This window comes from Planosporangium spinosum, from assembly GCF_049999945.1.
GTDB classification, from domain to species: domain Bacteria; phylum Actinomycetota; class Actinomycetes; order Mycobacteriales; family Micromonosporaceae; genus Planosporangium; species Planosporangium spinosum.
This window is the reverse complement of the sequence record NZ_JBLYUB010000015.1, coordinates 57,672-111,965: the sequence shown is the minus strand read 5'-3', so window position 1 is coordinate 111,965 and position 54,294 is coordinate 57,672. Positions and strand designations below refer to the sequence as shown.

Below are 54,294 nucleotides of genomic sequence, written 5' to 3'. Positions count from 1 at the left end.
GGTACGGCGAACCGGGTGCCTGGTACGGCGAGCCCGGCGTCGGGTAGCCGCCAGGGTGCTGATAAGGGACGGTCGGCTGTGCCGCGGTCGGTTGCCCCGCGGCCGGCCCACTGACCGGGTGGCCGGACCCGGCGGGACGGGCGGTGGTCGGTGTCTCCGCCGGGCGGTCGCCCGTGTCGCCGATCGGCGTCGATTCCTGGCGCTGGTCGTGCTCCCGCGGCGGCGACTGCCCGGCCACCCGGTCGTCGGACGCCCCCGATGCCCATGTGCTGTCGTGCTCGCTCATGCCTCAACAATGCCGGTAGATGCTTCACTGGAACTGTGACCCCCCTGGGAGCTTTCTGGGAGTGCTCCACTCGTGGCGGGGTCGTCCAGCCTCTCTAGCAGCGGCAAGCGTACCCGGAACGTCGCGCCCTGACCGGGCACGCTGTCCACCTCCACGCTGCCGTCGTGCGCCGCCACCAGCGCGGCGACGATCGCCAGCCCCAGCCCCGCGCCGCTGTGCCGGCCGGCCGTCGCCTGCCCGCCACCGGCCGCCTGCCGGGTACGCGCCTTGTCCACCCGGTAGAAGCGTTGAAATACGCGGTCGGCCTGCTCCGGCGCGATACCCGGGCCGTTGTCGATGATCTCCATGACGGCGCCGTCGTCGTCGAGGGCCAGCCGTAGCGTGACCGCACTCGCCGGCGGGGTGTGGGTCAGCGCGTTGGTCATCAGGTTGCCCAGGACCTGGCGCAGGCGCGGCTCGTCGCCGTACACCAGAACCGGCCGGCCGTCGGTCGGCGCGTCGAGCGTGATCGGCCGGTCCGGGGCGATGGCGTGCGCGGCTGCCACCGCGTCGCTCACGAGCGTACGCAGCTCGACCGGGGCGAGGATGAGCGGGCGCTCCTGATCCAGCCGCGCCAGCAGCAGCAGGTCCTCGACGAGCAGCCCCATCCGGGAGGCCTCACTCTCGATCCGGCGCAGCACGTCGGCGGTCTGCTCCGGGGCGACCGCGCCCTGCCGGTACAGCTCGGCGAAGCCCCGGATCGTGGTCAGCGGCGTACGCAGCTCGTGCGAGGCGTCCGCGACGAACTCGCGCATCCGCTCCTCCGAGCGGCGGGCCCGCGCCTCGGAGAGCTGGGCGGCGGCCGCGGCGTCCCGGGCCGCCGCCTCCGCCTCGCGGGCCGCCCGCTCGGAGGCCGACCGGGCCGCGAACGCCCCCTCGATCTGGGCGAGCATCGTGTTGAGCGCGCGGGCGAGGCGCCCGACCTCGGTGGCCGGGTCGGACTCGGGCACCCGCCGCCCCAACTGGCCCGAAGCGATCGCGGCGGCGGTCCGCTCGATCTCGACCAGCGGGCGCAGGCTGGCCCGGACCAGCGCTACGCCGACGGCCGCGAGCATCACCAGGACCGCGCTGCCGACCACCACGTCGATCGCGATGAGCCGGGCCATCGCCTCGTCGACGTCGGTCATGAGCTGGCCGACGATGAGCACCTGGCCGTTCGGCCGCCCCGAGACCAGGACCCGCCAGCGCTTGCCGGAGGGCGCCTGGACGGTGTACGGCACGCCGGTCCGACTCTGGATCTCGGCGTAGCTCATCGACCGGATCGGAATGTCGGCGCCCTTGAGGCGGGACTCGTCGAACTTCACGGTCCCCGGCTCCAGCCCGGGGACGGCGGCGATGAGGAAGTAGTCGCTCGGCAGGAGCGGCTGCTGCCGGCTGTACAGCAGCTGCGTCACGTCGATGCGCTGCGACGTGTCCGCGAGCTGGCTGTCGATCCGGCTGACCTGGTAGCTACGCAGCGCCAGCGCGCTCGCCGACCCGGTGATCGCGAGCGCCGCCGCGACCAGGACGAGCGCCGCCGCGACGAGCTTGACGCGCAGTGGCGAGCGGGCGAGCAGGCCCCGTCCCCACCTGGCGCCACGGAGTCGGGGCTGGCCGGTGGACGCCATCAGGTGGGCAGGCGCAGCACGTACCCGACGCCGCGCAGGGTGTGGATCAACCTGGGCTCGGTCACGTCGACCTTGCGCCGCAGGTACGAGATGTAGGACTCGACGATGCTGTCGTCACCCCGGAAGTCGTAGTTCCACACGTGGTCGAGGATCTGCGCCTTGCTCAGCACCCGGCCGGCGTTGAGCATCAGGTAGCGCAGCAGCTTGAACTCCGTCGGCGACAGCGAGACCGTGGCGCCGGCCCGGCGCACCTCGTGCGTCTCCTCGTCCAGCTCCAGGTCGGCGAAGGTCATCTTGCTGGAGTCCCGGTCGCCGCCGGTGCGCCGCAGCACCGCGCGGATCCGCGCGGTCAGCTCCTCCAGACTGAACGGCTTGGTGACGTAGTCGTCACCGCCGAGGGTCAGGCCGCGGATCTTGTCCTCGGTCGCGTCCCTGGCGGTCAGGAACACCACCGGGGTACGGCTGCCGCCCGAGCGCAGCTTGCGTACCACGTCGAAGCCGTCGAGGTCGGGCAGCATCACGTCGAGGACGATCAGGTCGGGTCGCTGCTCGCCGGCCGCGGTCACCGCCTCCTCGCCGCTGCTGGCGCTGGCGACGGCGAAACCGGCGAAGCGCAGGCTAGCCGAGAGCAACTCCAGGATATTGGGATCATCCTCGACCACGAGCAGTCTCGCCTCAGCCTGCGCTCCGCCCGACAGCGATGCACCCCCGGATTGTGCAGCGCCGCCGCGTACCCCCATGGCCATATCGTGGTTCCCCTCACTGAGGCAGGGCTGAACTTTGCCTGGGAGTTTCCTGAAAGGGGAACTCCCACCCCACGATTGTGACAGGAACTGCCGCAGCTCAGGCCGCTTGTGACAGCCGCTCCCCCGCCGCCGGGCGGGTGGCGGGCAGGACGGCGGGCTGCACGACCGGGCGGGCGACCGGCAGGACGGCGGACTCCACGACCACGCGGGTCGGTTCGGTGGCGACCCGCACGGCCGACCGGGCGGCCCGGGCCAGGACCCGCCGGGAGCCACCCGGCACCGGGTGCAGCGACGGATGCGGGCTGACCGTGACCCGCAGGTCCCGGGCGGTAACCACCCGGTACAGCGACGCCAGCAGGGTGTCCTCGCCGACGAACGCGGCGACCGAGGTCGGCCGGCCGCCGGCCGACGCGTAGCGCAGTGTGACCGGCGCCACCGGTACGCCGGCGTCGACGGCCGCCTGGAACATCGCCGGGCGGAACCGCCCGGTGGCCCGGCCGCACCGGGTCGTGCCCTCGGGGAACACCGCCACCACGGCACCGGCGCGCAGCGCCGCGGCGACCTCGGCGACCGCGGCGGGCAGTTCGCGCGGGCGGCGCCGGTCGATGAACGTGGTGCCCGCCGCGGCGGCGAGCGCCCCGATCACCGGCCATCCGCGGACCTCCCGCTTGGCGAGCAGCCGGACCGGCGCGTACGCCAGCAGGACGGGTACGTCCAGCCATGACACGTGGTTGGCCACCAGCAGGGCGCGCGTACCGGGCAGCCGACCGGCCACCTCGTGGCGCACCCCGAACGCGCGCAGCAGCGCCCGGGCGAGCAGCCGCAGCAGCCCGACCCGGGCCGCCGGGCGCAGCAGCGCGACCAGCGGCAGGGCGGCCGCCGCCATGGCGACGACCCCGGCCGCCGCCACGAGTCGGGCGGTCGCGCGCACCGGCCCCACCCGGGTGACCGTGCCCGCCGCCGGCAGACAGCGGCTGCCGCAGGGCGACGTCGGCAGCCACAGCGGTTCGGCGGTCATCCCGCCGACTGCCCGCCCGCCGACTGCCCGCCCGCTAGGAAGTGCCGCAGGTACCGGGGGTCGATCCGGTCCAGCGAGAGCAGCACGAGCAGGTCGGCGACGCCGAAGTCGGGGTCGTAGGCGGGCGGGCCGCACACCCAGGCGCCGAGTCGGAGGTACCCCTTGAGCAGCGGCGGCATGGTCACCGTCGGTTCGGGACCGGTGGTGATCGGCCACGGGGTACGCGGCCGGACCCGCAGCGCCGGCGGAGCCAGGTGGCGGGCCTGCACCCGGTGCCAGACCGCGGTGGCGTCGGCGACCGGTACCGAGGCGCACCCGACGAGCCAGCGCCGGCCGGACAGGTGCAGGTACCGGGCGATGCCGGCCCACATCAGGTTGATCACCGCACCGGTGCGGTGATCGGGGTGCACACAGGAGCGCCCGGCCTCGACCAGGACGTCGCGCAGCGGGGCCAGCGCGCCGAGGTGGAACTCGGTGTCGGAGTACAGCCGGTCGGTGCGCCCCGGCGGGAGCATCCGGTAGGTGCCGACCACCTCACCCGAGCCGTTCTCGGTGATGACGAGGTGGTCGCAGTGGACGTCGAACTCGTCCACGTCGGAGCCGGGAACCGGCGAGTGCAGGGTGGCGCCCAACTCCCCGGCGAACACCCGGTGGCGCAGCCGCTGCGCCGCGCGCACCAGCTCGCCCTCGGTCGCCACCTGGACGCTGTAGCGCGCCGTCGTCGTGTTGGTGGCCGTGAGAACCGTCATGGCACCCAGCGAAGCCGGCCTGACCGGCGGTCGCGTGTCATCGACGGGTGCCGCAGTTAGCGCTTTCGTGAAGAGTAGGCGCTCTCCTCGGTGGAGGTACGGCGGTCGGGTCACGCGGCTGCGGGCCGGCGGCTGGCACGGCTGCGGGCCGGCGGCTCGCGCGGCTGTGAGACCGTATTCGCGCGGCGGGACGTTCGGGTACGTCGCTGGTGTACGCACGCGATCCGGAAGGCGGACCGATGATCATCCCGGCCAGGTTCAACGGCCCTCCGGACTCGGCCAACGGCGGTTACACGGCCGGCGTGCTGGCGCATTACGTGGCCTCCCCCACCGGCACGGAGGTGACGCTGCGCCAGCCGCCGCCGCTGGCGACGCCGCTGGACGTGGACGCCGATGGCGCCACCATCGACGTGTACGACGGCGACCGGCTCATCGCGTCGGCGTCGCCGCTGCCGGCCGACGCGGCGCCGCAGCCGGTGCCCGCGGTGTCGTGGGCGGAGGCGATGGCGGTCTCCGAGACGTACCCCGGCCGCACCGGGCACCCGTTCCCGACCTGCTACGTGTGCGGACCGCAGCGCCCGCCCGGCGACGGGCTGCGGCTGTTCCCGGGGCGACTGCCGGACGGGCGCACCGCCGCGCCGTGGGTCGTACCGCCGGACGTCGAGCCGGCGGTGATGTGGGCGGCGCTGGACTGCCCCGGCGGCTGGGCTATTCCACTTGAGCACCGGCCGTACGTCCTCGGGCGGATGGCGGCGCGGGTCGACGCGCTGCCCGCCGCGGGTGACGGGTGCGTGGTGACGGGAGCGCTGGTGGCGCAGGAGGGGCGCAAGGCGCACGTGGTCAGCACCGTGTACGGCCCGGACGGCACGGTTCTGGCGCTGTCCCGGGCGACCTGGATCGCGCTCGCCTGACTCCCCTCGCCCGACCGGTCGGCCCCGCAGCCTTCCGGGGCCGGGACCTCCCGGTGCAGGTGGGTTGCGCGACGGGGTGAGGCCGGCGAATATCCACACACCGGGCACACAGGTCACCTACGGTGTCCTAGTCGTACCTCGTTCACCTGCGCGTTTGACCGGGGCACGCACGATTGCCAATCTGAGCGGCGGCGAACACCGTAGCGGTGCCACCCGCGTCGCCGGCCGCCTCACGGAGGGATATCAATGTCCGATGGGCAGATCGTTGTCTCCGGCCTGACAAAGCAGTACAAGAATGTCAGGGCCGTCGACAACCTGTCGTTCACTGTCGAACCGGGCCGGGTGACCGGCTTCCTCGGTCCGAACGGCGCCGGCAAGACCACGACCTTGCGAATGATCCTCAACCTGGTCACCCCGACCGCGGGCACCGCGACGATCAGTGGTCTGCGGTACGCGGACCTGCCGGACCCGCTGCGTACGGTGGGCGCGATCCTCGAGGCGTCCGCCGCGCACAAGGGCCGCAACGGCCGCAACCACCTGCGCGTCATCGCCGCGGCCGCCGGCCTGCCGGACGGCCGCGTCGACGAGGTCCTCGACCTGGTCGACCTGGCCCCGGCCGGCAAGCGCAAGTTCAAGGGGTACTCGCTGGGCATGCGCCAGCGGCTGGGCATCGCCTCGGCCATGCTGGGCGACCCGCGGGTACTCATCCTCGACGAGCCCGCCAACGGTCTCGACCCCGAGGGCATCCGGTGGATGCGTGACCTGCTGCGCAACCTGGCGGCCCAGGGCCGTACCGTCCTCGTCTCCAGCCACCTGCTGTCCGAGATGGAGCTGCTCGCCGACGACGTCGTGATCATCGCGGCCGGGCGACTGGTCCGCCAGGGCTCGGTCAGCGAAGTACTGGGGTCGATGTCCGGCGCGGCGCGGGTGCGGGTGCGCACCCCGGGCGCGGAGGCGCTGAGCGCCGAGCTCAAGCAGGCGGGTGCGACGGTCGAGGCGGCCACCGACGGTGCGCTGCTGGTGACCGGGGTGGAGGCGCCGGCCGTCGGCGCGGCCGCGCTGCGCGCCAACGTCGAGCTGCACGAGCTGGTCAGCGAGCGACCCGACCTCGAGCACGTGTTCCTCGAACTGACCCAGGGGAAGGCCACCATCCGATGAACCGGCTGATCCGCAGCGAAATACTCAAGATCCGCACCACCAACACGTGGTGGCTCCTCGGCCTCGGCACCCTGGTCATGACAGCGTTCGCTCTGCTGGTCAACTGCATCCAGGCGCACTTCCTGCTGAGGCCGTTCGACGAGTTCGTCAAGTCCACGAGCGGCGGGCGCACGCCCGACCAGATCCCGCCGGGCCAACTGGCCGAGATGAAGGCACAGTGGGCGTCACAGCACGACGTGGTGGCCCAGGCGGCCAACATCTTCACGTCCGGTCAGTTCTTCGGGGTGCTGATCGTGTCGGTGCTGGGCATTCTGCTGATCACCAACGAGTACTACCACCAGACCGCGACCACCACGTTCCTCACGACCCCGCACCGCACCCGGGTGGTCCTGGCCAAGCTCGTCACCGGCGTGCTGGCCTCGGCCATCTTCTGGCTGTTCACCCTGGTGGTCAACGTGGTCGTCGGCACGATCTTCCTCAAGACCGAGGGCTTCGGCAGCCACCTCGGCGACTGGGAGGTCAGCAGGGCGCTCCTGCTCAACCTCGCGGCGTACGCGATCTGGGCGGTGTTCGGGGTCGGCTTCGGCGCGCTGATCCGCAGCCAGATCGGCGCGACGATCACGGCGACCGTGCTCTACCTGATCGGGACCACCGCGGCGCAGCTGCTGTTCATGGTCGTCCACCAGTTCGTGATCAAGAAGGACTGGGTGCTGACCGCGCAGGTCATCGTGCCCTCCATCGCCTCGTCGATCATGATCTCGCCGACCAAGACGTTCCCGCAGAGCCCGCCGCAGTGGGTGGGCGCCCTGGTTCTGATCGGTTATGGGGCGGTTGCTGGCATTATTGGCACTTTGATCCTTCGTAAGCGAGATGTGTCCTGAAGTCTGATTCTTCACGAAGGTCTGTGAGCCGCGACACGGGTCGACGTCGATGCCGTCGACCCGTGTCGCGGAGCGTAGCCTTGAACCCGTCTTCTGACTTCGGTAACGCGCGCACGTGGAAGAGGCGATTACGGACGTGTCAACCCAAGCGACCAACTCGCAGGACAACCCTCTAGCGGGCTTCGGCCCCAACGAGTGGATCGTCGAGGACATGTACCAGCGGTACCTGTCCGACCCGGCGAGCGTCGACTCCGCCTGGCACGACTTCTTCGTCGACTACCGCCCCGGCGGCGACGGGACTGCCACGGAGACGTCCACGACCCCACCGGCCGGCACGAGTACGACCCCCGCGGCGCCGGCGGCCTCGTCGGCACCCGCGCCCGCGAAGCCGGCGCCGGCCCCCGCCCAGCCGGCCGCCACGAAGCCGGCGGCCGCGCCAGCGGCACCCCAGCCGAAGACCCCCGCTCCGGCCGCGCCGGGCGGCACGAAGACCATCCCACTGCGCGGGGTCGCGGCGAAGATCGTCGCGAACATGGACGCCTCACTCGAGGTACCCACCGCGACCAGCGTGCGCGCCGTGCCGGCCAAGCTGATGGCCGACAACCGCATCGTGATCAACAACCACCTCACCCGTGGCCGCGGCGGCAAGGTCAGCTTCACCCACCTCATCGGGTACGCGATGGTCAAGGCCCTCGCCGACTTCCCGGAGATGAACAACTCCTTCGCGAAAGCCGACGGCAAGCCGGCGCTGGTGCAGCCGGAGCACGTCAACCTGGGCATCGCGATCGACCTGCCCAAGCCCGACGGCTCCCGCTCGCTGGTGGTGCCGAGCATCAAGGCCACCGAGGCGATGGACTTCCGGCAGTTCTGGCAGGCGTACGAGGACGTCATCCGGCGCGCCCGCCGCGGCGAGCTGACCATGGACGACTACGCCGGCACCACGATCTCGCTGACCAACCCCGGCGGCATCGGCACGGTCCACTCGATCCCCCGCCTGATGTCCGGCCAGGGCACCATCCTCGGCGTCGGCGCGATGGAATACCCGGCCCCGTACGCCGGCATGTCCGACGAGCGCCTGTCCGAGCTGGGCATCAGCAAGATCATCACGCTGACCTCGACCTACGACCACCGCATCATCCAGGGCGCGCAGTCCGGCGACTTCCTCAAGCGCATCCACGAGTTGCTGCTCGGCGAGCACGGCTTCTACGACGAGATCTTCACCTCGCTGCGCCTGCCCTACGAGCCGGTGCGCTGGGTGCGCGACGTCGCGGTCGACTCCGAGGGCCAGGTCGACAAGACCGCCCGGGTGCTGGAGCTGATCCACGCCTACCGGGTGCGCGGCCACCTGATGGCCGACACCGACCCGCTCGAGTTCCACATCCGCCGCCACCCCGACCTGGACGTGCTCCAGCACGGCCTGACGCTGTGGGACCTCGACCGCAAGTTCAACGTCGGCGGCTTCGCCAGCAAGCAGAAGATGAAGCTGCGCGACGTCCTCGGCGTGCTGCGCGACTCCTACTGCCGGCGCGTCGGCGTCGAGTACATGCACATCCAGGACCCGGAGGAGCGCCTCTGGATCCAGGAGCGGGTCGAGCACCGGCACGAGAAGCCGACCACCGAGCAGCAGAAGCACATCCTCGGCCGGCTCAACGCCGCGGAGGCGTTCGAGACGTTCCTGCAGACCAAGTACGTCGGCCAGAAGCGGTTCTCGCTGGAGGGCGGCGAGAGCCTGATCCCGCTGCTGGACGAGATCCTGCAGGACTCGGCCCGCGCCGAGCTCGACGAGGTCGTGATCGGCATGGCCCACCGCGGCCGCCTCAACGTGCTGGCCAACATCGTCGGCAAGCCGTACGAGAAGATCTTCTCCGAGTTCGAGGGGCACATCGACCCCAAGTCGTCGCACGGCTCCGGTGACGTCAAGTACCACCTTGGCCAGGTCGGCAAGTACTCCACCCCCGACGGCGCGCACGCCACGACCGTGTCGGTCGTGGCGAACCCGTCGCACCTGGAGGCGGTCAACCCGGTCCTCGAGGGCATCGTGCGGGCCAAGCAGGACCGGATCGACCTCAAGCTCGAGGGCTACACGGTGCTGCCGCTGCTCGTGCACGGCGACGCCGCGTTCGCCGGCCAGGGCGTGGTGGCCGAGACGCTCAACCTGTCGCAGCTGCGCGGCTACCGCACCGGCGGCACGATCCACGTGGTCGTCAACAACCAGGTCGGCTTCACCACCGCGCCGGAGTACTCCCGCTCGTCGATGTACTCCACCGACATCGCGCGGATGATCCAGGCGCCGATCTTCCACGTCAACGGCGACGACCCGGAGGCGGTCGTCCGGGTGGCGAAGCTGGCCTTCGAGTACCGGCAGGCGTTCAACAAGGACGTCGTGATCGACATGGTCTGCTACCGCCGGCGCGGTCACAACGAGGGCGACGACCCGTCGATGACCAACCCGCTGATGTACCAGATCATCGACAGCAAGCGTTCGGTGCGCAAGATCTACACCGAGGAGCTGATCGGGCGCGGCGACATCACCCTCGAGGACGCCGAGGAGCTGCTGCGCGACTACCAGCAGCAGCTGGAGACGGTGTTCCGGGCGACCCGCGACTCGTCGTCGGGCCCGTCGACGCGGATCAGCCGGTTGCGCACGCCGGAGCCGGAGCCGCAGGTGGAGACCGCGATCGACGCGGGTGTCCTCAAGCGGATCGGCGAGGCGCACGCCAGTCTGCCGAGCGGTGTCACCCCGCACAAGCGGGTGGCACAGCTGCTCGAGCGGCGGGCCAAGATGGCCGTCGAGGGCGGCATCGACTGGGGCTTCGGCGAGATCATCGCGTTCGGTTCGCTGCTCGCCCAGGGCGTCACGGTCCGGCTGTCCGGCCAGGACTCCAAGCGCGGCACGTTCGTGCAGCGGCACGCGGCGGTCGTCGACGCGGTGACCGGCCGGGACTACTTCCCGATCACCCAGGTCGCCGACGAGTCCGCCCGGCTGTTCGTCTACGACTCGCTGCTCAGCGAGTTCGCGGCGATGGGCTTCGAGTACGGGTACTCGGTGGAGAACCCGGACGCGCTGGTGATGTGGGAGGCGCAGTTCGGCGACTTCGCCAACGGCGCCCAGTCCATCGTGGACGAGTTCGTCTCCTCCGGTGAGGTCAAGTGGGGTCAGCGCAGCGCGGTGACCCTGCTGCTGCCGCACTCGCACGAGGGCCAGGGCCCCGACCACACGTCGGGCCGCCTGGAGCGCTACCTGCAGCTGTGCGCCGAGGACAACATCCGCGTCGCGGTGCCGACCACCCCGGCCAACCACTTCCACCTGCTGCGCCGCCAGGCGCTGTCGCCGAAGAAGAAGCCGCTGGTCGTGTTCACCCCGAAGTCGCTGCTGCGGCACCGGCTCTGCGTCTCCTCGACCAACGAGTTCACCAGCGGCACCTTCCAGCCGGTCATCCCGGACGCCGGGGTCACCGACAAGAACGCGGTGAAGCGGGTACTGTTCTGCTCCGGCAAGGTGTACTACGACCTGGTACAGGCCCGCGCCGACCGAGGCATCACCGACACCGCCCTCGTGCGGATCGAGCAGCTCTACCCGCTGCCGGTCGACGAGGTCCGGGCCGCCCTCGCGCAATACCCGAACGCGGACGACTTCGCCTGGGTCCAGGAGGAGCCGGCCAACCAGGGTGCGTGGACGTTCATCGCACTCAACCTGCTGGAGCACCTCGAGGGGGTGCGCCTGCGGCGGATCTCGCGGCCCGCGGCGGCCGCTCCCTCCGTGGGTTCGACCAAGATGCACGACGCCGAGCAGGCCGCGCTGATCGAGGCGGCACTGCCCCGCGCATAGCGAGCGCGTGATTTCGCGGATCTTGGACACGTGGAACCGGCGACAGGCGGCTCACGTGTCCGAGATCCGCGAATAGGAGGGATCATGTACTTCACCGATCGGGGCATCGAAGAACTCTCCGAGCGGCGCGGCGACGAGACCATCACCATGGACTGGCTCGCCGAGCGACTGCGTGACTTCGTCGACCTCAACCCCGAGTTCGAGACGCCGGTCGAGCGCCTGGCCACCTGGCTGGCCCGGCTCTCCGACGACGAGGACGAGTAGGTTGGCGCGCGCAACCGGAACCGGCCCGGGAGAGATCACGGCCGACGGTTGCGCCGTCGACTTCTACGCGCTCCTACCCGACCGCGGCGAGCCCGCCATCGTGCACGCCGCCGTGCCGGCGAGCGCCGAGATCCTCGAACTGGGCTGCGGTACCGGCCGGATCCTGCGCCCGCTCGCCGACCTGGGCCACCCCGTCTTCGGCGTGGACGAGTCCACGGCGATGCTCGCCCACCTGGGCGATCTGGCATGCGCCCGCTCCTCCATTGAGACGCTGCGGCTCGACCGGACGTTCGACGCCGTACTCCTGGCCAGCACCCTCATCAACACGGAGCCGGAGCAACGGCGCGCCTTCCTCGCCACCTGCGCCCGGCACGTGCGGCCCGACGGCGTGGTCGTCGTCCAGCGGCACCCGCCGGAGTGGCTCGACACCGTCGAGCCGTACGACGTCGACGACGGCGGGATCCGGTGGGTCGGGCACTCGGTACGGCGCACGGGGGCGACGCTGGACGCGGTGCTCGAATACCACGTCGACGGCCGGGTGTGGACGCATGCGTTCACCGCGTACCGCATCGACGACGAGGAGTTGGCCGCCGACCTCGCCGCCACCGGGCTGCGACTGGACCGCTGGCTCACCGACGACCACGCCTGGTTCACCGCCCGGCCGATCTGAGCCGTTCCCGGCCGATCTGAGCCGTTCCTGAGCCGTCCCCGGCCGGCCGGGCCGGAGCACTCTCCCCACCCGGGCTGAGCCGCTCTCCCCCACCTGGGCTGAACCCGCCTCCCCCACCCGGCCGGCCGGAGCCCGCTCCCACCGGGTCTCGCCGGAGCTGGAAACACCTGCCTACAGTCGAGCGGTGCCCCGCCAACTCCCGCGCCGCAATCTGGTCGCGCTGGCACTCGCCACGCTCGCCGCAGGAGCCGTACTCACCCGCGGGTGCGTCACCGCGCCGGACACCCACTGGGCCGCCGTCGCGCCGGGCGACCACGCCACGACCGCACCCGGCGCCGCGGACCGCGCGGCACCGCCGGCCATCGCCGCCCTGCCGCCCCTACCGAGCCGGAAGGCGCCCGCGAAGCCGTTCGGGGTCGGCGTCCGGGAACTCTCCCTGTCCCGCGGCCCCGACCGGCCGCTGCCGACCACCGTCTGGTACCCGGACGCCGGCCCGGCCGGCGGCGACCCACAGTCGGGTACCTCACCGGCGGTCGGCCGGTTCCCGCTGATCCTCCTCAGCCACGGCCTCAACGGCGAGCCGGAGCAGCTGGCCCCGGTGGCCACCCGGTGGGCGTCCGCCGGCTTCGTCGTCGCCGCTCCCGCGTACCCGCACACCCGGCGCGAAGCGTCGCGCTTCGACGTCCTGGACGTGGTGAACCAGCCGGCCGACGCCTCGTACGTGATCAGCCAGGTACTCGCCCTCGACGGCCACGACGGCGACCCGCTCGCCGGTCGCCTCGACACCGCGGCGGTCGCCGCCACGGGTTACTCGGCGGGCGGCATCACGACGACGGGTCTGCTCTCCACCCAGCGCGACATCCGCCTGCGGGCGGCCGTCGTGATCGCCGGTGCGCTGCTGGGCGGTTCGTACGCCGGTCCGGCGACCCCGGTGCTGTTCGTACACGGCGACGCCGACCCCACCGTCGCCTACAGCGGCGGACAGGCCGCCTATCAGGCGATGCGATGGCCGAAGGCGTTCCTCACGCTGGAGGGCGCCGACCACGGCCGGTACCTGACGCCCGCCTCCGCCGGCTTCGACCCGCTGGTCCGGACCACGACCGACTTCCTGCGCTGGACGCTCTACGGTGACACCGACGCGAAGGGCCGGCTCAGCCGCGACGGCACGTTGCCGGGTACGTCGCGCTGGGAGTCGGCCCTGTGAATCGGGTACGGCTCGGCCGAGGGTGAGGGTTGAGCCGGGCGCGAGGGCCCGGCTGAGGATTCAGCCGGGCGCGAGGGCCCGGCCGGAGTTGAGCTGAGCGCGGGGCCCGGCCCGGGGTTCAGCTGAGCGCGAGGTAGGCGATCAGCGCGAGGAGCACGACGGCGACGACTCCGCCGATGACAAGGGGGGTCCGGGAGCGGCCGGACTCATCGGCGGACGCGTCCGCGAACGCCTTGAACTGCCCGGTGGTGCCGCTCGGGTCGACCTGCTCGTTGGACATGGGGGCACCTTAACGAATAGATCGACGCGGCGACACATCCTCGCCGGCGGTCGGCGGCCCGGAGTCGGCCACCCGACTCCAGGCCGCAGCAGACCGGAAGTACCCGATCACCCAGCGTGCGGGACAACCGGTCCGATCGCGACGCCGGGTACGGCAACCGGGTGGCCGCGCACCGGCCTGCCCGGTCAGCGGGTGTGGTCGACGACCACCTTGCCGAACACGTCGCCGGAGGCGAGCCGCTCGAACGCCCCCCGTACGTCGCTGAAGCCGTGGACCGAGTCGATGATCGGGCGGATGCCCTTGTCCGCACAGAGCCGCAGCAGCTGCCCCAGTTCCTCGGGGGTGCCCATCATCGAACCGAGGATCTCCAGCTCACCGGCGAAGACGCGGCGCATGTTGACGGCGGGCAGATGCCCCGAGGTGGCTCCGGAGACCACGATCCGGCCGCCCTGCTTGGCGCACTTGAGCGAGTGGTCGAAGGTCGCCGCGCCGACGGTCTCGATCACGACGTCCACCCGCTCCGGCAGGCGGGCGCCGCTCTCCACCGCGGTGGCACCGAGCGCGGCGATCCGCTCCCGCTTCTCGGCGTCACGGCTGGTCGCGTAGACCCGCGCGCCGAGCGCCACACCGAGCACGACCGCCGCGGTGGCGACCCCGCCGCCGGCGCCCTGGACCAGCACGCTGCCGTTCTCAGGCAGCCGGCCCTTGGTGGTCAGCATCCGGTACGCGGTCAGCCACGCGGTCGGCAGGCAGGCCGCCTCGGCGAACGACAGCTCGGCGGGCTTGGGTACGAGGTTGCGGGCCGGCACCGCCACCCGCTCGGCGAGCGTGCCGGGGAAGTACTCCGACAGGATCGAGCGCTGGCGGCCGTCGCCGGTGGCCTCGTCGATCACCGAGTAGATGACGACCTCGTTGCCGTCCGGGTCGACACCGGCTGCGTCGCAGCCGAGGATCATCGGCAGTTGGTCGGCGCGTAGGCCGACGCCGCGTAGCGACCACAGGTCGTGGTGGTTGAGCGCACTGGCCCGGACGTCGACGGTCACCCACCCGTCCTGCGCGGGCTCAGACTGGTCACCGACGGTCAACGCGGCGAGCGGATCGTCAGGGTTGAAGGCGGAAGCGTAGGCGGCGCGCATACGGGCGACGCTAGCAGAGCCGGCGCCCGCCCCATGATCGGCACAACTTCCGGGAAGTTGTGGTCTCCCGGTACCACCGAGGCCACAACTTCCGGAAAGTTGTGCCGATCATGGATTGAACCTAGGAGCGGATGACGCCGTCGCGGACCGCGGCCTCGGCGACCGCGGCGGCCACGGCGGGCGCCACCCGGGGGTCGAGCGGACTCGGGACGATGGCGTCCCGGCGTAGCTCGTTGGCGACGACCCCGGCGATCGCGTCGGCGGCCGCCACCTTCATGCCGTCGGTGATCCGGGTCGCTCCGGCGTCGAGCGCACCCCGGAACACGCCCGGGAACGCGAGAACGTTGTTGATCTGGTTGGGGAAGTCGCTGCGGCCGGTCGCCACGACCGCGGCGTACCGGGCCGCGATCACCGGGTGCACCTCCGGCGTCGGGTTGGCCAGCGCGAAGATCGCGCCGCCCGGCGCCATGCCGGCCAGCGCCTCCTCGGGAATGCTGCCGCCCGAGACGCCGATGAACACGTCGGCGCCGCGCAGGGCCTCGATGATCCCGCCGCGCACGCCGTCGCCGTTGGTCAGCTCGACCAGTTCCCGCTTGGTCGCGGTGAGGTCCTCCCGTCCGCTGTGCAGCGCCCCCCGGGAGTCGACCACGACGACCGAGCCGGGTTCGACGCCACCGGCGATGAGCATCTTGGTGACCGCGACCCCGGCCGCGCCCGCACCGCTGATGACCACCCGCAGCCGGTCCAGCTTGCGGTCGAGCAGCGCGGCCGCGTTGCGCAGCGCGGCGAGCACGACGATCGCGGTACCGTGCTGGTCGTCGTGGAAGACCGGGATGTCGAGCGCCTCGTCCAGGCGCCGCTCGATCTCGAAGCAGCGCGGCGCGGCGATGTCCTCCAGGTTGATCCCGCCGAACGAGGGCGCGAGCGCCTGCACCGTCGCGATGATCTCTTCGGTGTCCTGGGTGCCCAGACAGATGGGGACGGCGTCGACGTTGGCGAACTGCTTGAACAACGCGCCCTTGCCCTCCATGACGGGCAGCGCCGCGCGCGGCCCGATGTTGCCCAGGCCGAGCACCGCCGAGCCGTCGGTCACGACGGCGACGGTGTGCCGGACCCAGGTGTACTCGTGGACCAGGGACTCGTCGGCGGCGATCGCCTCACAGACCCGGGCCACGCCGGGGGTGTACGCCAGGGAGAGGTCTTCCCGGGTGGCGAGCGGAGCGGTGGAGTTGACCACCAACTTCCCGCCACGGTGCAGGGTGAAGACAGGGTCGTGCTGATCGAAGGACACGGGGCCTCCTTGCCTCGCTCGTGAAGAACGTACGCGGCGCGCCGGGTCGGCTGCGGGTCTGCACGACGGCGGCGCGCACTGCTGCGCGGGGGTCTCCCTGGTCTACGAAGAGCATAATGGCCTGCCCGGACGCGACTGCGTGGACAATGTCACGCGCCGCGTGCCCATGTCACAGCCCGCGCCCACGTCGTGTTCCAGTGATCGCACCCCGACGCGTCGCTGCCCTGCGGCGGCGGATCGAAACTCAGGCGGCTCGCGAGCCGGCCCGATCCGGTATCGCCGGACGGGTCGCGACCCGGCGCCGCCCGGACGGGTCGCGCCTCAGCGGCGGCGGACCAGGGACAGTCGCGGCCACCACCGCAGGACCACTCGCCCGTCGACGTCTGCCACGCCGTACGCCCGCGAGTCGGCGCCCACGAACTCGTTGTCACCGACCAGCCACCAGCCCGTACCTTCGGCCCGGGCCACCCGCTTGACCACGATCAGCTCCGGCTGGGCCCGGAACCGCGCCACCACGACGTCCCCCGGCCGTACCCGCGTGGTCCGGCGTACCAGCAACGCGTCGCCGTCGCGCAGCGTCGGCGACATCGACGCGCCTCTTACCAGAACCGGGTACCACGGCGACCGCACGCGGGGCATCTCCTGTCGCTGTAAGGAGTGGGCGGATGTAGTGTCGCTGGAGAGGATCATCGCAAACCATTCAGGAGGGTTCGATGCGTCTGCCGCGTCTACTCACTCCCCGTACCGTTGTCTCTGCCCACTGCGACCTGCCCTGTGGTGTATACGACCCCGCGCAGGCCCGGATCGAGGCCGAGTCGGTAAAGGCGATCTGTGAGAAGTACCAGGCCAACCAGGACCCGGAGTTCCGCACCCGGGCAATCATGATCAAGGAACAGCGGGCCGACCTGGTCAAGCACCACTTGTGGGTGCTGTGGACCGACTACTTCAAGCCCCAGCACTTCGAGAAGTACCCGCACCTGCACCAGCTCTTCAACGAAGCCACTAAGCTGGCCGGCGCCAGCGGCGCCAAGGGTGCGGTCGATCCGGCCGTCGCCGACAAGCTGCTGGCGAAGATCGAGGAGATTTCCAAGATCTTCTGGGAGACGAAGCAGGCCTGACGCCCGGACGATGATTGGTGGCCCTCGCGCTCGGGTACGGGCAGGCGGGGGCCACCTGATCCGGACGGATCCGGACCGGCTCAGGCACGGCCTGGATCCACCGTTCCGGGTCGGGCGGTGAGGACCGCGGGAGGGTGGATGAGCGTCGAGATCCGGCCGATCAGCCGGACGGACGTGGCTGCGGTGGTGGCGATGGTGCACGAACTGGCCGAGTACGAGCGCGCCGCCGACGAGTGCCACCTGACCGAGGCACAACTGGAGGCCGCCCTCTTCGGTCCGCAGCCGGCCCTGTTCGGCCACGTCGCACTGATCGGTGATGAGCCGGTCGGCATGGCCCTCTGGTTCCTGAACTTCTCCACCTGGCGTGGGGTGCACGGGGTGTACCTGGAGGACCTGTACGTGCGGCCGCAGGCCCGCGGTGCCGGCGTCGGCCGGGCGCTGCTGGCGACGCTCGCGGCCGTCTGCGCCGAGCGCGGCTACGAGCGGCTCGACTGGTGGGTGCTGCACTGGAACCCGGCGCGCGAGTTCTACCACTCCATCGAGGCGGTGGCGATGGACGAGTGGGTGCCGTACCGGCTGACCGGACCGGCCCTGCGCGATCTCGCCGCTCAGGCTCCCGCGGCGAGCGCCGCGGGCCTAGAGTCGTCGGTACGGGGGGATGCAGAATGACCCAGGTCGTTCCAGAGCGGTCCACGCCGGATCAGGCGGCCGACGTGGTGCTCCTCGCCGTGCCCGCCTCCGGCGCCTGGCTCGGCGTCCTGCGCACCGCGACCGCCAGCCTCGCCTCGCGGCTGTCGTTCACCCTCGACGAGATCGAAGACCTGCGGATAGCGGTCGACGAAGCGTGCGCGATCCTGCTCGCCCTGGCCTCTCTCGACGCCGTCCTGTCCTGCCGGTTCACCGTGACCGAGGACGCCCTCACCGTCGACGCGACGGTGCCCGCCGACAATCCGGCGACGGTGCGCCTGCCCTCCGGCGAGTCGTTCGCCTGGCAGGTCCTGAGCGCTCTCGCCGACGACGTGGCGGCCAGCATCGAGAACGACCTGGTCTGCATCCGGCTGACCAAGCGCCGCCCGAGCCCGCCCGCCTGAACCCACCGGCGCCGGTCGCCCGCGTCGAGGTCGGCCGCCGGCGTCGATGTGGGACAGATCACCACACGGCCCCGGCGCCCCGGTCAGCGCAGCCCCAGGGCCTCCCGGGTGGCCGGCGCGATGAGCAGGCCCGCCCCCACCAGTCCGAGCAGGAGCACCGGTACGCCCAGCCAGGCCATCCCGCCGGAGACCATGTACCACCCGATGGGCAGCAGCATGAGTTCCATCACGACGGCCGGCCCGCGGGCCCAGCCCCGGCGCCGGTTCAGCGCGACCCCGAACACGCCCAGCACGACGGCGACCATGGCCGCGAATCCGGTCACGATCGCCGCGTCGCGCACGACGACGTCACGGGCCGTGAAGTCCTTGTAGGCGAGGAAGACCACGATCAGGGCGACCACCGCCGCTTCGGCGAGCAGCAGCCCGACCGCCGCCCGGAGGGTGGCCGGCGCCGGACCGCCCGGCCCGGCCCCCGGCCCGCCGAGGTGGCGCTGCGATTCCGAAGCCTCGTCCGTCACGCCGGTCACTGTACCGCCGATGACCACGCGTGCATTCGCAGCCTGCGGGTACAGTCCCGGCCATGCGTGCGCTTCTCGTGGTCAACCCCAAGGCGACCACCACGAGCGAGCGCAGCCGGGACGTGCTGGTCCGCGCGCTGCGCAGCGAGGTCGACCTGACGGTGGCGTACACCCGGAGGCGCGGCCACGCCGCGACGCTGGCGCGGGAGGCGGCGGCCGAAGGGGTACAGCTCGTCGTCACGCTCGGTGGTGACGGCACGGTCAACGAGGCGGTCAACGGGTTGATGGCCGCCGCCGACAAGGCCGACAACCGGCCGGCCCTGGCCGTCGTCCCCGGCGGGTCGACGAACGTCTTCGCGCGCGCCGTCGGCATGCCGAGAGACTGGGCCGAGGGCGTCAGCGTGATCCTGGAGGCGCTGCGCGAAGAGCGCTCCCGCACCATCGGGCTGGGCCGGGCCGACGACCGGTACTTCACGTTCTGCGCCGGGTTGGGTATCGACGCGGAGGTGGTCCGGCGGGTCGAGCGGGCCCGGCTGCGCGGGCGCACCTCGACGCCGGCGCTGTACCTGCGCTCCACGATGGCCCAGTACTTCCTCGCAACCGACCGCAGGCATCCGCCGGTGACCCTCGAACGCCCCGGCGAGCAGCCCGAGAGCGGGCTGGCGACGGTCATCGTCCAGAACTCCGCCCCGTGGACCTACCTCGGGGACCGGCCGGTGAACCCCTGCCCGGACGCCTCGTTCGAGACCGGCCTGGACGTGATGGCGATGCGTCAGCTCCGGGTACCGAGCACCACACGGACGGTCGGCCAGATCCTGTCCCGCCGGCCGGCCCCGCACGGGAAGCGCGTTCTGAACCTTCACGATCTTGAGTCGTTCACGCTGCGGGCCGACCGGCCGATGGCCTTTCAGGTCGATGGCGACTACCTCGGCGAGCGCGACAAAGTCGAATTCCATTCCGTCCCGGAGGCGTTACGGATCGCGTGTTGACGCGTTGGTCTATTTGTCAGCAGCACATGAATGGCGCGCGCCAACGCTGCGGCACTCACAAAAACGGTGGCAACTGGTCACCTTCAGTACTATTTTTGTAACCGACCGTTGTACGCGTGGAGGCTGACGACTCGAAAAACCGGACATACACAGCGTGACGTCACTCACGCACTCCGAGTTTTTCAGAACGTTCCCCTTGACATCGCCGCAGTTCGTGAAAGTATTCACAAGCGAAGCGAGTTGCCTGCTCACGCACTGCCGTTCGGCCTGGTTCAGCCACGCGACCGGCACGCGAGACGCATATAGGAAACATTAAACGCACTCACTGCCACCGATCCGCAAACCAAGGAGTGTTGCCGCCATGTCGGACTGGCGCCACCGTGCTGCCTGCCGCGATGAGGACCCGGAACTGTTCTTCCCGATCGGGACGTCTGGTCCGGCCCTGCTGCAAGTCGAGCAGGCAAAGGCGGTCTGCCGGCGCTGCTCCGTGACCGACGAGTGCCTGCAGTGGGCGCTCGACTCCGGTCAGGACGCCGGCGTCTGGGGCGGAATGAGCGAAGAGGAGCGGCGCGCCCTCAAGCGGCGCGGCGGCTTGCGGGTTCGCGCTCACTCCGCTTGATCTGGACCGGGTGGTGCCCCGGGGGCCAATGGTCCCCGGGGCACCACTGTCGATCGGCAATCTCATGTCCTGCGACCTCGCGATCACTCGAACAACTCTTGATCAGTCGGACGGTCCTTGATCAGCCGAACAGTGTTTGCGCGATCGGCAGCGTTTGATCAGTCGAACAGCTCTTCCAGGAAGCCACGACGCTTCTTGTGACCGTAGTGACCGTGGCCGTGCTGGCCGTACACCGGGTACTCGTCCGAGTCGTAGTCGCGGTACCGGTGCGGCTGCGCGTACGGCTGCGGTTGCGGCGGCGGCTGGTGGGCCTGACCGCGGTGCCATGAGGTCTCCGCGTCGACCAGCCGCTCCAACTCGCCCCGGTCAAGGAAGATCCCCCGGCACTCGGTGCACTGGTCGATGGTGACGCCGCTGCGCTCGTACTGCCGCATCTGGCCCATGCATTTGGGGCATGTCATCTGCATCCAGTCACGATACTCGTACCTGACCTCTTCATGATCTTGAAATGGTCGGCGTGCGGTCGCCCTACACGAACCTGGACTTCTCCCGTACCGGGTCGCCCAACTGGGGACGCAGCCGCCGCCGCGAACCCACGTCCAGCCGGCCCCGCCCGAACGCGTCGATGCGGCCCCACCTGCCCGGGATGTCGAGCAGCTCGATCCGGCCGATCCCCACCGGCAGCGCCGGGTCTACCACCAGATGGTCACCGAGCGGCTCCAGCCCGAGCATGGTCCGCAGGAACAGCAGCGGCGCGCCGGTGGACCACGCCTGCGGCGAGCACGCGGTCGGGTACTGCACGGGGTACCTGGTCAGCGACCGGTCGTAGCCGGCGAACGCCTCCGGCAGCCGGCCGGAGAAGAAGTCGGCCGCGTCCAGGATGCCCGCCGCGATCCGTGCCGCCTCCTCCTTGTACCCGTAGCGGCGCAGCCCCCAGGCGATGACCGAGTTGTCGAACGGCCAGACCGTGCCCACGTGGTAACCGATCGGGTTGAACCGCGACTCGCCCTCGGCGAGGGTCCGCACCCCCCATCCGGAGAACAGCCGCGGGCCGAGCAGGTGCCCCACGACGGCCGGTGCCTTGTCCTCGTCGACGATCCCGCTCCACAGCAGGTGGCCGATGTTGGACGCCAGCGCGTCGACCCGGCCGCCGTCGGCGTCGAGGGCCAGCGCGTAATACCCGCCGTCGGCGATCCAGTAGTCGCTGTTGAACCGCCGCTTGCAGTCGTCGGCCTCCTTGTCGAGCCGGCCGGCGTACTCCGGATCGCCCCAGAACTCGCGGGCCAGCCGCGCGCCGCGCTTCTTCGCGTCGTACGCGTAGCCCTGCAGCTCGCAGGTGGCCCGGGGAAGGCCGGGCAGGCGGCCGTCACGGTAGGAGATCGCGTCCCAGGAGTCCTTCCAGCACTGGTTGACCAGGCCCGTCTCCGGGTTGCGCGACCGGTAGGCGACGTAGCCGTTGCCGAGCAGGTCGGCGTACTCGTCGATCCAGGCCAGCGCGGCCCGCGCCTCCAGTTCGAGCCGGCGTACCAGGTCGGCGTCGCCGGTCCACCGCTCGTACTCGTCGAGCAGCACCACGTACAGCGGGGTGGCGTCGGCGGTGCCGTAGTACGGCGACTGCGGCCGCTCCTCGAAGGCCGTCATCTCCCCGAACCGCAGTTCATGCAGGATCCGGCCGGGGTCCTCGTCGCGGAAGTCGTCGCTGCACCGGCCCTGCCAGTCGCCGAGCACCCGCAGGGTGGTCGCCGCGAGCTCCGGTACGAACGGCAGCGCCTGGAGACTGGTGACGATACTGTCGCGGCCGAACATGGTCATGAACCAGGGCAGACCCGCCGCGGGCAGGCTGTGCCCCCCGGCGATGATCGGCGAGAACCGCAGCGCGGCCAGGTCGACCAGGCTGCGCCGGTACGTCGTACGCAGCGGCTCCCAGTCGCACTCCAGCCGCGGTGCCCGCGCCACCCACTTCTCCAGGTCGTCCGCCAACGGCCGGGTCCGGCTACGCGGCTGGCGCCGCAGCGACCGCCCGGCCGCGCCGGGCAGCGCGGGGGTGACCCGGAGTTCGGTCGTCCACTCCCCGTGCGGCCTGATGCTCAGATCGAAGGTCAGGCCGCGCTCGTCGATCCGGGCCGGGGCGGTCGTCGAGATCACGGTCTCGCGGCGGAAGGTCTCCCGCTCGTACCCGAGCAGCAGGCGGCCGTGCTCGACCCTGTGGTAGTACGCGCCCTTCTTCGGCAGGTCGTCCTTGATCTCGAACAGGTCGGCGAAGTCCGCGGCGGCCTCCAACCGGACCGCGAGATCGACCGTCTCCTCCTCATGGTTGATCACCCGGAGCTGCTCCCACAGGCCGTTGCAGACCGAGCGGTGGCGGATGACCGACTGCTTGGCGTTGACGTACACCGTCCCGGTGTCGGGGACGAGGAAGAACCGCGTCTCGAAGTACTCGAGGTCGTCGGTGGAGAGCGTGATGAGCCGCTTGCCGTTGACGGTGAGCGCCCACCGCGACAGAAAGCGGGTGTCGTACGAGAACAGTCCCGTCGGATCGGTCGGCGTGGCGTCGATGTCCCCGCACGAGTCGCTGACCACGAAGGTGTTGCCGTCCAGGGTCTGGACGGTCTCGTCGCGACCGTCACCCATGACCCGCTCCCCCACGCGCTCCCTGGGCCGCCAACGGTGCCCGGCGCTGCGCACAGGGCCCCGGGAGCAGCCGCTGCACCAGGATCCAGGTCTCCCGGTCGCCGTCGACCCACAGCGCGCCGCGCAGCATGGCCGCTATCGCGTTCACCCGGCCGGTGACGATGCCGTCGAACAGCGACCGGTCGGCGCAGATACCGCAGCAGCCCCGGCCGCTGCCGCTGCCGCGGGTGACCCGGATGTCGCCCTCCTCGATCGCGACGAGCCAGTGACCGGCGCGCACGCCGTCCGTGATGGTGAAACGCACGGTTGCGGTGACCCTCTCGAGCAGCGGCTCGTGCCCCCTTCGACCCAGCTCGTCGAAGAACTCCTCGGTCGGACTCGCCATGCTCCAGGGTTCCCCTCACGCTCGCGACAACAGTCCGCGGTACGCCGGAGCCAGCCGACCATGCGATCTGGACGTGCCTACCGGACTGCAACAGCCTCGCCGGGGACGCCGGGCGACGGCATCACCCGTTACTGGTGAAAGGTCTCCCGGGATCCGGGTGAGGCGCGCGCCACGGCCCGCCGGAGGTGCGGCTCAGGCAACCGCGGGCACCGCAGACGCGGCTCAGGCCGCGAGCGGCGCGCTGCGGGCCGCGGTAACCCGGTCGAGTACCAGAGTGACCAGTTCGGGCGCCGCGCCGAGCGGCTGGGCCGCGGCGACCGCGCCGGCCGTTCGCGCGGACTCGACCGCGGCGTCGTAGAGGCGCCCGGGCGCCAGGAAGTATGCCGCCACGGCGACCGCCCGGGCGCCGCCCTGCCGGAGGGCGTACACCGCCTCGCCCGCGGTAGGCGCGCTGGCCGAGGCGTAGGCCGGCAGGCACGGCACCCCCAGGCGTCCACCCAGGGCGCGCGCGGTCAGCTCGACCGTGGCCAGCGCGGCGCGGTCGCGGGTACCCGCCGCGGCGAGGACCACGGCGTCGAAGGCCGCCCCGGTGTCGGCCAGCCGCCGGCGCAGGCCGGCGAGCAACGGCCGGGGCACCTGCCCGGCCACCGGGCCGACAACGTCGGTCAGCGTGACGGTCAGGTCCACACCGTCGGCGCGGGCCTTGGCCAGGACGGCCGGGATGTCCACCCGGCCGTGGTAGGCCGAGGTCAGCAGCAGCGGTACGACGGTGGCCGAGGCGAAGCCGGCGTCACGCAGGCGCGCCAGCTCCTCGTCCGGACGGGGCCCCGCGTGGTCGAGGAACGACACGTGGACTCCGGCCCGCGGGTAGCGCGAGCCGTGGGCGACCAGGAGGACAGGGTCGCCGACGCTCACACGTGCAGCCCGCACTCGTTCTTGTCGAACATCGGCCAGCGACCGGCACGGGGGTCGGCGCCGGGCGGGGTGCGCCTGGTGCACGGCCAGCAGCCGACCGAGGCGTACCCCTGGCGCAGCAGCGTGTTCACCGGCACGTTGTGGCGGGAGATGTACGCGTCCACGTCGGCCTGGGTCCACGCCGCCAGCGGCGACACCTTGACCTTGCCCCGGTTGGTGTCGAAGCCGACGACCGGGGTGTTGGCGCGGGTCGGTGACTCGTCGCGACGCAAACCCGCCGCCCAGGCGTCGTAGTTGGCCAGCCCCCGCTCCAGCGGCTCGACCTTGCGCAGGTCGCAGCACTCGTCGGGGCGGCGCGCGTACAGCCGGGGGCCGAACTTCTCGTCCTGCTCCCCGACCGTGAGCTGGGGCCGGATCGACCGGACCGTGACCGGCAGGGTCCGCTGCACGATGTCGCGAACCCGCAGCGTCTCCGCGAAGTGCAGCCCGGTGTCGAGGAAGATCACGTCGACCCCGGGGGCCACCCGCGACACCACGTGGGCGAGGACCGCGTCGGCGAACGAACTCGTCACACAGAACCGCTCGCCGAACTCCTCGACCGCCCAGGCCACGATCTCCTCGGCCGGCTTGCCTTCCAGCTCCCGACCGGCCTGGATCGCCAGTTCGCGAAGCTCTTCCTTGGTCCGGGGGCTCGTCACCGAGTCTCCGTCTCCGTCGTTCGCGACTGCGGTGCTCCGCTTCGCTTCGCTCCTCGCGCTCACCGGGTTACCTCCAGCGCTTGTCCGACCAAACCGACGAATTTCACCGAGAACACGCGGGCGCAGGAGTGGCACTCCCAGGCGCCGTGGCCGCCCTGCTCGGAGGGCCGCAGGTCCTCTTCCCCGCAGTACGGGCAGTACAACGGGGCCTGCCGCTCGCTCATGTGAGGTCTCCTTCGTCCGCGCGCATGACCCACTGCGCGAACGTCTCGCCGTCGGTGCGCCCCGCGAGATACCGGCGGGCCAGCCGCTCCACGTAGTCGGGCAGCTCCTCCGCCGTGGTCTTGAGACCACGTACCTTGCGGCCGAAACCGGCGGTCTGCCCGGCGGCCATACCCAGGCCCCCGCCGAGGTGCACCTGAAAGCCCTCAACCTGCCGGCCGTCCGGTCCCGTCACGATCATGCCCTTGAGCCCGATGTCGGCGACCTGCGTGCGGGCGCAGGCGTTGGGGCAGCCGTTGAGGTGGATGGAGATGTCGGCGTCGAAGGAGGCCAGCCGCTTCTCCAGCTCCGCGACCAGGCTCGCCGCGCGGGCCTTGGTCTCGACGATGGCCAGCTTGCAGAACTCGATACCGGTGCAGGCCATCGTGCCGCGCCGCCACGCCGACGGCGTCGCCTCCAGGCCGATCTCCCGCAGCTCCGCCACGAGCGAGTTGACCCGGTCGTGATCGAGGTCGAGGACCAGGAGCTTCTGGTACGGGGTGAGCCGCACCCGGTCGCTGCCGTGCGCCTCGGCGATGTCGGCGACCTTGGCGAGGATCTCGCCGGACACCCGGCCCGCCACCGGCGCCACGCCGACGTAGTACCTGCCGTCCCACTGCTTGTGGATGCCCACGTGGTCGATCGGGCGCTCGGGCAGCTCCGGAGCCGGACCGTCGACGAGCTTGCGACCCAGGTACTCGGTCTCCAGGATCTCCCGGAACTTCTCCGGCCCCCAGTCGGCCATCAGGAACTTCAACCGGGCCCGGTTGCGCAGCCGGCGGTACCCGTAGTCACGGAAGATCTTGACCACGCCGTGCCAGACCTCGGCGATCTCGTGCATCGGCACCCACACCCCGAGACGCTTGGCGAGCATCGGGTTGGTCGACAGCCCGCCGCCGACCCACAGGTCGAAGCCGGGGCCGTGGTCAGGGTGGATCACACCGAGGAACGCGATGTCGTTGGCCTCGTACGGGGTGTCCGGCAGCCACGAGATCGTGGTCTTGAACTTGCGCGGCAGGTTGGACAGCTCGGGGTTGCCGATGAACGTGGCGTGGATCTCCCGGATCGCCTCGGTGGCGTCGAGGACCTCGGCCTCGGCCACCCCGGCGACCGGGCTGCCCAGGATCACCCGGGGGGTGTCACCGCAGGCCTCGGTCGTGTCCAGGCCGACGCCCTCGATCTCCTTCCAGATGGCCGGCACGTCCTCGATCCGGACCCAGTGCAGCTGGATGTTCTGCCGGTCGGTGATGTCGGCGGTGCCGCGCGCGTACCGGGTGGAGACGTTCGCGATGGCGCGCAGCTGGGCCAGGTCGAGCTGGCCGCCGTCGATGCGTACCCGCAGCATGAAGTACTCGTCCTCGAGCTCGTGCGGCTCCAGGACGGCCGTCCGCCCGCCGTCGATGCCGGGACGGCGCTGGGTGTACAGGCCCCACCAGCGCATCCGGCCCCGGAGGTCCTGCGGGTCGATGCTCGAGAACCCGCCCTTGGCGTAGATCCCCTCGATCCGGGCCCGTACGTTGAGCCCGTCGTCGTCGGCCTTGAAGCGCTCGTTGGGGTTGAGCGGTTCGCGGTGCCCCAGTGCCCACTGACCCTCGCCACGGCGGGCCTTCGTGGGCGGGGTGGAACGGGAACTGGCCGGCACGGCGGTAGCCGTCATGCGAGCGTCCTCCTGATGCTGGTGGGGGCGCGCGCACCGGTGACCGCGAAAATCTGCGGTTGACCTCGATGTCAAGAAAACCGGCGCGGTCGCGCGCCCGAAATGGAATGCGGGCGGCGTCAGGCAGCCGGACAGATGGCGCTGCGCACGCGACCGAAGTCGACGTGTCGGCGGCTGGTCAGCCGCAGGGAGGCAGCGGTCATACCCACGATCGTGCCACGAACCAGTACCCCGGCGCCATGTCCGGGTGAGCGCGATCTCATCTCGTCGCACCCCGCTGACCAGCAAATACTCCCGCTACCCCACCAGTATGGTAGGGAATTGATCACGCGGTGACCCCGCACCCCACGCCACCGCCACCTGCCCGGTCCCATCACATGGGAACCAGGACGACGTTCCGGCGGTCGGTCCCGGGCGCCCGGGACCGACCGTCCGGCGATCAGCGCCTCGCGCCCCGGGACGGACCGCCGGCGGTCAGCGCTTGGACAGGGGCACGACCAGCACCGCCTCGGTGCCGCCCTCCGGACGCGGCCGCAGCTCGATCGAGCCGCGCAGCTCACCGGTGGCCAGGGTCCGCACGATCTGCAGCCCGAGCCGTTCACTCGCGTCCAGGTCGAAACCGTCCGGCAGGCCCCGACCGGAGTCGGAGACGGTCACGTGCAACTGCCGGCGGAACCGGTGCGCGCTGATCACCACCTCGCCCTCGACGCCCGGCCCGTACGCGTGCTCCACGGCGTTCTGGAGCAACTCGTTGAGCACCATCACCAGCGGGGTCGCCACCTCAGCCGGCAGGACGCCGAAGGTGCCGGTACGCCGGACGATCACCCGCGACTCGGGTGCCGCGACCTCCTTGGCGGCCGACGCGACCCGGTCGACGATGCCGTCGAACTCCACCGCCTCGTCCGACGACATCGACAGCGTCTCGTGCACCAGCGCGATCGACGCCACCCGGCGTACGGACTCCTCCAGCGCCGCCCGTGCCTGCGGCATCCCGACCCGCCGGGCCTGCAACCGCAGCAGCGCCGCCACGGTCTGGAGGTTGTTCTTCACCCGGTGGTGGATCTCCCGGATCGTGGCGTCCTTCGTGATCAGCTGCCGGTCCCGGCGCCGCACCTCGGTCACGTCGCGCACCAGCACGAGCGCGCCGATCGGGGTACCGGCCGGCATCAGCGGCAGGGCACGGGCCAGCACCGTCGCCCCGCGCGCCTCGATCTCCCGGCGCGGGGGCGCCTCCCCGCGCAGCGCGGCCAGCAGCATCTCCGACGTCTCGCCGCCTTCGAGCGGGTCGTCGGAGAGCCGCCCGCTCACACTGGCCAGGTCCTCCCCTATCAGATGCGTCGACAGGCCGAGCCGCCGGTACGCCGACTGCGCGTTCGGGCTGGCGTAGGTGACCTTGCCGCCTCCGTCGAGCCGGATCAGCCCGTCGCCGACCCGCGGCGCGCTGGTCGTCTCGCCGGGGTGCCGGGGCGGCGGGAAGCTGCCCTCGGCGATCATCTGGGCCAGGTCGTCGGCCGTGGTGAGGTAGTTGAGCTCCAGGTGGCTGGGGGTACGGGCGGTCGACAGGTTGGTGTCCCGACCGATGACCGCGATGACCGGGCCGCCGCCGGCGCGCCGGACCGGGATCGCCTCGTGCCGGGCCGGCGTGTCGCCGTACCAGACCGGGTCGCCCTCCCGCCAGATCCGGCCCTGGTCGTAGGCGACCGCCAGGTGCGCCACCTCCGGACCGCTGAAGAACCGCCCGACCTGGTCGTCCTGGTAGGCGGTCGGCGCGGTGGTCGGGCGCACCTGGGCGACGCACAGGAACTGCCCGTCGTTCAACCGGACCCACATGAGCAGGTCGGCGAACGAGAGGTCGGACACCAGTTGCCAGTCGCCGGCGAGGCGGTGCAGGTGCTCGATGTCGGCGGGGTCGAGGTGGGTGTGCTCCTCGACGAGGTCACGCAGTGTGGACACGCCTCACAGCGTGCCACGCACCGGACGGTAACCTCTCCAGGCGTGCGGCGCTTCGTTTCCTCAGCCCTTGCCCTCGTCACGACCTGCACCGTTCTCACCGGATGCGGCTGGTGGCGCGCCGGTGGCGAGAGTCACACCAAGCCGAGCGGGTTCGTGCTGCGCGGGTACGTGACGGTCGCGGGCGCGCCGGCCGGACCGGTGGGCGGCCCGTGCCAGGTGCCGGCACCCGGGATCGCGCAGAACACTCCGGTACGGGTCAGCGACCCACCGGGTACCACGCTCGGCACCGGCGCCCTCGGTGCCGGGGTACTGGCGGCCGACGGCGAGGCGTACCGGTGCAACTTCCCGTTCGAGATCGACGGCGTACCCGGCGGCCACACCACGTACCAGGTCTCGGTCGACGACCGGTCACCGGTCACCTTCCCGGCCGACGAGTTGCGCCAGGACAAGCCGGCGGTGATCCCGGTCAACCCGTCCTGAGATCACCTTGATCAACACAACTTCCGGGAAGTTGTGGCCTCCGCCCCGGACTGAGGCCACAACTTCCCGGAAGTTGTGACGATCTAGAGGGTCGTGGTCACCTTCTTCAGCCCGCGCGGGGCGTCCGGGTCCTCGCCCCGGTGGCGCGCCAACTCCAGCGCCAGCCGCTGTAGCGGCAGGATGTCCAGCAGCGGCGCGTAGCGCTCGTCGACGTCCGGGGTCGGGATCCGCAACGCGGCACCGTCCACGTCGGACGGCCCGATCGCCACCACGTCGGCGCGGCGCTCGTCGAGCCGGGCCAGCACCTCCCGCATCGCCGCGCCGCCCGGGCCCGAACCGACGACGGCGAGGACGGGTACGTCCGGGTCGGCCATGGCCAGCGGCCCGTGCAGCAGGTCCGCGCCGGAGAAGGCCAGCGCCGGCAGGTACGACGTCTCCATCAGCTTGAGTGCGGTCTCCCGGGCGGTCGGGTACGCGTACCCCCGGCCGGTGGTCACCATCCGCGCGGCGAACCGGTAGCGGGAGGCGAGCTGCACCGGCGTCGGATCGTCGATCAGAGCCTGCGCCGCCGCCGGCAGCCCGGCGAGAGCGGCCCGCTCGCCGGCGGGAAGCACCCCGTCACCGGCGCGGATGCCCTCCACAAGCATCAGCAGGGCGAGCAGCTCCGCCGAGTACGTCTTGGTCGCCGCGACCGCCCGTTCGTGACCGGCGGCGACGTCCACCGACAGCTCCGCCGCCCGCGCCAGCGGCGACTCCGGGTTGTTGGTCACGGCGAGGGTGTGCGCACCCTGCTCCCGCGCCACCCGGACCACCTCGCACAGGTCGGGCGAGCCGCCGCTCTGGGAGACCCCGACGACGAGCGCGTCCCGCAGGTCGGGGCGGGCGCCGTAGACCGTGATGGCCGACGGCGAGGCCAGTCCGGCCGGCACACCGAGCCGGATCTCGGTGAGGTACGCCGCGTACAGCGCCGCGTGGTCGGAGGTGCCGCGCGCGGTGAACACGACGTGGCGCGGGCGCCAGCCGGCGATCCGCGCGGCGACCTCGGCGATCGCGGGCGCCTGCTGGTCGAGCAGCCGGGCGTACACCTCCGGCTGTTCGGCGATATCGGCGGCCATCCCGGTTCCCGGTTGGCTCGCTGGCTGGCTCGTCACGACCGTCCCCTCCCCGTTGGAGTATGCGCGTTTCAGCAAGGATGGTCGCACAAACGAGCAGGATCACACAATGAGTGAGCAGCTTCGCGCAGCACCCACCGTCATCGTGGCGGATACTGCGCGAGGCTGCTCACTCGGTGCTCGCTTGCTGCTCTTCCCGCGATCCGGGCGGGTTCGCGGTGCTGCTACCGCGCGGATCCTTCAGGATCATGAAGAGGCGCACTGGAGGGCGCACTGGAATACGCGCGGACATGTGTGCCGGAGGGCGCGCCGGCCAGCGGCGGGCCGGGGAGGGCGTGCTTCAGGGCGAGCAGGCGCACGCCCGGTATCGGCGTCCAGTCCCGCTCCGGGATCCGCTGGAAACCCATCGAGAGGTACATCCGCTGTGCCGAGATCACGAAGTCGCGGCAGCAGATCACGACGGCGCGCCGGCCCGCGTCGGTGGCGCGGCGCAGGCACTCGTCGACCAGTAGCCGGCCCACGCCGCGGCCCTGCGCGGCCGGGTCCACCGCGAGCATCCGGAACTCGGCCTCGTCCGGACCCGCCAGCTCCGCGTACCTGCTGCCCGGCAGCACGAAGGTGACCGACCCCAGTACGCGTTCGGTCAGCCCGTCGACCGCCACCAGAACGGTGCCCTCGGCGGCGCGGGACGCCACGTCGGCGAGCACCCGCTCGTACCCGGTCTCGTTCAGTTGCCCGGACTCGGCATAGGCGGCGACGGTCAGCCGGCCGATCTCGGCATAGTCGCCGGGGCCGGCCACGCGTACCGCGACGGTCATTCGATCACTGCGATGAGGTCACCTTCCTGGACGACCTCACCCTCCTTGACCGCCAGCTCCTTGAGGACGCCGTCGGACTCGGCAACGACCGGGATCTCCATCTTCATCGACTCGAGGATGACGAGGGTCTCGCCCTCCTCGACCGTCTCGCCGGCGGTCTTGACCACCTTCCAGACGTTCGCCACCATCTCGGCCCGGATCTCGTCGGCCATCTGTCCGTCCTCTCGTGTCGTCGCTCAGTATCCAATCACGGCAGCCGGCGAAGCGGCGGCCGACCGGGGGGCGTCGGACCCGGTCGTGGCATCGGCACGTCGTCGCACCCCGGTGGTCGTCGTACCCCGGTATCGGAAGTCACCTGTGCCGGAGACTACGACCCGGAGAGCACGGCCGCTGGGGACAACGCCCGCTGGAGATCACCGGTACCGGCCACGGCAGGAGGCCGGACCGGGGCGGGGACGGCACGCCACAGCGACGGTGGGAGGCCGGACCGGGCGGGGACGGCACGCCGCGGCCATGGCGACGGCCACTGCCCCACCGTGACCGCCGGCTGCCGCGACCGCGGTGCCGACCACCGCTACGGCTGCGACCGGTATCCGGGAGTTGGGCGGGTCACTCCGCCTGGAACTGCTGGAACTCCAGCTCGTTGCCCTCGAAGACGACCAGGTCGGCGAGCTTGGCGCGCAGCCGTTCCTTGAGCTCCACCGGGGCGGACTCGGCGCCGCAGCAGCGGGCGACGAGGGCCTTCACCTCCTGCTCGATGCCGTACTCCCGCAGGCACGGCGAGCATTCGTCGAGGTGCCGGCGGATCAGCGACCGCCGGTCCTCGGAGCATTCCAGGTCGAGGTACAGGTAGACCTCGGCCAGTACCTCACGGCAATCGGTCTCGTGGGGTTCGCCGCAGCTCATGCCTGTCACGCCTCCTGCCCGGCGGGCTGGTTCGTCGGTACCCGGGTGAACCCGCGGTCGGCAGCGTAGCGCTCCAGCATGCCGCGAAGATTGCGCCGTCCACGGTGCAGCCGGGACATCACCGTGCCGATCGGCGTACCCATGATGTCGGCGATCTCCTTGTAGGAGAAGCCCTCGACGTCGGCGAGGTAGACCGCCAGCCGGAAATCCTCCGGCAGCGACTGCAGCGCCTCCTTGATGTCCGAGTCGGGAAGCCGGTCCAGCGCCTCGGTCTCGGCGGACCGCAGCCCGCTGGACGTGTGTGACTCCGCCTCGGCCAGTTGCCAGTCGTGGATCTCGTCGGTGGGCGCCTGTACCGGTTGGCGTTGCCGCTTGCGGTACGAGTTGATGTACGTGTTCGTGAGGATCCGGTACAGCCAGGCCTTGAGGTTGGTGCCCTCTTCGAACTGGTGGAAGGCGGAGTACGCCTTCAGGAAGGTCTCCTGCAGCAGGTCCTCGGCGTCGGCCGGGTTGCGCGTCATCCGCAGCGCCGCCGCGTACAACTGGTCGAGGAACGGCATCGCGTCCCGCACGAAGCGATCACGCCGCTGGTCGGGCTTCTCGTCTACTGACACGCGCCCCTCTTCCTTCCACCGTCCGGCCGAGAATACGCCGGTGCCACTACCCTCCGTACGGGACGGGTGGGTCCGGCGCCGGTCGACGGACACGGTGGGCCAGGACGGATCGGGCGTCGTCGCCGACACGGCATCGTCCGCCGGCCATTCGGGACCGGCCAGGACGCTCCGCCAGCGTGCACCCTCGTTCATGTCGGACTCCCGGGTGGCGGTACGCACCTGGAATCCTCCCTTCGCCAGTGGCCGGTACACCGAGGCGCCAGCCTTCCGCCGGTGTAACCGAGCGGGCGATCGGATCATTCCGACGTGTGGCGCACACGTCACACGGGCCCCGCTCACTCGGCTCCGGGGGACGCCCCGCTCACTCGGCTCCGGGGGACGCCGCGGCCCAGCCGTGCCGCGCGAGCCAGTCCACGGCGACCGCGGCGGCGGCTGCCGGGTCCCGGCGCAGGTCGTGCGTCTCGCCCGGCAGGACGCGTACCTCGGCCGCCCCGGACGCCGGCGGGACGCCGAAGGGATCCCGGTCGCCGTTCACGACGAGCGTCGGCAGCTCGGTCGGCAGTTCCCCGGCCCGGCTGCGGTCCGGCTTGCCGGGCGGGTGCAGCGGGAACGCCAGCGCGAGCACCCCGGCCGCACCCAGTTCGGCGGCGGTCCGGCAGGCCACCCGGGCACCGCTGGAGCGCCCGCCGACGACGAGCGGCACGGCGTCCGGTACGAGATCGCGCAGCGCCGTGACGACCGCGACGTACACGCGGTCGAGCTGGGCGGCAGGCGCGGGCGCCCGCCGGCCGGCCACCCGGTACGGCTGGGTCACCCGGGCGACCGTGACGCCGGCGGCGACCGCCGCGTCGCGCACCGCGACCAGGTCGACGGCACCGATCCCACCGCCCGCGCCGTGGCCGAGCACGAGCAGGCTCAGGGGTGCGCAGCCGGGCCGGTCGACGTCGAGCCCGGCCGGACCGTACGGGGTCGCGACCTCGATCATGCGGGGAATGATCCCAGCCGCGCGGCTACCGGCCGGCGGCACCCACCTGTTCGAGTACCCGAAGGACGTTCATCCCGGCGAGCCGCTGCTCGTCGTATCCGCGGGCGGGCACGTCGGAGCGCCAGGCGACGAGCATGGCCCGGCGCTCGCGGGGCGTCGTCGCGCCCCATACGCCGTGGCAGTCGCCGACGTCGAGCGCCCAGGCCAGGCAGGAGCCCTGCACGTCACACGAGCGGCACAGCGCCACCGCGGCGTCCGCCGGTTCACTCGGCGCCGGGAAGAACGTCTCTGGATCCACACTCTGGCACAGGCCCCTGGTCCGCCACGCCGGATCGAGGTCGCGTTCGCTGATCGCGCGAATGAGTCGCGGATCGCGCCTTGCTGCGGCAACCTCGTGCGGGCGTGGCATACGCGCCCGGGTCATGCACCCACCTCCCCCGTGGGTTACGACATTTCGGCGGGCGCACGTTTACGACAGAGCAGCACGCCTACCGGCGCTGTGTTCTACCGCACAGACGCGCACTTCGACAAGTGCGTTGCACGAGATTACGTAAAAGTCGCCTCCCAATCCCCGTCGTATCAGTCAAAAAGCGTCAGATCCTGTGGCCGCTCGGCGGGAGCGTGCAGCGGCGCCGCGGGTACCCGCTCGATCAACTGCGGGCCCTTGTTGCGGACGTTGCCGACCGCGGCGCCCACCGGCCGGATCTCGACCGCGTCGAGGTACCCGGCGGGCGGCGGTCCGAGCAGCGCCGACGCGGTGGCCGCGTCCGCGTCCAGCCAGTCCCGCCAGCGCTCCGGCGGGAGCATCAGCGGCATCCGGTCGTGCACCGTCGCCAACTCCCCGACCGCCGCCGTGGTCACGATCGTGCAGGTCAGCAACTTGTCCTCGCCCCACACCGTCCACAGGCCGGCGAAGGCGAGCCCGGCACCGTCGGACCGGGTCATGTAGTAGGGCTGGCGCTCCCGGGGCGAGCGGCGGACCCACTCGTACCACCCGTCGGCCGGCACCAGGCAGCGCCGGGAGGCGAACGACGGCGCGTACGACCGGGTGGCCGCGACCGTCTCCCCGCGCGCGTTGATCATGCGGGCGCCGACGCTCGGATCCTTTGCCCACGGCGGCACGAAACCCCAGCGGGCGGTCGACAGCACCCGCGTACCCGCGCTGCCCGACCCGCGCACGATCGGCACCGCTCTGGTCGGCGCCACGTTGTAGTCGGCCGCGAGCCCATCGCCCGTCTCATCGCTCGCCTCGAACAGGGCGCTCAGGTCAGTGGCGCTTCGGGTGGTGGCGTACCGGCCGCACATATGCACCACGCTACCGGCGACTCGGCCGCCGCGCCGTCCCGTCGCCGCCGTGATCACCGCCGGCCGGCGTCGATCACGGGGCGGGCCGGCGTCGGTCAAAGGCCGGGTCAAGGGGTGGGCCGTCCCACCCAACAGGAGCACGGCCGGACGGCCGTCCCGGCGCTCGGACGACGTTGGCAGACTGTACGGGTGGCTGACAGCAACCCCGCCGCTACACCGGCCCGACAGCCGCGGCCGTGGACGGCGCCCACCGCGAGCGAACCCGTCACCGCGACCGTGCGGCTGCCCGGATCCAAGTCGATGACCGCGCGGGCGCTCGTCCTCGCGGCCGTGTCGCACGGGTCGAGTACCCTGCGCGCTCCGCTACGCGCCCGTGACACCATGCTCATGGCCGCCGGACTTCAGGCGCTCGGCGCCACCGTGAGTACCGGCGACGACGACCTGTGGTTGGTACGACCGCGCCCGATGCATGGCCCGGCGAAGATCGACGTGGGCCTGGCCGGCACCGTGATGCGGTTCCTGCCACCGGTCGCCGCGCTCGCCGAGGGCCCGGTGACGTTCGACGGCGACCCGCGCGCCCGGCAGCGACCGATGGCACCGATGATCGACGCCCTGGGCCGGCTCGGCGTCGGCATCGACGCGAGCCCCGGTGGGCACCTGCCGATGACGGTGCACGGGACCGGGCGGGTCGTCGGCGGCGAGGTCACGATCGACGCGTCCAGCTCCAGCCAGCTCGTCAGCGGCCTGCTGCTCGCCGCCGCCGCGTTCGACCGCGGCGTGGTCGTACGGCACGTCGGCCCGCCGGTGCCCAGCGCACCGCACCTGGAGATGACCGTGCAGATGCTGCGGGCGGTCGGGGCCGGGGTCGACGACAGCACCCCGGACGTGTGGACCGTCGAACCTGGCCGGCTGGCCGGCCGTGGCTGGGACATCGAACCCGACCTGTCCGGCGCCGCGCCGTTCCTGGCCGCCGCCCTGGTCACCGGCGGCGCGGTCACCGTGCCGGGCTGGCCGGGCAGCACCACCCAGGCCGGCGACCGACTGCGCGAGCTGCTGTCCGAGATGGGTGGCGAGCCGAGCCTGTCCACGGAGGGGCTCACCATGCGGGGCACCGGTGTGGTGCACGGACTCGACGCCGACCTGTCCGACGTCAGCGAGCTCACGCCGGTGCTGGCGGCCCTCGCCGCCGTCGCCGACTCGCCGTCGCGGCTGCGCGGCATCGGCCACATCCGCGGCCACGAGACCGACCGGATCGCGGCGCTGGCCCGTGAGCTGAGCCGGCTCGGCGCCGACGTGACCGAACAGCCGGACGCGCTCGAGATCCACCCCCGGCCGCTCACCGGCGGTACGTTCGATACCTACGACGACCACCGGATGGCCCACGCCGCCGCGGTCATCGGCCTCGCCGTGCCCGGCATCGAGCTCACCGACGTCGCCTGTACCGCGAAGACGATGCCCGAGTTCCCGACGCTATGGTCGGCGATGGTGGGTCAGTCGCGGGACTAGGTAGCAGGGGGTAGTGCGCTGAGGCGACCGCGCGAGTACGACGAGGACGACGTACGGGTACGCCCGGGGCGGTCGACGCGCCCGCGTACCCGGATCCGGCCACGCCACTCCGACGCCATCGAGGGCTTCGTGGTGGCGGTCGATCGTGGCCGCTACACCTGCCGGGTCGGCGAGGACCGGACCGTGGTGGCGATGCGCGCCCGGGAACTGGGCCGCCGCGGTGTGGTCGTGGGTGACCGGGTACAGCTCGTCGGGGACGTGTCGGGGCGCACCGACACGCTCGCCCGCATCGTCCGGATCGACGAACGCACGTCGACGCTGATGCGCACCGCCGACGACGCCGAGAACACCGTCGAGGGACGCCAGGAGCGGGTCGTGGTGGCCAACGCCGAGCAGCTCGTGATCGTCAGCGCGCTGTCGGACCCGCCCCCGCGTACCGGGTTCATCGACCGGTGCCTCGTCGCCGCGTACGACGCCGAGATCGAGCCGCTGCTGTGCCTGACCAAGGCCGACCTGGCCGGGCCGGAGGATGTTCTGGACTACTACGCGGAGCTGGACCTGCCGTACGTGCTGTGCCGCCCGGACGCCGAGCCGGCGGAGCTGCTGGCGGCGCTGAACGACCGGATCTCGGTCTTCGTCGGCCACTCCGGCGTGGGCAAGTCCACGCTGGTCAACCGCCTGGTACCGGACGCCGACCGGGCGGTCGGCGCGGTCAGCGCGGTGGGCAAGGGCCGGCACACCTCCACCAGCGCCGTGGCCCTCGCGCTGCCCGGCGGCGGCTGGATCGTCGACACACCGGGCATCCGCTCGTTCGGCCTGGCCCACGTCTCGCCGGACAGCCTCCTGCACGGCTTCCCCGACCTGGTCGAGGCGTCCACCCGGTGCCCACCCAACTGCGACCACACCGGCGCCGGCGGCGAGTGCGGGCTGGACAAGCTGATCGCCGAGGGCGGGGCGGACCCGCGCCGGCTGCTGTCGTACCGCCGGCTGCTCGCCTCGCGCAGCGGCGAGGAGATCGACTTCCGCGGCGGCGAGGACGGCGACCCGACCGGCTGAGGCCGTCACCCGGGCGGCTGAACCTGTCGCCCGGCCGGTCAGACGTCGACGTACCCGCCGGTCCGCCAGTAGATCGCGTTGTCCCGGGCCAGCAGTTCCTCGTCGATGAGGTACCGCCGCAGCGAGGCGTAGTCGGGATGCCAGGCGCGCAGGATCGCGTCGACCGCCTTCTCCGGGTACTTCACCCCCGGTTCGAAGCACGACGCCAGGTGCTCCAGGACCACCCGCCGCTTGCCGCGGGCCGCCGGGATCTGGGCCAGCCGGCCGTCGACGATGAACGTGCGCAGGATCATGTCCTTCTGCCGGTCCGGGTCGAGCGGCTCGACCTCGACCGGCGGCGGTGCGTACTCACGGACCGCGTCCTTGAACACCTCCGTACGGGCGGTGAACCTGCCGTCCACGACGTCGACGAGGCCGCCCTGCTGGAGGCGGCGGAGGGCGGCGACCACCGACCGCGGCGGCAGCCCGGTACGGTCGGCGACGGCACTGGGAAGATCGGCTCCGAGGACGACCGCCGAGTACACCCGCAGGCGGTCGGTCTCGGCCAGCAGTCCACACAACGCTTCCGGTCTCACGGCTATCCAACCTATCGGCCCCCGCCAGCCGGTTTTTCGCCCGGTCACCCGCGCCGACGGGCAGCTCACGGCCGTCGGCTAGGTTCTGAAGACCATGGCCCGGTACACCGACGACCTCGCCCTGGCGCACCTGCTCGCCGACACCGCCGACGCCATCTCGGTGGCCCGGTTCCGCGCGCTCGACCTGCACGTCAGCGCCAAACCCGATCTCACGCCGGTCTCCGACGCCGACACCGCCGTGGAGCAGGCGCTGCGCGCCACCCTCGGCCGCGCGCGGCCGCGCGACGGCGTCCTGGGCGAGGAGTACGGCACGACCCCGGCCGCCGGGCCGAGCCGCCGCCGGTGGGTGATCGACCCGATCGACGGCACCAAGAACTACGTGCGCGGGGTGCCGGTGTGGGCCACGCTGATCGCACTCATGGAGGACGACGAGCCGGTCGTCGGCCTGGTCTCCGCCCCGGCGCTGGGGCGGCGCTGGTGGGCGGCGACGGGGCTGGGCGCGTACGCCGGCCGGCACTCCTCCGCCGCGACCCGCATCCAGGTCTCCGGGGTCAGCCGGCTCGCCGATGCCTCGTTCTGCTACTCGTCGCTGACCGGCTGGGAAGAGGTCGGGCGGCTGGACGCGATGCTCGACATCATGCGGACCACCTGGCGCAGCCGCGCGTACGGCGACTTCTACGGGTACATGCTGCTCGCCGAGGGCGCCGTCGACGTGATGGTGGAGCCCGAGCTGTCGCTGTGGGACCTGGCGGCGCTGGTACCGATCGTGACCGAGGCCGGCGGCAGGTTCACCGACCGGGCCGGCCACCCCGGCCCGAACGGCGGCAGCGCGATCGCCACCAACGGGAAACTGCACGACGAGATCTGTACCCGTCTGGGGGAAGACGGGGACAAGCCGACGTCCCGACCCGGAAGGGCTCACGAGGGGTCTATCCTTCCCCGGTGATGTCTGCTGGCTGGTTGTTCCTCGCGGCGATGATCGTCGCGTACGGTGTGGCCAACTTGCTGCAGTCGATCGCCGCCGCCCGTACCGACCTGCAGCCGGGCTTCGACCCGCGGCTGCTGCTGCACCTGGGCCGGCGCAAGACGTACCTGGTGGGGCTCTCGTGCCAGTTCGCCGGGTTCCTGCTGGCGTTCCTGGCCCGGCGGGACCTGCCGCTGTTCCTGGTACAGGCGGCCGTGGCGGCCGGTCTCGGGGTCACCACCCTGCTCGGTGTGCTGGTGCTGAAGTGGCGCCTGCCCACGACGGAGGTGGTGCTGCTCGGCGCGCTGTCCGCCGGGCTGGCCGGCCTGGTGATCTCCGCCCGGCCGAACCCGTCCCGGCAGCTCGGCGTGGCCGGTAGCGTCGGGTTGACGGTCGCCCTCGTCCTGATCGCGGTGGCCGGTTTCTTCGCGGCCCGCCTGCACGGCTCGCACGGCTCCGTCGCGCTCGGGTCGCTGGCCGGGGTGGCGTTCTCGGCGGCCGCCGTGGCGTCCCGGCCGCTCGCCGGTGTGCACTCGGTCCACCAGTTCGTCACCGACCCGCTGCTGTACCTCCTGATCGCCCACTCGGTGGTGGGTCAGTTGCTGCTCGGTATGGCCATGCAGCGCGGCTCCACCACGTCCGCGGTCGCCGCGATGGACGCCGCCGCGGCCGTACCGGCGGCCGCCGTCGGCCTGCTGCTGCTCGGCGACGAGATCCACCCGGGGCGGGAGTGGCTCGCCGCCGCCGGCTTCCTGGTGACGCTCCTGTCGGTGATCGGGCTCAGCTTCTACGCCGAGCCGCAGCAGCACCACCAGCAGGCCCCCTCCCGGATCCCGGTGGCCGCCGGCAGCCCCGGCGACGGGCACCACCCGGGCTGAAACACCGGGACCGGTCGGGTCAGCCCCGGCGGGACGACGCGGAGCATGCCCGGACCGTCTTCTCCGCCTCGACGCGCTCCAGGCCGCTGGCGCGCAGCAGGTCGGTCGCGACGAACCGGATCTGCCCGACGGTCATCTGGCCGGAGAAGCCCAGCGCCTGGTGCGCCTGGGACGCGTGGCGGACCGCGCAGCGCACCAGTTCCCGGGTCCCGACCGGCTCCTCGCCGCGCTCCAGCGCCCACCCCAGCTTGCGGGTCGCGGTACCGAGCGCCTCGATGGCGGACAGCAGTTCGGTGGGTACCGGTTCGTCGTCGCGCAGCAACGTCACCGCCCGGCGGGCCAGTACCCGCGCGTTACGGGTGACCCGGTCGAGGTCGGCGGCGCTCTCGCCGTACCGGGCCAGCCGGCCCCGGTACCGCCGCCACAGCGGGGACAGCCGCACCGCCTCCCGGCTCGCCGTCACCGCGTCCGCGTACGCGGTCAGCTCGATGTTGGTGCCTCGCAGCCGCTCCAGCGCCTCCTCGGCGGCGGACAGGTCCCGGGCGTCCAGCGCCGCCGCCACCGCATCGAAACCGTCCGCGATGGCCCCCAGCAGCGGATCGGCCGCGCGGTGCAGCACGGTCACCGGATTGGGTGGCAGCAGCAGCGCGGTGACCAGCAGCCCGACCGCGCCGCCGACCAGCGCGTCGACGAACCGGGGGTAGGCCAGGCCGGTCGTCGGCGGCTGCACCGTGGCCACCAGTACCGCCGACGACGCCGACTGGATGACCAGGACCGCGCTGCCCCGCACGAAGAGGGCCAGCGCCACCGCCAGCGCCACGACGGCGCCGAGCTGCAACGGCCCGGTACCGATCAGGTAGATCAGCACGTCGCCGACGAGCACGCCGACCGCGACGCCGAGGACCAGCTCCACGACCCGGCGGATGCGGTTGCCGAGCGCCGCGCCCAGCGGGATCACCGCCGCGACCGGCGCGAAGAACGGATAGGGGTGGCCGACCAGGTCGTGCGCCACGAACCAGGCGGTGCCCGCCGCGACGCCGGCCTGGACGATCAGGATCAGGTTGTCACGTACCCGCGCCAGCCGGTCACGGATCGATGAGGTCGTCGCCGCCGCGGCAGGTAGCACCATGGGGTAAAAGTACGGGTCGGGTGATCGGTGGTCATAACGGGCGTGCACCGGGCACGATGGCCGGGATGGACGACGACCTGATCGCGTGGCTGTCCGCACAGCTCGACGACGACGAGCGGGCGGCGCGCGCCGCCAGCCCGGGACCGTGGGGGTACGACCCGTCCCACGAGTTCCGGATGCCCGGCAGCGGTCCGCTGGAGTTCGTCGGCGCCGGGGTCGCGCCGGACTTCCACGGCATCGCGGCGACCGGACCGGCCGACGACCCGCAGAGCATGGCCGACGCCGGTCACATCGCCCGGCACGACCCGGTCCACGTGTGCCGGGACGTCGAGGCCAAGCGGAAGATCATTGAACGGTACGGCGGCAGCGAGGTCGTGCGGCTGCTCGCCAGCGGGTACCGTGACCGGCCCGGCTACCGGGCGGAGTGGGCGCCGTAGGCCGGCGCCGCTGACGGACGTCGCCGACGGCGCCGGCTCCGCCGCCGCTAGCGGCGACCGGGGTAGCGTCCCCGCGGATCGTGGCCGCGCGGGTCGCGGGCGCGGACCCGTACCGGCTGCGGTTTCATCTGGTTGCGCCTGGCTGACATGGCCATGATCTCGGCGAGCACGATAGCGGCGGCGACGATTCCGGCAAGCACGTACACCATTATCGTCACGCTTCCCGCCGCAGCGGTGTCGGCCAGCAGTACGAACAGCCAGAGCGCCATGGCCGGCCTGGTCGCGCGACCGCGGTGCCCCACCATCGTCATCACCTCCACCCCGGCAGTTACCCGCGCTACGACCTGCCCATGCATGCGCGCGGGGCCGGATGGCCGTCCGTGCGGTATCCACCGGCCCGGATACCCACGGGAGAGTGACGTGCGCCCGGACGAGCGGTTCCTCCGCCCGGAGGAGCGGGGGAACGCCACCACCTCACTCGACGCGCGCCGGACCGACGGGTCAGGTCCGGCCCGCTCCGGTTCCGGGTGGCTCAGGTCTGGTGGGCCATGGCCTGCCGGGCCGCCGCCTTCAGGGCGTCCGCCAGCGCGGGCACCTCGGCCGCGCCGTAGACCAGCAGAAGCTGCCGCTCGTTACCGGTCTCGCGCTCGGCCGCCGTGGCCCGTTCCACGACCACCTGCGTGGTGACCACACCGTCGTCGGTCGTCACCGCCATGTCCGCGATGCCGACGTCCACCTGACGTACGAAGAGTTCCTGTAACTCGTCGGCCATCCTGGAACGCTATGCCGCCGCGCACGGTGTCGCCCTCGCCCGATCCGGGTGAGCCCGGCCGGGTTCGCGCGAGGTGGACGTGACCGCCGCGGTCAGCGGGTGCGGGTGGGCGGCCGGAAGTGGAAGCCCGGCTCGGCCGCCGGGACCCGGTCGACGTCGCCGCCGTACTCCTCCCCCGTCCAGACAAAGGCGAAATCCCAGTACACACGGTCTGACTGCCCCCGCTCCCGGTAACCAAACCGACGCTCTCTCGATCGACCCATCGCGATGTACGGTGTGCGGGTGAGCGCGGTGGACGCGGATCGCGGCCCGTACGGCGGGGGGCACTCCACCCCCGACCAGCCCGGCACGGCCGGGGCCTACCTGCTGTCCTGCGCGGCGCTGATCCTGGCGTACCCGCTACTGTCCGACGTCCAGCAGATGATCGCCTTCCTGGTGGTGTCGCTGTCGTCGCTGGCGGGCGTCCTGGTCGGGCTGGGCCGCACGGCCGGCAGCGACCGGGTGCCGTGGTGGCTGCTGTTCTTCGCCCTGGCCAACCTGAACGCCGACAACGTGATCTGGTACTGGTTCGTCTTCGGTGAGCACCGCAGCACCGGCGACAGCATGATCACCAATGCGTTCGCCGCCGTCGGCCAGGTCCTGATGTTCTCCGCGGCGATCAACGTCGTCTCGCGGCGCGGCCGCAACGACAGCGGCGGGATGATCGACGCCACCATCGTGTCGATCGCGGTCGGTGGGGTGCTGTGGGGATACCTGCTGTCGCCGCACATGCGGGCCGTCGGCCGGGACGCGGTCACCCAGGTCTCGACGTGCGTCGCGGTGTTCATGCTGATGGGCATCCTCGGCGCGCTGACCCGCCTGCTGCTGACCGCGAAGCGGTTCGTGCCGGCGCTGTGGTTGCTGGTGATCGCACAGGCCTCCTCGCTGAGCGGCATCATCGCCGTCTCGATGCTGATCGACCCGGTGACGGGCATCCGGCCGGGATGGACCAACATGCTGTACATGTGCGGGTACGCCGCGCTGGGATTGTTCGGCCTGGAGCGCTCGGCGGCGGACCTGTTCCGGCCCGAGCCGGCGCCCCGGGACCATCTCAGCTACGCCCGGCTCACGTTCCTGGGGCTGGCGGTGGCCGCCATGCCGATCACGGGCGCCGTCAGCCAGGCCCTCGGCCGCGACGTGGAAGGCCCGTTCCTGGCGGCGGTCGCCGGCCTGGTCACGCCGCTGGTCATGATGCGGATCTGGCGGGTGTCGGCCGAGCGTTCCTGGGCCGAGTGGACCCTGCGCTACCAGGCCGGCCGCGATGATCTCACCGGCCTGCCCAACCGTCGGGAGTTCGCCAGCCGGCTGGCCACGGCGCTGCGCGAGGGCCGAGCGCTCGCGGTGATCTTCTGCGACCTGGACGGTTTCAAGGGCGTCAACGACCGCCTGGGTCACGCCGCAGGCGACCACCTGCTGGTCGAGGTCGCCAGCCGGTTGCGCCGCTGCGTACGCCCGGGTGACGTGGTCAGCCGCTTCGGCGGGGACGAGTTCGTGCTGCTCTGCCTCGACGCCCACCGCGAGGCGGCCGCGCAGGTGTGCCGGCGGATCGAGCAGGCGCTCGGTCAGCCGGTCACGCTCGACGGCGAGCCGGTCGTCGTGGGTGCGAGCATCGGCGCGGTCACCGGAGACGGCGCGGCGAACGCCGAGGAGATCATCCACCGCGCCGACGCGGCCATGTACGTGGCCAAGCAGAGCCGGTCGGCGGAGCCCGGGGTCCGTACGGTCACCGCCTGAGCCAGCCGCCATGGCGCTCGTCGCCCGATCAGTGTTCCTGGGCTCCCGAGCCGGCGAAGATCTCCGACGGGGTGGTGTCCGGCCACAGCTCCGAATACCCGGGGAAGGAGCGGTCGAACAGCCACAGCACGGCGATGTCAGGCGGTACCAGGCGCCGCCACCAGCACGCTATCTCGGCGGCCCGCTCGTACGACCGCACGTCGATCCCGATCGTCCGGCCGTTGGGATGCAACTCGACGAGGATGTCGTCCCACGGCTCGGAGCCGCGGATCCAGGCCGAAGCGGCGAGGTGGGCGCCCTCGCCCCAGCCGCGTACGCCCGCGTCCGGCCACCTGGCGACGACGGCCTCGGCGAACGCCTCCACGCCCAGCGACCACTCCGCCGGCTCGGGCGGTACGACCAGGAACTCAGCCATCCGTGGTCCTCACTTCGACGACGCCGATACAGCCCACCTCGTTGTGGGCCCAGGACAGGACCGGGATCGCATCCGGCGAGTTGGTGATGATCCGCACGGCCCGGAGCGGGTTGTTCTCGTCCTCGAGCACCTCGCGGTACCGCGCGAACGTCGCGAGCAGATCGACGACCGCCGCCTGCCGCACCGGCCCCGGCGCCGACGAGCCCTGCACCAGCGGCGAGGTGGCCGGGTTGGCGACCCACTCGACGTGGACGATGCTCGCCGTGCGCTCGTCGATGCCGGCCACCCAGACCGGCGGCATGCCGTCACCGGCCACGTTGTACCGGGGCCCGGGCCACACCGCGTCGGCGTACCGGCCGGTGCCGTTGAGCATGAGGGTCATGGTGACCCGCCCTCCTCCACCCACTGGACGTCCGGCGGCCGGCGTTCGAGGACGACCACCGCGGAGAGCAGCCTCTCGACCCGGTCGATGTCGAGCGGGCCCCCGTCATCACCGACCGCGCGCAGCGGGCGTCCGAAACCGCCGCCCGGCTCTCCCGGCCACCAGACTACGTCGATCCGCCGGCCGGCGCGGCGCAAGCCGAGCACGTCGGCCGGCCCGTCCGGCCGCGGTGAACCGACCGGATCCCAGCGCAGCCAGCCGTCCCAGAAGCCGTTCCCGGCCGGCGCGACCAGCCCGTACCGGTCGACGATGGCGGAGCCGGTCGGGGACGCGTCACCCGACCACCAGACCCGCAGGCCCTCGACCGCGTCGGTACCGGTCATGACCGGTACGCCGGGCGAGCCGTCGTCCCGCGCGATCCACCATGCGGCGACCCGGAAGTCGACCGCCGACCGGTCGCGCATCCACGCGGCGGCGCGCGCCCATCCGTCCTGCCGGCGAAAGGATGCCTCGTCCTCGATCGCCGTGCGCCAGGCGCGCGACTCCTCGATCGCGAGGTGGTCGCCGGTCCTGTCGCTGCGCCGCACCATGTCGGCGCGGCCGCTCGCGGGCCAGCCCCAGGCGTAGCGCGTCGCGGCTATCCCGCCGGCCGGCGACGGAGCGATCCGGAAGACCGCACCTCCACCGGTGAAGAACCGCCCCCACGCGGCGACCGGGTCCTCGTCCGGGGCGTCCGGGGCGTCCAGGGCCCGGATCCACCGCTCGGCGGGGAGCGCGGGTCGCATCCCGTCGAGTGCGCGCAGCCAACCGGCGCGGAACTCGTCCGCGAGCCGCTCCCCGGTCAGGTCGGTGACCTCGGGCAGGGCGGTCGGCACGGCGCCGTCGGCCGCGTTGGACGGGGACACGCGCCAGGTGGAACCGTCGAAGAGCACCATGACACCGGCGCGGTACTCGGGCGGCTCGACGTACTCCTTCGACGGTTTCCGTTTCCTCGACCAGAGCGCCACGGCACCTTCCCACCGGGTCAGGGGACGACGACAACGACGCCGTTGCGGATGCCCGCCTCGTTCATGATGTCAGCCCAGTACTCCACCGAGTACGACGCGTTCGTCTTCACGATCATGGTTTGCAGCGGGTTGTTGGGGCTGGCGAGCCGGTCGGCGTAGTCCTGCATCTGGCTGACCTTGCCGTCCCGGACGCTCTCCCACCGTTCGGCGCCGCTGTTGTACCGCATCGGGCTGTCGTTGTTGGAGTAGCCGTACTCGCTCTTCGAGTACTTGGCGTCGACGATCGCGGCGTGGTCGGCGTCGACACCGTCGGCCCACTGCGTCTGGTACTTCCTCAGATCGATCTCGTCACCCGGGTGCTGGAGGTTGTACTCGGTCGGGCCGGCCACGTCGTTTCGTCGCTGGTACTGGAGAGCCTCGCTGCGGTTGCCGGCCTCCTTGGTGGGGAGGCTGTCCCGGTACGCGAGCACCCGCTCCCGGGTGGCGTCGTCGACCTCGCGCAGCCGGTTGTTGACGAACGCCTGCTCGGCCTTTTTCGCGCCGCGCTCCGACAGGTTGACCAGGGCCTGCCCCGCCCTGGTCTTGTTCAACTGGCCGACCAGGGCGTCGTTGGCCCGGTTGAGCAGGCGGCCCGGTGCGGTGACGAACCGCCCGACGCGGGTGGCGCCGAACGCCATCGCGCCCCGGTACGCCCCGCTGCTGCGGATCAGGTAGCTCGCGCGCGACATGAGCTGCGGCGCGCCGGCGCGCAGCCCCGCGCCGGCCAGTTTGCCGATGCCGGGCAGCAGGGTCAGACCGATGTCGATCAGGATCATCGTGAGGTCGCCCTCGCCGGTGGCGGCGTAGATCGACAGGTCGATCGCGCCCGCCAGCAGGGCCGACCCGATCGCGATCGGGCCCATGATCGGCGCCAGTACCGGGATGAACGACAGCAGGCCGGCGACCAGCGACACGATCTTCAACGCGCCGGAGAGCTTCTTGAGCAGCTCCTTGTTGTCCCGCACGAAGTTGGTGAACTGGCCGCCGATGTCGTACCACTTCGGGTTCTCCTTGAACCGCATCCCCTTGGCCTCGACGATCACCCGGGTGCAGGTGTGCACCGCCGTCGTCAACCGGGTCCGCAGCCCGTTGGCCTGGTCCACGCAGTTCTGCCAGTCCCGCTGCGCCTGCGACAGGGCCGTGGACGCCGCGGACGTGTCGGAGTGGTACGGGTCGGGCTCGGTCGACTCGGCGGGCCGGTCGGCGACCTCCTGGCCGTGCTTCTTGTCGGCCTGCTCGGCCCGGTCGACCCGGCCCTGCGCGCTCTGGACGGCGGCCCACAGCCCGGGTGCGCGGTGCGCGAGCGGGCGCATCTGGTCCTGCAGGGACTCCAGCGTGGACGCGAACGTGGTCAACGCCCCGGAGACCTTGCCGAACGCCTCGCCGGTGACCTGCAGGTGGCGTGGCATGTCCCGGTTGAGGCCTTCCCGGAACTGGTCGCCCTCCGGCCCCACGAACTCGCCGGTGTCCAGCCGGGTGATCGCACCCCCCGCCTCGGCGGCGGCCGTGCCGAAGCTCGACCACCTGCCCGCCGACGAGCGAATCGCCGAGGGATCGCCCTCCATGCGAAACAGGTGCGCCGGGAAATCCGCCATGTCGTCCGCCTCCCCCGTCGCTGCCGGTTGGCCGTGTCGCCGTCGGGCCCGGGCGGGTCAGGTGTCCGATCGCCCGGGACGACGGCGGGTCGACGTTCTTCCTGCGAGGAGTTCCGTAGGGCGCCTACTTCTGCAGGGCGCCGCGCACCTGGCCGCGCATCTCCTGTACGGAGGAGGTGGTCTGGCCGAGCGCCTGGGTGACCGAGTCGAGGATCTGCTTGACGGTGCCAGCGGCGTTGTTCCACTGCTGCTGGATGCCGTTGTAGATCTCCATCTCGTCACCCTCCCAACTCGCCTTGACCCGGTTGACGAAGTTGGTGAGGTCGTCGAGGCTGGCCTGGAGGCCGGACGCCACCGCGCTGATGTCGCCGTGCGCCGAGCCCGCGGTCGACTCGTCGTAACTGAATACACCGCCGCCGCTCATCGCTGTCAGTCCTCCCCGTCAGCCGCGGAACTTCGCTCCGTCCCAGTTGGCCTGATTGGTCGTTGCTTGCAGTTGGCTGGTCTGCTCGGCGTGGTAGGTGTCGTAGAGCTGACCGGACGTGCCCACCCGCGACTTGATGTCGGTCAGGGCCTTGTTGAGGTCGGCCATCGCCTCGTTCCACTTCGCGGTGAGCTGCGCCCAGCTCTGGAAGGCCGATCCCTTCCAGACCGCGGGCAGGGGCTCGATCGCGGCCAGGAACGCCTTGGCCTGGCTGTTGAGCGCGTCCACCGAGGTGTTGAGGTTGGACGCGTGCTGGTTGACGGCGTTGTCGGTGATCGAGAACTTGGTGCCCACTGATCCTCCCTAGGTGCCGGCGCCAGGAGGTCCGCTGGTGCCGACGTCGCCCGTCATTCCATTGACGTTCGCCACCTCATGCCATTGAAGCAGAAACCGGCAACGTATTCAGACCCGTCAGTTCATCTCCAGCCCGCTGACGACCGCGGCGGCCAGCGCCGACACCGCGCGGCGGGTACGCGGCGCCAGCAGGTCCCAGCGCAGCGGCTGCGGCCGGTGCAGCACCGGATCGTCGGGCAACCGGAACGCCGGTACGTCGAAATCACCGGCCCCGATCCGGCGGTCGTCCGGTCCGGATGTCGGCGTCGGCACCAGCGCCACGACCACGGACCGGTCGACGGGTCGGCGCAGGACCGAACCGATCCACGGCAGGCAGGACCTCACCCAGGCACGACCGGCGTCGTCGTCGGCGCCGACCAGGACCACCCGGTCGGCCGTCGCGATGACCGTCGATGCCATCGACTCGTCGTCCAGCCGCGGCGCGTCGGTGACCACGGCGGACACGTAACGGCCGAGAGCCGGCACCGCGGCGACGTACTCCTCGCCCCGGATCGCCGGCTCCCCGGTCGCCGGGTCGGCGGCGAGCAGCAGGAAGCCGTCGGCCAGCGCGAGCTGGCGCCGCAGCCACCGCGGTCCGACCGCACCCCGGGGCGGGCCGCCCGGCTCCGCGGCCCGGATACCGAGTCCGGTCAGCACCGACTCGGCGGAACCACCGGGCCGCGTGGCGAGCCGGCGGTACAGCCCGCCCTCGTCACCGACGTCGACGGCCAGGACGTTCGGCCCCTGGAACCGCGCCAGCGCGAGGGTGACCAGGGCGGCCACCGTGTACCGGCCACCCGGCGGCGAACCCGCCACCACGATCGAACCGCCGGCCCGCAGCCGCCGCGACAGCAGGTCGCGCTGCTGGCGCTCGGCGCGCAGCCGGGCGGTGAGGCGCGGATCCAGCGCCCGTACCGCCATCCGTCCCAGCGCCCGCAGCGACCACCGGTCGGCCCCGGCCGGTGCGGATGGCCCGATCGACGGGCCGGCGTCCCGGGTGGATCCGCTCACGACCATCAGCGCATCGACTCCCCTCGACGTGATCCACCGCCGCAGGCGCACGTATCGAGTGACTCCGGTTGATACCCTGGTGGGCACACCGGGCGGGGAGGTGGACGTGACCTACGTACAGTTTCCGTACGAGACGCTCGTGAGCCTAGGGCAGAACCTGCAGACCCTCAGCGACAAACTGCAGGGCGACCACCGAGGCGCCGCTGACGTCGCCGGGCTCACCGACGACCACGCCGAGATCAGCAACGCCATATCCGACTTCCGCGACGAGTGGAAGAGCAGCCTGCTCGAGCTGATGACCAACATCGGCACGTGGGGTGGCCTGTCCGAGGCGATCGGCAAGCTGGTCGCCGACTTCGACGCGCAGACCGCGGCGGCGCTGCGTCCGGACGGCGGCTGACCGTGACCGAGCCGTCCACGCTCGACCCGTTGCCGGCGAGCGACCTGAAGCTCAACCCCAACGTGGCGCACCCTCCGTTCCCCTGGTTCATCGGGATCCCGCGGGACTGGGCGCTGCTCGATACCAACCCGGCGTCCTGGCAGCGCAGCGCCGAACGGATGGTGGACGATCGCTTCCACGGCCGGAAGCTCAAGGCCGCGGAGCGGCGCGCGGTCCTGGACTTCGTCGAGCAGCTCGTCGCCGACTGCCAGCGCAGCGGTGCGGCGCTGAGCATGCTGCAACTGGGCCGGATGTCGACCGGTACCGTGGGCAGCGCCGGACTGCACCTGGGATGGTTCGACTCCGCGCCCGACCTGGCCGGCCTGGCCCTCGTCCGGGACGTGCTGCCGCGTACCGGCACGGTCGAGGAGGTCGACACGCCGACCGGCACAGGCCTACTGCACCGCAGTACGGTCTCGTCCGTCCCACCGGGCGGCACCACCCGGGTGCGCTCGACCGTGCTCCAACTCTTCCTGCCGATCGAGGGCACGACATGGACCGCGGTGCTCAGCGCCGCGACGCCCCATCCGGAGCTGGAGCGGGCCCTGGGCGAGCTGATCGTCGCCGTGGCGCGCAGCATCCTGCCGACCGACCCCGAGGCGCTCGCCGAAGCCGCCACGGCGGACCCGCCGGAAGACCCGGATGGCTGACCGGAGGGACCGGGTGGTCGTCGAGGCGCACGGCCTGCGGAAGGCGACCGCCCTCGCGGCGCTGCTGCACGGGTCCCGGCACGGCCCCCGTGACCTCAAGCGACCGTACGCCGCACTGGTCGTCGGAGTGCTGCTGGGCGTCGTGCTGCTGGTCGCGCTGTGGGCGGCGCACCGCGTCACCGGCCTGCTGCATCAGCAGAAGGCCGGGCGCGCGTCGGTGGTGTCCACGACGGACCCGGCCGGGGTCGGCGCGCTCAGCCGGTGACCCGGTCGAAGCCGCCGACCACGGCGACGGCCAGCGGCACGAGCGCCACCAGCGCCACCGTCTCGACCAGGTCGAAGATGTGCCGCCAGCGCGCCGCGCCCACCTCGCCCAGCACCGGCCGGCCGGCGACCACCGTCACGACGATGAGGACGAGCGGGCCGGCGAACGCCACCCAGGTGGCGGCGGCCGTGGAGGCGCCCAGCCGGCCGGGGACGGTGATCACGGCGACCGCCGCCGCGACGACCGCCGGCAGCAGCATCGGCCAGACCTGACCGGCCCGGGTGAACGCCCGGGACCGCAGCGCGAACGCCACCCCGAGGACCACGCCCAGAGCCGTACCGAACCAACTTCCCCGCGCCACCAGGACCGCGCACGCGACCGCGGCGACGACCGCGATGCCGCCGACCGCACCCGTCAAGGTGGTCTGGCCGCGCCGGACCGCCGCGGCCACCTCCTGCCGGCCGGCCTGCTCACCCTTCTCCTCGGCCCGGAGCATCGGTACCAGCCGGGACCGGGCCAGCGCCGCCTGCGGGGCGAGCCCGGCGGCGAAGCTGACCAATACCGCGGCCACGGCGGCCACCGCCGGCCCGTCCAGACCGACGGCGACCAGCGCCACGCCGAGCAACCCGGCAACCAGCGCCACCGCGCCGCCGGCGGCGAGGCCGTACCATCGCGGGCCGACCAGCGCGAGCGCGGCGCAGCCCAGCCCCGCACCGGCCAGCCCTGCCGCCACCAGGGCGGGCGCACCGCCCTCGGCCAGGCGCGCCGCCTCCACCCCGGCCAGGGCCCACGCCGGCAGCGCCGCCACCGCCAGGAAGTCACCGCCCCGGCCGCGCAGCAGCCAACCGGCGATCACGGCGGAACCGGCGAGGTCGGCCAGCAGCGCGACGACGCCCACCGGGCGCAGGGCCAGGAACGGCACCGCGCCGGTCAGCGCGAGCACGACGACCGCGGCGAGCGCGCAACAGCCGTACGTGCGGGCGTCGCCCGTCCACTCGCTGCCGTCGCTGTCCAGGATCGACTGGACCTCGTCGATCACGTCGTCCACCGCCGGCGGCGCGGGCGCCTCCTGCGGCGGCGTCAGGTACAGCAGGTCGGCGTCGAGGACACCAGCCTCGCTGAGGGTGCGCCCCTGGTCGAGCGCGCCGGCGGAGACCGACGACAGCACCCAGGCCCCGTCCGTGCGGGGCGGCAGCGACATCAGGTCGCGCAGCTGCGGCAGCAGTTCCATGATCGGACGGTCGGCCGGCAGGCTCAGGTCGATCGAGCGCTCGTCGGCCGACACCGTCACCCGCGTGAATCGGGTCGCCATCGTCGTCGGTCCCCCTTTTCGTGACCGTTACCGTACCGAGCGCGTACTACCCTAGAACTCCCATCGAGCGGTTTGCATCTCACCGCCCGGACGAGCCGTGCGAGTGGCAAGGGGAGAGCCATGACGCAGCGGGTGGTACACCGTCCGGCCCGGGTGCCCCCACCCGACCCGGACTTCGCGCCACTGGACGTGGTGTCGCCACCGACGCTGCCCGACCGGGGCGGCGGCGCCGGCGTCATGCAACTGCTCATGCCCGTCATGGGCGGCGGCGGGATGCTCATGATGATGATCGCCAACCGCAACCCGCTGATGATCCTCGCCGGGTTGGCCATGGTCGGCGCGACCGTCGTCGGCGGCGTCGGGATGTTCGTCATGCAGCGCACCGGGGCCGCCCGGCGCTTCGCCGAGCAGCGCCGGCGCTACCTCGAGTACGTCGACGAACTGCGCGACCAGGTCCGCGGCGACGCTTCCGCGCAGCGGGCGGCCGCCAACCACCGCCACCCCGAGCCGGCCGCGCTGCCGGACGTGGTCCGCGAACCTCGCCGCCGGTGGGAGCGCCGGCTGTCCGACGAGGATTTCCTGGTCCTGCGGGTGGGCACCGGGCAGGACCGGCTCCGGCGGCGGATCAACCTGCCGGGGCAGGGCAGCAATCCCCTGGTGGAGCTGGACCCCGTGACGCTCGCCGCCGCCCAGTCGCTCGTCGACCGGGACCGGCTGCTCGACCACATGCCCATGGCGGTCCCCCTGCACGGCGTGGTGTCGGTGGTCGGCGCGCCGGCCGAGACCCGCAACGCGCTCCGGGCGATGCTCGCGCAGCTGGTGGCCCTGCACGCGCCGGACGACGTCCGGCTGGCGTTCTGCCTGGGTCGCAGCGCGGCACCCGAGTTCGACTGGGTCAAGTGGCTGCCGCACTGCCTGCACCCGACGGAGTTCGACGGACCCGCGCCGAAACGCCTGGTCGCCTCCGACCAGGCGACCCTGGCGGCCCTGCTCAAGTCCGACCTCGACGAGCGCCTGGTGCAGGTCAGGCACGCGCGCCGGCTCGGGGTGGGCGAGCACCGGTTCCGGGGCGACCGCCTCGTGATCGTGGTCGACCAGACGTCCGCCGGCGCGGTCGACCCGCTCGGTCACCTCGACAGCGACGTCAACCCGGCGGAGCTGGGGATCACCACCGTCGTACTGGTGCCGGAGCGGCAGGACGAGCCCTCCCGGGTCGACGTACGGGTGACCGTCGAGGCCGGCACGGTCACCGTCGAGGACCTGCGCCCCCTGCCCGACAGCCGGGCCGACGAGATGCTGGCCAGGCGCCGGCGGGTGCTCGGGGCCGGTTCCGGTCACGCCGACACGGTCGGCCCGGCCGAGATCACCGCCCTGGCCCGGCAGGTGTCGGCAATCCGACTGGTCCCCGACGCGACCAACGAGGCACCGCTGGAGACCACCATCGACCTGCGCGGCATGCTCCGCATCACCGACGAGGCCGACTACGACGTGAAGGCGCTGTGGGCGCCGCGACCGCTGCCGGACTTCCTGAAGGTACCGTTCGGCATCGGGCCGGCGGGCAAACCGGTACACCTCGACCTCAAGGAGTCCGCCCAGGGCGGGATGGGCCCGCACGGGCTGTGCGTCGGCGCGACCGGTTCCGGCAAGTCGGAGGTGCTGCGCACGCTGGTGCTCACCCTCGCCATGACACACCCGCCGGAGCGGGTGAGCCTCGTCCTCGTCGACTACAAGGGCGGGGCCACGTTCGCCGGCCTGGAGGACCTGCCGCACACGTCCGCGATGATCTCAAACCTGTCCGACGACACCGGACTGGTCGACCGGCTGCACGACGCCGTCCAGGGCGAGATGAAGCGCCGCCAGCAGATCCTCCTCGACGCCGGCCAACTGCCCAACATCACCGAGTACAACCGGCGCCGGGACGCGGGCCGGCCACTGCCGCCCCTGCCGAACCTGCTCGTGGTCATCGACGAGTTCAGCGAACTGCTCACCGCCAAGCCGGACTTCATCGAACTGTTCCTCGCGATCGGCCGGATCGGCCGCTCCATCGGCGTACACCAGCTACTGGCCTCGCAGCGACTGGAGGAGGGCAAGCTGCACGGGCTGGAGTCGTTCCTGTCCTACCGGGTCGGCCTGCGCACCTTCAACGAG

At 71.9% G+C, this 54,294-nt stretch carries 60 protein-coding genes and 1 pseudogene (2 of these 61 running past the window's edge); 23 read left to right on the top strand and 38 right to left on the bottom strand.

Annotated features, from left to right (window positions below):
• From ACNTMW_RS20475 to ACNTMW_RS20455, 5 genes are all read right to left on the bottom strand, one after another.
• On the bottom strand, nt 1-286 hold the start of the coding sequence (locus tag ACNTMW_RS20475) for a S1C family serine protease (RefSeq protein ID WP_426635299.1). Its footprint begins 1,205 nt before the window's first position; only the first 286 of its 1,491 coding nucleotides appear in the window; its start codon is at nt 284-286; the stop codon falls past the left edge of the window.
• Nucleotides 283-1,932, bottom strand: coding sequence for a sensor histidine kinase (locus ACNTMW_RS20470; RefSeq protein WP_426635298.1), 1,650 nt, complete (start codon nt 1,930-1,932; stop codon nt 283-285). Before ACNTMW_RS20470 ends, ACNTMW_RS20475 begins: the two co-directional genes overlap by 4 nt.
• Nucleotides 1,932-2,672: a response regulator transcription factor gene (locus tag ACNTMW_RS20465; protein ID WP_426635297.1), complete on the bottom strand. Its 741-nt coding sequence runs from the start codon at nt 2,670-2,672 to the stop codon at nt 1,932-1,934. The genes ACNTMW_RS20470 and ACNTMW_RS20465 overlap by 1 nt, the downstream gene beginning before the upstream one ends.
• 103 nt (nt 2,673-2,775) lie before the next feature.
• Nucleotides 2,776-3,696 (bottom strand): lysophospholipid acyltransferase family protein, encoded by a 921-nt coding sequence (locus tag ACNTMW_RS20460; protein ID WP_426635296.1) that lies wholly within the window; start codon nt 3,694-3,696, stop codon nt 2,776-2,778.
• Nucleotides 3,693-4,445, bottom strand: coding sequence for a GNAT family N-acetyltransferase (locus ACNTMW_RS20455; RefSeq protein WP_426635295.1), 753 nt, complete (start codon nt 4,443-4,445; stop codon nt 3,693-3,695). The genes ACNTMW_RS20460 and ACNTMW_RS20455 overlap by 4 nt, the downstream gene beginning before the upstream one ends.
• 239 nt (nt 4,446-4,684) lie before the next feature.
• Here ACNTMW_RS20455 and ACNTMW_RS20450 point away from each other — a divergent pair, with 239 nt between their 5' ends.
• The 7 genes from ACNTMW_RS20450 to ACNTMW_RS20420 all read left to right on the top strand — a co-directional run bounded on the left by ACNTMW_RS20450 (nt 4,685) and on the right by ACNTMW_RS20420 (nt 13,362).
• Entirely contained in the window at nt 4,685-5,356 is a 672-nt protein-coding gene (locus tag ACNTMW_RS20450) for a hypothetical protein (protein WP_426635294.1), read from the top strand.
• Between the two features lie 246 nt (nt 5,357-5,602).
• Complete coding sequence (locus tag ACNTMW_RS20445; RefSeq protein ID WP_426635293.1) at nt 5,603-6,514, top strand: ABC transporter ATP-binding protein; 912 nt, start codon at nt 5,603-5,605, stop codon at nt 6,512-6,514.
• The gene (locus ACNTMW_RS20440; RefSeq protein WP_426635292.1) at nt 6,511-7,395 is read left to right on the top strand and encodes an ABC transporter permease; all 885 of its coding nucleotides are present in this window, start codon (nt 6,511-6,513) and stop codon (nt 7,393-7,395) included. Before ACNTMW_RS20445 ends, ACNTMW_RS20440 begins: the two co-directional genes overlap by 4 nt.
• 136 nt (nt 7,396-7,531) lie before the next feature.
• Entirely contained in the window at nt 7,532-11,224 is a 3,693-nt protein-coding gene (locus tag ACNTMW_RS20435; protein WP_426635291.1) for a multifunctional oxoglutarate decarboxylase/oxoglutarate dehydrogenase thiamine pyrophosphate-binding subunit/dihydrolipoyllysine-residue succinyltransferase subunit, read from the top strand.
• 84 nt (nt 11,225-11,308) lie between these two features.
• Nucleotides 11,309-11,488 carry a DUF6104 family protein gene (locus ACNTMW_RS20430; protein ID WP_426635290.1) on the top strand — a complete coding sequence of 60 codons (180 nt, stop codon included), beginning with the start codon at nt 11,309-11,311 and terminating at the stop codon, nt 11,486-11,488.
• 1 nt (nt 11,489) lies between these two features.
• Complete coding sequence (locus tag ACNTMW_RS20425) at nt 11,490-12,158, top strand: class I SAM-dependent methyltransferase (protein ID WP_426635289.1); 669 nt, start codon at nt 11,490-11,492, stop codon at nt 12,156-12,158.
• Between the two features lie 184 nt (nt 12,159-12,342).
• Nucleotides 12,343-13,362 carry an alpha/beta hydrolase family protein gene (locus ACNTMW_RS20420; protein ID WP_426635288.1) on the top strand — a complete coding sequence of 340 codons (1,020 nt, stop codon included), beginning with the start codon at nt 12,343-12,345 and terminating at the stop codon, nt 13,360-13,362.
• Between the two features lie 118 nt (nt 13,363-13,480).
• Here ACNTMW_RS20420 and ACNTMW_RS20415 read toward each other — a convergent pair whose 3' ends face one another.
• The 4 genes from ACNTMW_RS20415 to ACNTMW_RS20400 form a co-directional block, all read right to left on the bottom strand.
• Nucleotides 13,481-13,642 carry a hypothetical protein gene (locus tag ACNTMW_RS20415; RefSeq protein WP_426635286.1) on the bottom strand — a complete coding sequence of 54 codons (162 nt, stop codon included), beginning with the start codon at nt 13,640-13,642 and terminating at the stop codon, nt 13,481-13,483.
• A 185-nt stretch (nt 13,643-13,827) separates the two neighbouring features.
• On the bottom strand, nt 13,828-14,778 hold the full coding sequence (locus tag ACNTMW_RS20410; protein WP_426635285.1) for a zinc-binding dehydrogenase: 951 nt from the start codon (nt 14,776-14,778) through the stop codon (nt 13,828-13,830).
• A 121-nt stretch (nt 14,779-14,899) separates the two neighbouring features.
• Complete coding sequence (locus tag ACNTMW_RS20405; RefSeq protein WP_426635284.1) at nt 14,900-16,069, bottom strand: NAD(P)-dependent malic enzyme; 1,170 nt, start codon at nt 16,067-16,069, stop codon at nt 14,900-14,902.
• Between the two features lie 321 nt (nt 16,070-16,390).
• On the bottom strand, nt 16,391-16,708 hold the full coding sequence (locus ACNTMW_RS20400) for a S26 family signal peptidase (RefSeq protein WP_426635283.1): 318 nt from the start codon (nt 16,706-16,708) through the stop codon (nt 16,391-16,393).
• Between the two features lie 74 nt (nt 16,709-16,782).
• On the opposite strand from ACNTMW_RS20400, the gene sodN reads away from it, so the two are divergent.
• From sodN to ACNTMW_RS20385, 3 genes are all read left to right on the top strand, one after another.
• Nucleotides 16,783-17,187 carry a superoxide dismutase, Ni gene (sodN, locus tag ACNTMW_RS20395; RefSeq protein ID WP_426635282.1) on the top strand — a complete coding sequence of 135 codons (405 nt, stop codon included), beginning with the start codon at nt 16,783-16,785 and terminating at the stop codon, nt 17,185-17,187.
• Between the two features lie 138 nt (nt 17,188-17,325).
• A complete protein-coding gene (locus tag ACNTMW_RS20390; RefSeq protein ID WP_426635281.1) occupies nt 17,326-17,856 on the top strand; it encodes a GNAT family N-acetyltransferase in 531 nt (176 codons plus the stop codon).
• Nucleotides 17,853-18,278 (top strand): ATP-binding protein, encoded by a 426-nt coding sequence (locus ACNTMW_RS20385; RefSeq protein WP_426635280.1) that lies wholly within the window; start codon nt 17,853-17,855, stop codon nt 18,276-18,278. Before ACNTMW_RS20390 ends, ACNTMW_RS20385 begins: the two co-directional genes overlap by 4 nt.
• Before the next feature lie 83 nt (nt 18,279-18,361).
• Here the strand turns inward: ACNTMW_RS20385 and ACNTMW_RS20380 are convergent, their stop codons facing one another.
• Nucleotides 18,362-18,796, bottom strand: coding sequence for a hypothetical protein (locus ACNTMW_RS20380; protein WP_426635279.1), 435 nt, complete (start codon nt 18,794-18,796; stop codon nt 18,362-18,364).
• A 62-nt stretch (nt 18,797-18,858) separates the two neighbouring features.
• On the opposite strand from ACNTMW_RS20380, the gene ACNTMW_RS20375 reads away from it, so the two are divergent.
• Entirely contained in the window at nt 18,859-19,785 is a 927-nt protein-coding gene (locus ACNTMW_RS20375) for a diacylglycerol/lipid kinase family protein (RefSeq protein WP_426635278.1), read from the top strand.
• 361 nt (nt 19,786-20,146) lie between these two features.
• A complete protein-coding gene (locus ACNTMW_RS20370) occupies nt 20,147-20,404 on the top strand; it encodes a WhiB family transcriptional regulator (RefSeq protein WP_426635277.1) in 258 nt (85 codons plus the stop codon).
• 158 nt (nt 20,405-20,562) lie between these two features.
• On the opposite strand, the gene ACNTMW_RS20365 is transcribed toward ACNTMW_RS20370, so the two are convergent.
• From ACNTMW_RS20365 to ACNTMW_RS20330, 8 genes are all read right to left on the bottom strand, one after another.
• Nucleotides 20,563-20,871 (bottom strand): TFIIB-type zinc ribbon-containing protein, encoded by a 309-nt coding sequence (locus ACNTMW_RS20365; protein ID WP_426635276.1) that lies wholly within the window; start codon nt 20,869-20,871, stop codon nt 20,563-20,565.
• A gap of 61 nt (nt 20,872-20,932) precedes the next feature.
• Complete coding sequence (locus ACNTMW_RS20360) at nt 20,933-23,035, bottom strand: amylo-alpha-1,6-glucosidase (RefSeq protein WP_426635275.1); 2,103 nt, start codon at nt 23,033-23,035, stop codon at nt 20,933-20,935.
• A complete protein-coding gene (locus ACNTMW_RS20355; protein WP_426635274.1) occupies nt 23,028-23,420 on the bottom strand; it encodes an SCP2 sterol-binding domain-containing protein in 393 nt (130 codons plus the stop codon). Before ACNTMW_RS20355 ends, ACNTMW_RS20360 begins: the two co-directional genes overlap by 8 nt.
• A 222-nt stretch (nt 23,421-23,642) precedes the next feature.
• Nucleotides 23,643-24,350 carry a sirohydrochlorin chelatase gene (locus tag ACNTMW_RS20350; protein ID WP_426635273.1) on the bottom strand — a complete coding sequence of 236 codons (708 nt, stop codon included), beginning with the start codon at nt 24,348-24,350 and terminating at the stop codon, nt 23,643-23,645.
• On the bottom strand, nt 24,332-25,033 hold the full coding sequence (locus tag ACNTMW_RS20345) for a phosphoadenylyl-sulfate reductase (protein WP_426635272.1): 702 nt from the start codon (nt 25,031-25,033) through the stop codon (nt 24,332-24,334). Before ACNTMW_RS20345 ends, ACNTMW_RS20350 begins: the two co-directional genes overlap by 19 nt.
• Nucleotides 25,034-25,092: 59 nt before the next feature.
• Nucleotides 25,093-25,257 (bottom strand): hypothetical protein, encoded by a 165-nt coding sequence (locus tag ACNTMW_RS20340; RefSeq protein ID WP_426635271.1) that lies wholly within the window; start codon nt 25,255-25,257, stop codon nt 25,093-25,095.
• Nucleotides 25,254-26,951, bottom strand: coding sequence for a nitrite/sulfite reductase (locus ACNTMW_RS20335; RefSeq protein ID WP_426635270.1), 1,698 nt, complete (start codon nt 26,949-26,951; stop codon nt 25,254-25,256). Before ACNTMW_RS20335 ends, ACNTMW_RS20340 begins: the two co-directional genes overlap by 4 nt.
• A gap of 474 nt (nt 26,952-27,425) precedes the next feature.
• Nucleotides 27,426-28,904 (bottom strand): sensor histidine kinase, encoded by a 1,479-nt coding sequence (locus tag ACNTMW_RS20330; protein WP_426635269.1) that lies wholly within the window; start codon nt 28,902-28,904, stop codon nt 27,426-27,428.
• Nucleotides 28,905-28,946: 42 nt separating this feature from the next.
• Here ACNTMW_RS20330 and ACNTMW_RS20325 point away from each other — a divergent pair, with 42 nt between their 5' ends.
• Entirely contained in the window at nt 28,947-29,384 is a 438-nt protein-coding gene (locus tag ACNTMW_RS20325) for a hypothetical protein (RefSeq protein ID WP_426635268.1), read from the top strand.
• Between the two features lie 83 nt (nt 29,385-29,467).
• On the opposite strand, the gene ACNTMW_RS20320 is transcribed toward ACNTMW_RS20325, so the two are convergent.
• The 8 genes and pseudogenes from ACNTMW_RS20320 to ACNTMW_RS20285 all read right to left on the bottom strand — a co-directional run bounded on the left by ACNTMW_RS20320 (nt 29,468) and on the right by ACNTMW_RS20285 (nt 35,124).
• The gene (locus ACNTMW_RS20320) at nt 29,468-30,499 is read right to left on the bottom strand and encodes an SIS domain-containing protein (RefSeq protein WP_426635267.1); all 1,032 of its coding nucleotides are present in this window, start codon (nt 30,497-30,499) and stop codon (nt 29,468-29,470) included.
• 323 nt (nt 30,500-30,822) lie between these two features.
• Nucleotides 30,823-31,314: pseudogene (locus tag ACNTMW_RS20315) on the bottom strand (GNAT family N-acetyltransferase); the annotation flags it as partial.
• Nucleotides 31,311-31,526: a biotin/lipoyl-binding carrier protein gene (locus tag ACNTMW_RS20310; RefSeq protein WP_426635266.1), complete on the bottom strand. Its 216-nt coding sequence runs from the start codon at nt 31,524-31,526 to the stop codon at nt 31,311-31,313. The gene ACNTMW_RS20310 and the pseudogene ACNTMW_RS20315, both read right to left, overlap by 4 nt.
• Nucleotides 31,527-31,923: 397 nt before the next feature.
• Entirely contained in the window at nt 31,924-32,220 is a 297-nt protein-coding gene (rsrA, locus tag ACNTMW_RS20305; protein ID WP_426635265.1) for a mycothiol system anti-sigma-R factor, read from the bottom strand.
• Nucleotides 32,221-32,225: 5 nt separating this feature from the next.
• Complete coding sequence (locus ACNTMW_RS20300) at nt 32,226-33,026, bottom strand: sigma-70 family RNA polymerase sigma factor (RefSeq protein WP_426635368.1); 801 nt, start codon at nt 33,024-33,026, stop codon at nt 32,226-32,228.
• Nucleotides 33,027-33,195: 169 nt separating this feature from the next.
• On the bottom strand, nt 33,196-33,819 hold the full coding sequence (locus tag ACNTMW_RS20295) for an alpha/beta hydrolase family protein (protein WP_426635263.1): 624 nt from the start codon (nt 33,817-33,819) through the stop codon (nt 33,196-33,198).
• A gap of 25 nt (nt 33,820-33,844) precedes the next feature.
• Nucleotides 33,845-34,243, bottom strand: a complete 399-nt coding sequence (locus ACNTMW_RS20290; protein WP_426635262.1) for a WhiB family transcriptional regulator — start codon at nt 34,241-34,243, stop codon at nt 33,845-33,847.
• Nucleotides 34,244-34,398: 155 nt separating this feature from the next.
• A complete protein-coding gene (locus tag ACNTMW_RS20285) occupies nt 34,399-35,124 on the bottom strand; it encodes an SOS response-associated peptidase (RefSeq protein ID WP_426635261.1) in 726 nt (241 codons plus the stop codon).
• 189 nt (nt 35,125-35,313) lie between these two features.
• On the opposite strand from ACNTMW_RS20285, the gene aroA reads away from it, so the two are divergent.
• Together aroA and rsgA are read left to right on the top strand one after the other, a co-directional pair.
• Nucleotides 35,314-36,630, top strand: coding sequence for a 3-phosphoshikimate 1-carboxyvinyltransferase (gene aroA, locus ACNTMW_RS20280; protein WP_426635260.1), 1,317 nt, complete (start codon nt 35,314-35,316; stop codon nt 36,628-36,630).
• A 93-nt stretch (nt 36,631-36,723) separates the two neighbouring features.
• Nucleotides 36,724-37,686 (top strand): ribosome small subunit-dependent GTPase A, encoded by a 963-nt coding sequence (rsgA, locus tag ACNTMW_RS20275; RefSeq protein WP_426635367.1) that lies wholly within the window; start codon nt 36,724-36,726, stop codon nt 37,684-37,686.
• Nucleotides 37,687-37,724: 38 nt separating this feature from the next.
• Here rsgA and ACNTMW_RS20270 read toward each other — a convergent pair whose 3' ends face one another.
• Nucleotides 37,725-38,261 (bottom strand): DUF2087 domain-containing protein, encoded by a 537-nt coding sequence (locus ACNTMW_RS20270; protein WP_426635259.1) that lies wholly within the window; start codon nt 38,259-38,261, stop codon nt 37,725-37,727.
• Between the two features lie 94 nt (nt 38,262-38,355).
• Here ACNTMW_RS20270 and hisN point away from each other — a divergent pair, with 94 nt between their 5' ends.
• Nucleotides 38,356-39,207, top strand: a complete 852-nt coding sequence (gene hisN, locus ACNTMW_RS20265; protein WP_426635258.1) for a histidinol-phosphatase — start codon at nt 38,356-38,358, stop codon at nt 39,205-39,207.
• Nucleotides 39,208-39,236: 29 nt separating this feature from the next.
• Entirely contained in the window at nt 39,237-40,103 is an 867-nt protein-coding gene (locus ACNTMW_RS20260; RefSeq protein ID WP_426635366.1) for a hypothetical protein, read from the top strand.
• A 19-nt stretch (nt 40,104-40,122) separates the two neighbouring features.
• Here ACNTMW_RS20260 and ACNTMW_RS20255 read toward each other — a convergent pair whose 3' ends face one another.
• The gene (locus ACNTMW_RS20255; protein WP_426635257.1) at nt 40,123-41,232 is read right to left on the bottom strand and encodes an FUSC family protein; all 1,110 of its coding nucleotides are present in this window, start codon (nt 41,230-41,232) and stop codon (nt 40,123-40,125) included.
• A gap of 65 nt (nt 41,233-41,297) precedes the next feature.
• Between ACNTMW_RS20255 and ACNTMW_RS20250 the strand changes: the two genes are divergently transcribed.
• Complete coding sequence (locus ACNTMW_RS20250; protein WP_426635256.1) at nt 41,298-41,669, top strand: DUF6221 family protein; 372 nt, start codon at nt 41,298-41,300, stop codon at nt 41,667-41,669.
• 47 nt (nt 41,670-41,716) lie between these two features.
• Here the strand turns inward: ACNTMW_RS20250 and ACNTMW_RS20245 are convergent, their stop codons facing one another.
• Nucleotides 41,717-41,974: a hypothetical protein gene (locus ACNTMW_RS20245; RefSeq protein WP_426635255.1), complete on the bottom strand. Its 258-nt coding sequence runs from the start codon at nt 41,972-41,974 to the stop codon at nt 41,717-41,719.
• Nucleotides 41,975-42,201: 227 nt separating this feature from the next.
• Nucleotides 42,202-42,441, bottom strand: a complete 240-nt coding sequence (locus tag ACNTMW_RS20240; protein WP_426635254.1) for a hypothetical protein — start codon at nt 42,439-42,441, stop codon at nt 42,202-42,204.
• Between the two features lie 282 nt (nt 42,442-42,723).
• On the opposite strand from ACNTMW_RS20240, the gene ACNTMW_RS20235 reads away from it, so the two are divergent.
• On the top strand, nt 42,724-44,214 hold the full coding sequence (locus ACNTMW_RS20235; protein WP_426635253.1) for a diguanylate cyclase domain-containing protein: 1,491 nt from the start codon (nt 42,724-42,726) through the stop codon (nt 44,212-44,214).
• Between the two features lie 28 nt (nt 44,215-44,242).
• Here the strand turns inward: ACNTMW_RS20235 and ACNTMW_RS20230 are convergent, their stop codons facing one another.
• From ACNTMW_RS20230 to ACNTMW_RS20200, 7 genes are all read right to left on the bottom strand, one after another.
• On the bottom strand, nt 44,243-44,629 hold the full coding sequence (locus ACNTMW_RS20230) for a hypothetical protein (protein ID WP_426635252.1): 387 nt from the start codon (nt 44,627-44,629) through the stop codon (nt 44,243-44,245).
• Complete coding sequence (locus tag ACNTMW_RS20225) at nt 44,622-45,011, bottom strand: hypothetical protein (protein ID WP_426635251.1); 390 nt, start codon at nt 45,009-45,011, stop codon at nt 44,622-44,624. The genes ACNTMW_RS20230 and ACNTMW_RS20225 overlap by 8 nt, the downstream gene beginning before the upstream one ends.
• On the bottom strand, nt 45,008-46,018 hold the full coding sequence (locus ACNTMW_RS20220; protein ID WP_426635250.1) for a hypothetical protein: 1,011 nt from the start codon (nt 46,016-46,018) through the stop codon (nt 45,008-45,010). The genes ACNTMW_RS20225 and ACNTMW_RS20220 overlap by 4 nt, the downstream gene beginning before the upstream one ends.
• Nucleotides 46,019-46,035: 17 nt before the next feature.
• On the bottom strand, nt 46,036-47,652 hold the full coding sequence (locus ACNTMW_RS20215) for a putative T7SS-secreted protein (protein WP_426635249.1): 1,617 nt from the start codon (nt 47,650-47,652) through the stop codon (nt 46,036-46,038).
• 124 nt (nt 47,653-47,776) lie between these two features.
• Nucleotides 47,777-48,076: a WXG100 family type VII secretion target gene (locus tag ACNTMW_RS20210; RefSeq protein WP_426635248.1), complete on the bottom strand. Its 300-nt coding sequence runs from the start codon at nt 48,074-48,076 to the stop codon at nt 47,777-47,779.
• 18 nt (nt 48,077-48,094) lie between these two features.
• Nucleotides 48,095-48,430 carry a WXG100 family type VII secretion target gene (locus ACNTMW_RS20205; protein ID WP_426635247.1) on the bottom strand — a complete coding sequence of 112 codons (336 nt, stop codon included), beginning with the start codon at nt 48,428-48,430 and terminating at the stop codon, nt 48,095-48,097.
• Nucleotides 48,431-48,547: 117 nt separating this feature from the next.
• The gene (locus tag ACNTMW_RS20200; protein ID WP_426635246.1) at nt 48,548-49,480 is read right to left on the bottom strand and encodes a hypothetical protein; all 933 of its coding nucleotides are present in this window, start codon (nt 49,478-49,480) and stop codon (nt 48,548-48,550) included.
• Nucleotides 49,481-49,586: 106 nt separating this feature from the next.
• Here ACNTMW_RS20200 and ACNTMW_RS20195 point away from each other — a divergent pair, with 106 nt between their 5' ends.
• The 3 genes from ACNTMW_RS20195 to ACNTMW_RS20185 are packed head-to-tail and all read left to right on the top strand — an operon-like array spanning nt 49,587 to nt 50,834.
• Nucleotides 49,587-49,880 (top strand): hypothetical protein, encoded by a 294-nt coding sequence (locus ACNTMW_RS20195; RefSeq protein WP_426635245.1) that lies wholly within the window; start codon nt 49,587-49,589, stop codon nt 49,878-49,880.
• A gap of 2 nt (nt 49,881-49,882) precedes the next feature.
• Nucleotides 49,883-50,569 carry a hypothetical protein gene (locus ACNTMW_RS20190; protein ID WP_426635244.1) on the top strand — a complete coding sequence of 229 codons (687 nt, stop codon included), beginning with the start codon at nt 49,883-49,885 and terminating at the stop codon, nt 50,567-50,569.
• Nucleotides 50,562-50,834, top strand: coding sequence for a hypothetical protein (locus tag ACNTMW_RS20185; protein WP_426635243.1), 273 nt, complete (start codon nt 50,562-50,564; stop codon nt 50,832-50,834). The genes ACNTMW_RS20190 and ACNTMW_RS20185 overlap by 8 nt, the downstream gene beginning before the upstream one ends.
• Here the strand turns inward: ACNTMW_RS20185 and eccD are convergent.
• Entirely contained in the window at nt 50,824-52,146 is a 1,323-nt protein-coding gene (gene eccD, locus ACNTMW_RS20180) for a type VII secretion integral membrane protein EccD (RefSeq protein WP_426635242.1), read from the bottom strand. The two genes, ACNTMW_RS20185 and eccD, sit on opposite strands and share 11 nt — an antisense overlap.
• Before the next feature lie 120 nt (nt 52,147-52,266).
• Here eccD and eccCa point away from each other — a divergent pair, with 120 nt between their 5' ends.
• Nucleotides 52,267-54,294: the 5' portion of a type VII secretion protein EccCa gene (gene eccCa, locus ACNTMW_RS20175; RefSeq protein WP_426635241.1), read on the top strand. The gene runs 2,013 nt beyond the window's last position; 2,028 of the gene's 4,041 nt are visible here — the first part of the coding sequence; its start codon is at nt 52,267-52,269; its stop codon lies beyond the right edge, outside the window.

Excerpts from the sequence above, each read along its gene's own strand:
- ACNTMW_RS20470 (WP_426635298.1), bottom strand. The coding sequence starts at position 1,932 with ATGGCGTCCACCGGCCAGCCCCGACTCCGTGGCGCCAGGTGGGGACGG.
- ACNTMW_RS20465 (WP_426635297.1), bottom strand. The coding sequence starts at position 2,672 with ATGGGGGTACGCGGCGGCGCTGCACAATCCGGGGGTGCATCGCTGTCG.
- ACNTMW_RS20460 (WP_426635296.1), bottom strand. The coding sequence starts at position 3,696 with ATGACCGCCGAACCGCTGTGGCTGCCGACGTCGCCCTGCGGCAGCCGC.
- ACNTMW_RS20455 (WP_426635295.1), bottom strand. The coding sequence starts at position 4,445 with ATGACGGTTCTCACGGCCACCAACACGACGACGGCGCGCTACAGCGTC.
- ACNTMW_RS20450 (WP_426635294.1), top strand. The coding sequence starts at position 4,685 with ATGATCATCCCGGCCAGGTTCAACGGCCCTCCGGACTCGGCCAACGGC.
- ACNTMW_RS20445 (WP_426635293.1), top strand. The coding sequence starts at position 5,603 with ATGTCCGATGGGCAGATCGTTGTCTCCGGCCTGACAAAGCAGTACAAG.
- ACNTMW_RS20440 (WP_426635292.1), top strand. The coding sequence starts at position 6,511 with ATGAACCGGCTGATCCGCAGCGAAATACTCAAGATCCGCACCACCAAC.
- ACNTMW_RS20430 (WP_426635290.1), top strand. The coding sequence starts at position 11,309 with ATGTACTTCACCGATCGGGGCATCGAAGAACTCTCCGAGCGGCGCGGC.
- ACNTMW_RS20415 (WP_426635286.1), bottom strand. The coding sequence starts at position 13,642 with ATGTCCAACGAGCAGGTCGACCCGAGCGGCACCACCGGGCAGTTCAAG.
- ACNTMW_RS20410 (WP_426635285.1), bottom strand. The coding sequence starts at position 14,778 with ATGCGCGCCGCCTACGCTTCCGCCTTCAACCCTGACGATCCGCTCGCC.
- ACNTMW_RS20400 (WP_426635283.1), bottom strand. The coding sequence starts at position 16,708 with ATGCCCCGCGTGCGGTCGCCGTGGTACCCGGTTCTGGTAAGAGGCGCG.
- sodN (WP_426635282.1), top strand. The coding sequence starts at position 16,783 with ATGCGTCTGCCGCGTCTACTCACTCCCCGTACCGTTGTCTCTGCCCAC.
- ACNTMW_RS20390 (WP_426635281.1), top strand. The coding sequence starts at position 17,326 with ATGAGCGTCGAGATCCGGCCGATCAGCCGGACGGACGTGGCTGCGGTG.
- ACNTMW_RS20385 (WP_426635280.1), top strand. The coding sequence starts at position 17,853 with ATGACCCAGGTCGTTCCAGAGCGGTCCACGCCGGATCAGGCGGCCGAC.
- ACNTMW_RS20375 (WP_426635278.1), top strand. The coding sequence starts at position 18,859 with ATGCGTGCGCTTCTCGTGGTCAACCCCAAGGCGACCACCACGAGCGAG.
- ACNTMW_RS20370 (WP_426635277.1), top strand. The coding sequence starts at position 20,147 with ATGTCGGACTGGCGCCACCGTGCTGCCTGCCGCGATGAGGACCCGGAA.
- ACNTMW_RS20365 (WP_426635276.1), bottom strand. The coding sequence starts at position 20,871 with ATGCAGATGACATGCCCCAAATGCATGGGCCAGATGCGGCAGTACGAG.
- ACNTMW_RS20360 (WP_426635275.1), bottom strand. The coding sequence starts at position 23,035 with ATGGGTGACGGTCGCGACGAGACCGTCCAGACCCTGGACGGCAACACC.
- ACNTMW_RS20355 (WP_426635274.1), bottom strand. The coding sequence starts at position 23,420 with ATGGCGAGTCCGACCGAGGAGTTCTTCGACGAGCTGGGTCGAAGGGGG.
- ACNTMW_RS20340 (WP_426635271.1), bottom strand. The coding sequence starts at position 25,257 with ATGAGCGAGCGGCAGGCCCCGTTGTACTGCCCGTACTGCGGGGAAGAG.
- ACNTMW_RS20335 (WP_426635270.1), bottom strand. The coding sequence starts at position 26,951 with ATGACGGCTACCGCCGTGCCGGCCAGTTCCCGTTCCACCCCGCCCACG.
- ACNTMW_RS20320 (WP_426635267.1), bottom strand. The coding sequence starts at position 30,499 with ATGGCCGCCGATATCGCCGAACAGCCGGAGGTGTACGCCCGGCTGCTC.
- ACNTMW_RS20310 (WP_426635266.1), bottom strand. The coding sequence starts at position 31,526 with ATGGCCGACGAGATCCGGGCCGAGATGGTGGCGAACGTCTGGAAGGTG.
- rsrA (WP_426635265.1), bottom strand. The coding sequence starts at position 32,220 with ATGAGCTGCGGCGAACCCCACGAGACCGATTGCCGTGAGGTACTGGCC.
- ACNTMW_RS20300 (WP_426635368.1), bottom strand. The coding sequence starts at position 33,026 with ATGAACGAGGGTGCACGCTGGCGGAGCGTCCTGGCCGGTCCCGAATGG.
- ACNTMW_RS20295 (WP_426635263.1), bottom strand. The coding sequence starts at position 33,819 with ATGATCGAGGTCGCGACCCCGTACGGTCCGGCCGGGCTCGACGTCGAC.
- ACNTMW_RS20290 (WP_426635262.1), bottom strand. The coding sequence starts at position 34,243 with ATGACCCGGGCGCGTATGCCACGCCCGCACGAGGTTGCCGCAGCAAGG.
- ACNTMW_RS20285 (WP_426635261.1), bottom strand. The coding sequence starts at position 35,124 with ATGTGCGGCCGGTACGCCACCACCCGAAGCGCCACTGACCTGAGCGCC.
- hisN (WP_426635258.1), top strand. The coding sequence starts at position 38,356 with ATGGCCCGGTACACCGACGACCTCGCCCTGGCGCACCTGCTCGCCGAC.
- ACNTMW_RS20260 (WP_426635366.1), top strand. The coding sequence starts at position 39,237 with ATGATCGTCGCGTACGGTGTGGCCAACTTGCTGCAGTCGATCGCCGCC.
- ACNTMW_RS20255 (WP_426635257.1), bottom strand. The coding sequence starts at position 41,232 with ATGGTGCTACCTGCCGCGGCGGCGACGACCTCATCGATCCGTGACCGG.
- ACNTMW_RS20250 (WP_426635256.1), top strand. The coding sequence starts at position 41,298 with ATGGACGACGACCTGATCGCGTGGCTGTCCGCACAGCTCGACGACGAC.
- ACNTMW_RS20245 (WP_426635255.1), bottom strand. The coding sequence starts at position 41,974 with ATGGTGGGGCACCGCGGTCGCGCGACCAGGCCGGCCATGGCGCTCTGG.
- ACNTMW_RS20240 (WP_426635254.1), bottom strand. The coding sequence starts at position 42,441 with ATGGCCGACGAGTTACAGGAACTCTTCGTACGTCAGGTGGACGTCGGC.
- ACNTMW_RS20230 (WP_426635252.1), bottom strand. The coding sequence starts at position 44,629 with ATGGCTGAGTTCCTGGTCGTACCGCCCGAGCCGGCGGAGTGGTCGCTG.
- ACNTMW_RS20225 (WP_426635251.1), bottom strand. The coding sequence starts at position 45,011 with ATGACCCTCATGCTCAACGGCACCGGCCGGTACGCCGACGCGGTGTGG.
- ACNTMW_RS20215 (WP_426635249.1), bottom strand. The coding sequence starts at position 47,652 with ATGGCGGATTTCCCGGCGCACCTGTTTCGCATGGAGGGCGATCCCTCG.
- ACNTMW_RS20210 (WP_426635248.1), bottom strand. The coding sequence starts at position 48,076 with ATGAGCGGCGGCGGTGTATTCAGTTACGACGAGTCGACCGCGGGCTCG.
- ACNTMW_RS20185 (WP_426635243.1), top strand. The coding sequence starts at position 50,562 with ATGGCTGACCGGAGGGACCGGGTGGTCGTCGAGGCGCACGGCCTGCGG.
- eccD (WP_426635242.1), bottom strand. The coding sequence starts at position 52,146 with ATGGCGACCCGATTCACGCGGGTGACGGTGTCGGCCGACGAGCGCTCG.